Raw genomic sequence first — 55,882 nt, forward strand, 5'->3', positions numbered from 1 at the left:
TGGGCGGCGGGGCCGCCCCCCGGGGGCGGAACGGGCGGGCAAGGGGGCGGCCCCTCCCGCTCCCGGCCCACCCCGGCAGCCCCCGCCCAGCCCCCGCGCCCCGCACACCCGACACGGCCACCCCCACCCCGTACCACCCCGAAATACGTGCGTTACGCACCGACCTCCAACCCGAAACACCCCCTGCCTACCGTCACTCCCCACACCCACACCCCCACCCCCAACCCCACCCCAGGAGCACCCCCGTGACGGTCGACCAGACCCCCACCGTCGAGCCCCACCCGACCCCCACCACGGCACCCCCACCCTCACCCTCACCCTCACCCTCACCCACCCCCGCCAACGAAACCCTGGAGGACTACACCCTCCGCTTCGCCCCCCGCACCTACCGCCGCTGGACCCCCACCGTCGTCGCCGCCTCCGCCCTCGGCGGCATCGCCTACATGGCCGACTTCTCCATCGGCGCCGGCATCGGCATGACCCACGGCACCGGCAACGCCCTGCTCTCCATCCTCGTCGCGGCCGCGATCATCTTCGTCTCCGGCATCCCGCTCGCCTACTACGCCGCCCGCTACAACCTCGACCTGGACCTGATCACCCGCGGCTCCGGCTTCGGCTACTACGGCTCGGTCATCACCAGCGTCATCTTCGCGAGCTTCACCTTCATCTTCTTCGCGACCGAGGGCGCCATCATGGCGCAGGGCCTCAAGTACGCGCTGGGGATGCCCATTTGGGCGGGCTACGCCCTCTCCACCCTCATCATCATCCCGCTCGTCATCTACGGGATGAAGGCCCTCACCAAGCTCCAGTCCTGGACGAACCCCCTGTGGCTCGTCCTGATCGTCGCCCCCCTGGCGTACGTCGTCATCACCGAGCCCTCCTCCTTCTCCCGTTTCCTCGCGTACGAGGGAACCGGCACCGGCATCTCCACCGCCGCCGTGATGCTGGGCGCGGGCGTCTGCCTCTCCCTGATGGGCCAGATCGGCGAGCAGATCGACTACCTGCGCTTCATGCCGCCCAAGACCGAGGCCAACAGGCGCTCCTGGTGGGCCGCCACGCTCCTCGCGGGCCCCGGCTGGGTGGTCTTCGGGGCCCTCAAGCAAGCCATCGGCGTCTTCCTGGCCGTCTACATCGTGGACGCGGTCGGCGTCGCCTCCGCCGTCGAGCCGATCGAGCAATTCACCGCCGCCTTCAAGCAGTTGATGCCCGGCTGGCTGGTCGTCCCGCTCGCGCTCCTCCTCGTCGTCCTCAGCCAGGTCAAGATCAACGTCACCAACTCCTACTCCGGCTCCCTCGCCTGGACGAACTCCTACGCCCGGGTCGCCAAGCACTACCCGGGCCGCACCGTCTTTGTCCTCGTCAACCTGGCGATCTCACTGACCCTGATGGAGGCGAACATGTTCGCCTTCCTCAACAACGTCCTCAGCTTCTACTCGAACTGCGCGATGGCCTGGGTCGTCACCGTCGCCACGGACATCGCCGTCAACAAGTACGTCCTGAAGCTGTCGCCCAAGCACCCGGAGTACCGCCGCGGCATGCTGTACGCGGTCAACCCGGTCGGCGTGGTCTCCTTCCTGGCCTCCTCGCTCCTGTCCGTCGCCGTCTACTTCGGCCTCTTCGGAGACGCGATCCAGCCCTACTCCCCGATCGTCGCCGTGGGCGTGGCCGTCGTCCTCACCCCGCTCATGGCCGTCGCCACCCGGGGCCGCTACTACCTGCGGCGCACGTCGGACGGCATCGACGAGCCTCTTCTGGACGCGGACGGCAACCCCAGCGCGACGACCTACACCTGCGGAGTCTGCACCCAGCCCTTCGAACGCCCGGACGTCCTCGCCAGCGCCAGCGGCGGCATCATCTGCTCCCTCTGCCTCACCACGGACCGCACCGGCACCCACGTCCTCCCGGCCTCGTAGGGTCCGGAGGAGGCGGCGGTCAGGCGGAGACGGCGGTCAGGGGGTGGTGCCGGACAGCTCCGCCGCCTCGGCCCTGGCCCGTCGGGCGGCGTGCGGGTCGCCCGCGCGGGCGTGGGCGTCGGCCAGGGTTTCCAGGCCGGTGGCGAGCCAGGTCCGGGAGCCGATCCGGCGCCAGAGTCCGACTGCCGCCCGCGCCCGCCGGAGGGCGGAGGGCACGTTACCGGCGGTGGCCAGCTGGGCCTCGGCGATGGCGTGCAGGGTGGCCGCCTCGCCCCACAGAGTCTCGACCGCGGGCAAGGCGGAATACGCCTACGAGTGCCGATGCGCCGCGACCAGCCCGACCAGCCGCTCCGAGGCCGGCCCGGCGGGGCACCGGCCGACGGCCCGGCCCGGCACCCGTCAACGGCACCGGTCGCGTGTGACCGCGTGCCGTCCCGGTGCCGGACTCCCTCATGGCGGAGTCCGGCACCGCAAGGCGGCAGCCGCACGGGACGGCTCCCAGCCCCCGCAACAGCTCGGGTACCGGCTCATCCGCGATCAGCAGACGCAGCCCGGTCGAACCAGCGACGCCCCGGCTCAGGCCGTCCCCCGCAGGAGTTGACCCACCTCATAGCCGCACACGCACCTCATGGCCGCACATGGCGGGAGCCGGGACCAGGCTCCCACCTCCCCCGTGTGCCCGGCCCCTGCCCCCTCCGCGCGGAAGTCCCCCTTCTCTTCCGCTGGTTGACACGCTAGAAGCAAGAGAGCGGGGGCACTCGCCACAGCGCGTACGTCCACTCTCCGCACCGCGCACCACCGGGCCGCCGACCGGAGGGGAACCCCATGCCGAAACCCACCCCCACCCCAAGCGCCTCACCCAGCTCACCCGCCTCGACCCTCCACCACACCGAAGCCCTCCAACGCACCGTCTCGGGCTTCCTCGTCCCCCTGCGCGTGACCGCTCCCCCCGGCCGGCCCTTCCGGGCCACGGTCACCTCGGCCGGAAACGCCGCCCTGCACGCGGCCCGCCTGCGCAGCACCCCGCACTCGGTGCTGCGCCCCCGCCACCTCATCTCCTCCACCGACGCCGACCTGTTCAAGGTGACCCTCCACCTCTCCGGCACGGCCCTCGCCGAACAGGCCGACGGCCAGCACCTGGTCCGCCCCGGCGACCTCCTGACCCTCGACACCACACACCCCTACGCCCTGCACCTCCCCGAACCCTGCGACGTGGTGGTCCTGGGTCTCCCCCGCGGCCTGACCGGCCCGCACACCCGCGCCCTGGCCCGCCGCAGCGGAACCCCGGTCCCCGCCGACAGGGGCACCAGCGCCCTGTGCGCCGCCCTCCTCTCCGCCCTCGGCGACCACGTCGACGCCCTCTCCGGCCCCGGCTCCGAGCGCGTCCTGGACGCGGTCACCGGTCTCCTGATCAGCGCCCTCACCGGCACCGCGGGCGAACGCGTCGAAACCCCCACCACCACGTTCGCGGACCGCATCACCCTGCACACACTCGCCCACCTGCACGACCCGGACCTGTGCGCGGAGTCCGTCGCCGCCCACCACAACATCTCGGTACGCCGACTCCACCAGCTCTTCCAGGGCCGCGACCGCACCTTCACCGCCTGGCTCCGCCACGAACGCCTCACCCGCATCCGCCGCGACCTCGCCGACCCGTCCCTCTCCCACCGCACGGCCACCTCGATCGCAGCAGCCTGGGGCCTGCTGGACGGCCCCCACCTCTCCCGCGCCCTCCGCGAAGAATTCGGCTGCACAGCGGCGGAGTTGCGTCGGCCCATCGCGCCCCGGGCCGAACCCGGCGCCGGCAAGGGCAGGGGAAGCGGAAGCGGAAGCGGAAGCGGAAGGGACGCCGGGAAGGACACCGGGAAATGAAAAAGCCGTGCCGGATTTCTCCGACACGACTTCCGACCCGCGAAAACGCTGGTCGGGACGACAGGATTTGAACCTGCGACCCCTTGACCCCCAGTCAAGTGCGCTACCAAGCTGCGCCACGTCCCGTTACCCGCCTGACCTGGGGTTTTCCCCGGCTGAGCGCGTACGAGAACAATACCGCACATCAGGACGTGGTTGCGAACGCCTTTACCCAGGTCGTGCGCACCCCTGCGCGCGGCCGGCGCGGTGCTCCGAGGGAGGGGGTTGACCTCAAGTCCGGTTGAGGTCCGAGAGTCGTACGCATGACGACACACACGACGACACACATGACGACACGGACGCAACACAGGCCTCCCTACGGATACCCGGACCTGGCCCGCCTGATGGGCCTCATGACCGGGGACGAGAAGCACGGCCCCGCCGCCACCTCGACGCTGGACGCGCTCTGGGTGCTCTACGACCGGGTACTGCGGGTTACTCCCGAGACCGCCGAGGAGGCGGGGCGGGACCGGTTCCTGCTGTCCAAGGGGCACGGCCCGATGGCGTACTACGCGGTGCTCGCCGCGAAGGGGTTCTTCGGGGAGGACGTGCTGCCGGGATTCGGCTCGTACGACTCACCGCTCGGCCACCACCCGGACCGCCTGCTCGTCCCCGGGGTCGAGATCGGCAGCGGATCGCTCGGGCACGGGCTCCCGTTGGCGGTCGGCACCGCGCTGGGACTGCGGGCGCGGGGGCTGACGGACCCCGCGGTGTGGGTGCTGCTCGGCGATGCGGAGCTGGACGAGGGCAGCAACCACGAGGCCCTCGCCTTCGCCGGACCGGCCGGACTCGACCGGCTGCACGCGCTCGTCGTGGACAACGCGTCCGCCACGCACGGCTGGCCCGGCGGGATCGCCTCCCGCTTCGAGGCCGCGGGCTGGTCCGCCGCCACGGTCGACGGCCGCGACCACGAGGCGCTGTACGCCGCGTACACCGCCCCGCACCCGGGCCGCCCCCACGTGGTCGTGGCGCGCGTCGAGCCCAAGAACTGAATCAGCGGACATCAACCGGCATACGAGACGCGGGAGTTGATCATGGATACGATGCGGGACCGGTTCATCGCCACCACCTCACGACTGCTGGACACGGACCCCAGGGTCGCCGTCGTCCTCGCCGACATCAGCTCGGACGGCTTCTCCGCCGCCCGGCGCAAGCACCCGGAGAGGGTGGTGAACGTCGGCATCAGGGAGCAGTTGCTCGTGGGGGCGGGTGCCGGGATGGCGCTCGCCGGGATGCGGCCCGTGGTGCACACCTTCGCCAGTTTCCTGGTGGAGCGGCCCTTCGAGCAGGTGAAGCTGGACTTCGGGCACCAGGGCGTGGGGGGTGTGCTCGTCAGCGCGGGTGCCTCGTACGACTGGCCGGCGGGCGGGTTCACCCACATGGCGCCGGGCGACGTGGCACTGCTGGACACGCTCGACGGATGGACCGTGCATGTGCCGGGGCATCCGGACGAGGCGGAGACCCTGCTGCGGCACGCCGTCGCCGACGGTGACGAGCGGGTCTACGTACGGCTGTCGCTGCAGAGCAACGCGCAGGCCAGGGAGGTGCGTGGCGACGGAGGGTTCGTCACCGTGCGCCAGGGGCGCGGCGGGACCGTGGTCGCCGTCGGGCCGATGCTCGACACCGTGCTGGACGCGGTGGCGGGCCTGGACGTAACGGTCCTGTACGCGGCCACCGTGCGGCCCTTCGACGGCGCGGCGCTGCGGGCCGCCGGACACGCCGACGTGGTCCTGGTCGAGCCCTACCTGGCCGGTACCTCGACCGCCGCCGCGAACGACGCGCTCGCCGACCTCCCGCACCGGGTGCTCGGCCTGGGCGTCGGACAGCGCGAGCTGCGCCGGTACGGGGACATGGCCGAGCACCTCGCGGCGCACGGGCTCGACGCGGCCTCGCTGCGGGAGCGGATCAGCACGTTCCTCAGGCCCTAGCCCTCGGGGTCGGCCAGCTCCGGGTGCTGTGCCAGCAGCTTGCGCGGGGCGACCTGCCGCCAGGAGTCGAGGAGGATGGCGCGGAGCTCCTCCTCGTCCTCCAGGGCGGGCAGGCGGGCCCGCAGCCAGTCGTAGTTGTCGTCGTGTCCCTCCTTGACGAAGAATTTCTCCGGCTCCGCCTCGATCAGTTCGGCCCGCTCGTCCCGGGGGCACTTGAACGCCACCGACGTGTCGTCCTCGCTGAGCGCGGCGAACAGCTTCCCGGCCACCCGGAAGGTGGGGCTCCCCCAGGCGAGCTTCTCCGCTGTGTCCGGCAGGGCGAGCGCGACCCTGCGTACGTCCTCGGCATCGGTCATGGGAAAACCGTACGGGTCACCACTGACAATCGGCCTGGGCGGCGGATGTGCTCAGACGTGCTTGTCGAGCCAGGCCGTCAGGTCGTCGTGGACCTCGCCCCGGTTCGTCTCGTTGAGGATCTCGTGGCGGGCACCCTCGTACCCCTTCCAGGTGAGGTCCTCGACGCCCGCGTACCGCAGGTCCTCCAGGAGTTCATGGACCAGGGTCATGCCCTGGTTGCAGGGGTCCTCGGTGCCGACGGCCAGGTGGAAGGGCAGGTCGGCGGGGATGCGGGCCAGGTTGCGGGGGTCGTTGAGCTTGCGGATGCCGTGCACCCAGTCGAGCGAGAGGCCCGTGCTGAAGGGGAATCCGCAGCGCTCGTCGGCCGCGTACGCATCGACCTCTGCCTCGTCGCGCGAGAGCCACTCGAAGCCGGTGCGGCGGGTGAACGCGTCGTTGAAGTGGACGAACCGGTCGGCGGTGAAGGAGGCGATCGCGTCCCTGCCCTCCGCCGCCGCCTGCCGCTCCAGGTCCGCCACGGCCGCTTCGAGGTCGGTGCCGGGCAGGGTGCGGAAGACTCCCGACAGGATCACCCCGGCGAGGCCGTCCGGGTACTCCTGCGCGTAGTCGCGGGCCAGCATCGCGCCGAGGCTGTGCCCGAACAGCACCACCGGCACACCCGGGTGCAGGGCACGCGCCTGGTCGCCGACCGTGCGCAGGTCGGCGACCATGTTCCGCCAGCCGTCGTCGCCCGCGACGCCGAGGCCGCCGGTGCCGGCGGCGGTCGCGCCGTGGCCCCGGTGGTCGGATGCGAGCACCCCGTACCCGTGGGAGACCAGGTGCCGGGCGAACCGGTCGTAGCGCTGGGCGTGTTCCGCCGCGCCGTGCGCGATCTGCACCAGGGCGCGCGGGCGTCCGCTGTCGGGCAGCCAGGTGTACGTGGCGATCTGGACGCCGTCGTGCGCGGTCGCCGTGCCGGGGGTGCCGGGAGCGGTCATGGTCGGCCTGCCTCTCTGAGCTGTCGCTGCGCGGGGATACGGTGCTGACCCTCCCCCGGCACGGCACGCTCATGCCAGACCCTCGGCGGCGCTACGCCCTGACCTGCCCCCGCTCGAAGTACGCCACCAGCTCCGGGTCGAGCTCCGGCACCCGGCGCGGTGTCCCGCCGTCCCGCAGCGAGTCCGTCGCCCGGACTCCCGCCGCCACCGCCATGCGGGCCGCGACCGGCGAGGTGTCCGTCGTACCCCCGTCCCGTACGAAGCGCAGGAACTCGTCCACGAGGAGCGGATCGGCGCCGCCGTGCCCGGCGTTGTCCTCGGCGGCCGGGATCTCGTGGGTCTCGTCGGCGTCGAAGCGGTGGCCCGAGCGGCGGGAGTTCCACACCTTGACCTGGCCGCCGGGGCCGTCGCCGAAGTTCTCCAGGCGGCCCGCGTCGCCGATGACGGTGTAGTTGCGCCAGTAGTCGGGGGTGAAGTGGCACTGCTGGTAGGCGGCCAGGACGCCGTTGTCGAGGCGCATGTTGAGCAGGGAGACGTCCTCGACGTCGATCACCGGGTTCAGGGCGCGCTGGGTGTGCGGGGGCCAGTGGCCGTCCTTGGTGTACCAGTCGTCCGCCTTGGGCTCGCCGGGCGCGCGGCGGTGCGGGTTGTCGCCGTAGACCATGAGGTCGCCCATCGCCTGCACGTCGCGGGCGTACCCGCCGGAGAGCCAGTGCAGGACGTCGATGTCGTGGGCGGCCTTCTGGAGGAGGAGTCCGGTGGTGTGGGCGCGTTCGGCATGCCAGTCCTTGAAGTACCAGTCGCCGCCGTAGCCGACGAAGTGCCGTACCCAGACGGTCTTGACCTGTCCGATCCTCCCGGCCCGGATCAGGTCGCGCATCAGGCGGACGACGGGCATGTGCCGCATGTTGTGGCCGACGTACAGGCGGGTGCCCGTCTCGTACGCCGTGCGCAGGATGGTGTCGCAGTCCTCGACGGTGGTTTCGAGGGGCTTCTCGACGAAGACCGGCTTCCCGGCGCGCAGGGCCTGGCAGGCGAGGTCGGCGTGGGTGTGGTCGGGGGTGAGGACGAGGACCGCGTCGACGGCCGGGTCCTCGATCACCGTGCGGTGGTCGGCGGTCAGGGTGGCGTCGGGGAAGGCCTCGGCGGCAGTGGCGAGGGCCCGTTCGTCGGGGTCGGCGAGGACGGTGACGCGGGCGCCGTGGCCGGGTCGGTGTGCCGTACGGGCGAGGCTGCCGCGCAGTCCGTGGCCCAGGACGCCGATCCGGAGGTCGGGCGGGGCGGGTATGTGGGGGGCGTCGGTCGATTCGGGGGTGTCGGAGGTGTCGGAGGTGTCGGAGGTGTCCAGCAGGTCGGTCATCGTGCGCGCTCCCTGTGCAGAGTCCCCTTGTCCGGTACGGACGTTGACGTTAGCCCGCGAACGTCCCGCAGGGCAGCCCACGCCTCGCACGACACTTCCGCCCCACCGCCCTCAGGGCCCCCGCCTCAGCTCCCCCGTCTCAGAGCCCGCCCTCCTCCCGCCGCTCGATCTGCGCCATCAGCTCGGCGGCCATCGCCTTGATCGTCTCCAGCCCCTCCCGCCCCCACTGCCGGGGCTTGGTGTCCACCACGCAGATCGCACCGAGCGCGATGCCGTCCCGGTCGATGAGGGGTGCGCCCAGGTAGGAGCGGATGCCGATCTCGTCGACGACCGGGTTGCCCGCGAAGCGCGGGTAGTCGCAGACGTCCTCCAGGACCAGGGCCTTCCGGCGGGCCACCACGTGCGGGCAGTAGCCGTGGTCGCGGGCCATTGCCCGGCCGATCCGACCGGCGGCGGCAGCGGCGCCCAGGTCGCTGCCGGAGTGGGTGCCGGTGGGGGTGTGCAGTCCGGCGAAGAACTGCCGGTTCTCGTCGATGAAGTTGACCATCGAGTACGGTGCGCGGGTCGCCTCCGCGAGCCGTACCGCGAACGCGTCCAGCATCGGGTCGGGCCGCCCGCCGAGCCCCAACTCCTTGAGCCTGCGCGCCCGTTCGGGGCCTTCCCGGTCGGCCGGGGTGAGCAGCAGATGGCCGATCCTGTCGTGTTTCATATGTGGGCTCCCGTCATGGGTGGGCTCCGTGGGCCGTGGTGGGGGTGGCGGGCGCGTGGTTGAGGAGGTGCTTGACGAGGGTGACCAGGGTGGCGATGCCGGAACTGGCGAGCCGGGCGTCGCAGATCACGATGGGAATCTCCGGGTTGAGGTCGAGGGCGCCGCGCACCTCCTCGGGCTCGTACCGGAAGGCGCCGTCGAACTCGTTGACGGCGACGACGAAGCCGATGCCGCGCTGCTCGAAGAAGTCGACGGCGGCGAAGCAGTCCTCCAGACGCCGGGTGTCGGCGAGGACGACCGCACCCAGTGCCCCCTTGGACAGCTCGTCCCACATGAACCAGAACCGTTCCTGCCCCGGGGTGCCGAAGAGGTACAGGACGTGGTCCTTGTCGAGGGTCATGCGGCCGAAGTCCATGGCGACGGTGGTCATGGACTTGTTCTCGACACCCTCCAGGCTGTCGGTGTCGGCGCTCGCCTGGGTGAGGAGTTCCTCGGTGCTGAGCGGGTCGATCTCGCTGACCGCGCCGACGAAGGTCGTCTTGCCGACGCCGAAGCCGCCCGCGACGAGGATCTTCAGCGCGGTGGGGAAGACCTCGTCGGGGTCGGGGCCCGCCCCCTGGTGACCGTAGTCGTAGGCGTCCCCGTAGCCGGAGCCGTAGTCAGAGTTGTCGTCGTAGACCATCGAGCACTGCCTCCAGCAAGTCGCGGTCGGTCGGGGGGTGTTGGAGGATCGGGGCGTGGGTGAGGACCGCCCCGCAGTCCACCAGGTCGCTCAGCACGACCTTGGTGACGACGGCGGGGAGGTGCAGATGTGCCGCGATCTCGGCCACCGACATGGGGTCGTCGCACAGGCCGATCGCCTGTACGTGCTCGGGACCGAGGTGCAGGGGCAGGGCGGCTCCCGTGGCCATGACCATGGTCAGCAGGTCGAGTTCCACGCTGGGGCGGGTACGGCCGTTGCTGACCGTGAACGGGCGGACGAGCCGGCCTGCCGCGTCGTCGAGCCAGGGCCCGTCCTGCGGGGCCGCCACGTTCAGTGCCCCGGGGCGTTCGGCGCACTGCCCGCCCGCTGCCGCGCCGGGGTCGCCAGGTACGGCCGTACGCTCTTGACCAGCATCGCCATCTCGTACCCGAGGACGGCGGCGTCGGCCTCCCGCCCGGCCAGCACGGCCAGGAAGGTGCCCGATCCGGCGGTCGAGACGAACAGCAGCGTCGAGTCCAGTTCGACCACCACCTGCCGGACCTCGCCGCCGTCCCCGAACCGCATTCCGGCGCTGCGGCCCAGCGAGTAGAGGCCGGAGGCGAGGGCGGCCATGTGGTCGGCGCTGTCGGTGTCGAGGCCGTGCACGGACTTCACGAGTCCGTCGGAGGAGAGCAGTACGGCGCTGCGGGTGTACGGAACCCGTTGTACGAGTCCGCTCAACAGCCAGTCCAGATCGGTCGCTTGGCCGGTCGGCGCGTCGCTCGCCATGGGGGTCACTCCTTGGGGGTGGGGAAGTGCGTGTCGTGGGGGTGTACGGAACCGGGCCCTGCGGCGGCATCGTCGGCGGGAGGCTCCTCCGTGCGCGGGTCCGCCGCCTCGGCCAGTCCGATGCCGCGCTGGAAGGCCGCCATCAGTCCGGGGTCGTGCAGCACCGGCTGCTCGTCGTCCTTGCGCGGGGCGGGTCCGTCCTTCAGTTGCGGTACGAGGTTCTCCTGGCTCCTTCGCCTCGGCAGCCGGGGCCTGCTGACCCGGCCGCGCACCGCACTGTCGGGCATGGTGCGCGCGGTGCTGTGCACCGGCTCGACCGGAAGGGTGAACTCCGGCGGGGAGGTGAGCCCGTGGGTGACGCCGGGCACGGCGGCGGCCGGGTTGGGCCGGTCGGCGCCCTGGCCGCGTACGGGCAGAGGGGTGTTGCCGGTGGTGGTGGCGGGGCGGGTGGGCTCCTGCCCGGGTGCGTTGCCGGGCTCGGGGGCGGCGTCCCGGTCGTGGTTGCGGCCCCTCTCCCTCTCCCGGTCCCGGGACGGCAGCGGCGGGGCGTTCCGCCGGTCCGGGGGCGTGCCGGATATCGGGGGCGGGTCGGCCTGCGCGGAGGCGGCGGCAGTGGGCTGCCGGGTGGCGCCCGCGGTGTCGTGCTCCTCGCCCAACAGGGCCTCCGGGAGGACGAGGACGGCCTGGACGCCGCCGTAGATGTTGTTCTGGAGGCGGACGGCGATGCCGTGCCTGCGGGCCAGTGCGGACACCACGAAGAGGCCGATCCGGCCGTCCTGGAGGAGGTGCTGCACGTTGACCTGGTCGGGGTCGGCGAGCAGGGCGTTCATCTTGTTCTGCTCGGTGACCGGCATGCCGAGCCCCCGGTCCTCGACCTCGATGGCGAGCCCCGCGGTGACGAACTGGGCGCGCAGCAGCACCGTGGTGTGCGGGGCGCTGAACACCGTGGCGTTCTCCACCAGTTCGGCGAGCAGGTGGATGATGTCGGCGACCGCGTGGCCGCGCAGGGTGCCGTCGATCGGCGGCACCAGCTTGACCCGCGAGTACTGCTCGACCTCGGCGATCGAGGAGCGCACGACCTCGCTCATGGAGACCGGGTTGCTCCACTGGCGGCGTGAGATGGCCCCGCCGAGGACGGCGAGGTTCTCGGCGTGCCGACGGATGCGGGTGGCCAGGTGGTCGACGTGGAAGAGGCCCTTGAGCAGGTCCGGGTCCTCGACCTCGTTCTCCAGTTCGTCGAGGAGCTGGATCTCGCGGTGCACCAGGGACTGAAGGCGGCGCGCGAGGTTGACGAAGACCTCGACCTTCTGGTCGGTGCCCGCGCTGCTGGAGAACTTGGACGCCTGCACGACGGCGGTCACCGCCGCGTCGTGGGCGCGCCCCATCTCCTGCGCGAGCTGGTCGAACTCGTCGCCGCCGCGCGGTGCGCCGGGTGGCACGGTGCGCCGTATGTCGGGCTCCTCGCCGCGTCGCAGCGTGTCGACGACGGCACGCAGTTCGTCCTGGCGGCGGGCGCTGGTGCGGCGCAGTTCGGCGCACCGCTGGGTGACCGAACGGGCCGCCCGCAGGGCCGCCACCACGGCGACGAGCACGGCGAGGGCGGCGAGCACGGCGGCTGCCGCGAGGCCGATCCATAAGCTCTGCGTCGGGCGGACCCCGGCGGTGCGGACCGTGTGCAGCACGGCGCCCGCGCCGCTGAGGGCGACGACGACGGCGGGCAGCACGGCGGCGCGGAGCATCTGGGGACGCAGCTGCGCCTCGGGAGTGGACGCCGCGGGGGGACGGGCTCCCGGCCGGCCGTGCCGCCCGCCCTCGCGGCGGTCTGCTCGCGCGGCTGGTGCGCGAAGATGAGACATCAGCGTCCTCGGTACGTGGGGCCCCACGGATGCGGCGTGCAGGGCCCTCCTGGTCTCAGGGCCTGCGTCCGGTCCGGATTTCCGGGGCCGGAGCAGGGCTGGGCTCAACTCGGGTGATGCGGGCCCCCGTTGATCACCGGGCACTCACAGTAGTCGGGAACATTCCATGGGTGAGGGGCAGTTGCCAAACTTGCCCGCCCGGCGTCCCGCTCTGGTATGAGGCTTCGTACGGGCAGACGAAAACCGGCCGCCCCCGGGGATACGGGGACGACCGGTGTGCGGTGCTGCGTGACAGCTATGCGGACGCCGCTGTCTCCTTCTGTACGACGACGGGGCTCGTCAGCGTCGACGAGGCGCTCGGCGCCTCGGGGCCGGGCCTGCGGGCCGCGACGCCGCGCCACCAGGGAGTCGAGGGTACGGACGGGGACGTGGGTTCGAAGGGCTCGCCCGGGCACGGCAGCGCGATCGCCGCACCGGCCTCGGCGGCGGCGGTGACGGTGCCCTCGCCGGGCTCGTCCCACGGGTGCGGGGCGAGGTTGAAGGTGCCCCAGTGGATCGGCAGCATCACGCCGCGCGGGGTGCCGCCCTGGAGGTCCAGGTGGGTGCGCATGCCCTCTTCGGGGGTCATGTGGATGTCGGGCCAGTGCGGGCTGTAGGCGCCGATCTGGATCATCGTGGCGTCGAAGGGGCCGTGCTGTGCCCCGATGTCCTTGAAGCCCTCGAAGTAGCCCGTGTCACCGCTGTGGAAAACGCGGTGCTCGGGACCCGCGACCACCCAGGACGCCCACAGGGTGTGCTGCTGGTTGCGCAGCCCGCGGCCGCAGAAGTGGCGGGCGGGGGTGGCGGTGAGGCGCAGCCCGGCGACCTCGGTGGACTCGTTCCAGTCGAGCTCGCGGATGCGGCTCGGCGGGATGCCCCAGCGCTCCAGGTGCGCGCCGACACCGAGCGGGACCGCGAAGAGCGCGCCGCTCGCCTTCAGGGCGCGGATGCTGGGCATGTCGAGGTGGTCGTAGTGGTCGTGCGAGATGACGACGACGTCGATCGCGCCGAGCGAGGCCAGCGGCACCGGCACGGGGTGCAGCCGCTTGGGCCCCGCGAAGTCGAACGGGGAGCAGCGCTCGCTCCACACCGGGTCGAAGAGCACCCGGCTGCCGTCGATCTCGGCGAGCACACTGGAGTGGCCCATCCAGGTCAGGCGCAGCCCTGAGGCGGGCGGCTCCTTGATGTCGGCGAGCGTGGTGGCGTGCACGGGGACGGTGCCCGCGGGGGCGCGCAGGACGCGCTCGTCCTTGCGGAAGTACGTGGTGAGGAGGCTGGAGGTCGATTTGGGCGAGGGGCGGAGGGCTCGGGTGCCCTCGGGGTTCTGGAAGACGCCGTCGGCGAAGTTCGGCGAGCGGCGGATGCGTTCCATGCGCTCCCCGGCGGGGTCGGCTCCGAACGCCGCGGTCCTCAGCCCTCGCAGTTTTTCGCGCAACGGCTTCTGCGGGGAATCCGCACTGGTCACGGCACCTCCAAGGGGTCGGCTTCATTCCATTATGTGCACCCGTGTGCGACGGCCGGGAAACGGGCCCGTGACGACCGGCCGCCGAAAAGGGGGCGCTTTCTTCAGGGAGAACGGTCGTTGTGCCGCTCGTATGCCCGGCCGTCCTCCCTGTGGAACGCGCGTCGACCGCGGTGCGGTCAGTCCAGCTCGTAAACGGCGGTCACGACGACCTCGTCCTTCACCTGGCCCGGGGCCACGGGCACCGACGGCGGCGCGTCGGCGAGCGCTCCCGCGGGCACCTCAACCGGGCGCGGGCGGCCGGGGTCGGACTCGGTGAGGGACACCAGCCGGCCGAGCGAGCGACCGCTGAGGCGGGCGTGCTGGGCGGCCTTCTCACGGGCGTCGAGGTGGGCGGCCCGGCGGGCGGCGGCACGCAGCGGAGCGGGATCGGCGACGTCGAAGGTCACCCCGTTGACCCGGCCGGCGTTGCCCGCCGCGTCCATGGCCGCCTGGATGACGGCCCCGGTGCGGGAGAGGTCGCGCACGCGGACCGAGAAGCCCTGTCCGGCCTGGTAGCCGGTGAGCCGCTGGTTGCCGTTGTCGTACTGGTACACGGGGTTCAGGGAGAGGTTCTCGGTGCGTACGTCGCGGTCGGCGACGCCTTGGGCCCGGACGGCGGCGAGCAGTGCCTGGGCGGCGGTCGACTGGGCGGCGAGCGCTTCCTTGGTGGTCAGCGCGGTGGCCTCGACGCCCAGGGTGACGAAAGCGGTGTCGGGGGTCGCGGTGGCCTCCCCCGAACCGGTGACGGTCACGGTGGCGGGCGCGGGGTGCGCGACAGAGGCCGCGACCGGGGCCGAGGTGAGCGCGGACGCGGGCACGGCGCCCGCGACGAGCAGGCCGCCCGCGAGGGCGGTGGCGACGAGCACGCGCGAGGGGATCAGGCGCGGGGCGGGCGGGAACAGGGGCATGGCGGGGTGGGTCCTTCCGGGAGCCGGGGACACGAAGCGCCCGGCGGAACAGAGTGGGGCACATCCCAGCAGCTTCGCGGCCCGGCCGATCCGCGCCACCCCGATGGCCCGGGACAGGTTCACCCCCCGGAAGCCCCTGGGTGGCGTTCCGGGGAGGGGCCCGGTAAGGGGTACGAACCCGCCATACTGGGCCGCGACGGGGAGTTCCGGGGGACGGAAAGGGGAACGCGGTGGCTCAGCAGGGGCAGGACGGTCCGGACGAGGGCGGCACGTACGACGTCCTGGTGATCGGCGGCAGCGGCGTGGACACGGTGGTGCGGGTGGACCAGTTGCCGGTGCCGCTGGCGGACTCGGTCGGGGTCGCGCCCATCGGCGAGTGGCCGGGGCACACGGGCGGCAACGTGGCGCTGGGCCTGCGGGCGCTGGGGCTGGGGGTGAAGTTCCTGGACGTGATCGGGGACGACTGGATCGGCGGGCAGGTGCGCGAGCGGCTCGCCAAGGGCGATGTCGACTTCGAGCCGCTGATCTCGCCCGCGGGCACCCGGCGTGCCGTCAACCTGGTGGACCCGACGGGCCGCCGGATGTCGTTCTACGACGCCCGGGACCCGGAGGACCTGCGGATGCCGCACGACTTCTACGCGCCGCACCTGCGCCGGGCCCGCCACGTCCACGTCTCGATCATGGGCTTCGCCCGACACCTCCTGGACGACGTGGTGGCGTCCGGTGTTCCGCTCTCCACCGATCTGCACGACTGGGACGGCGTGGCCGACCACCACCGCGCCTTCGCCCTGAGCGCCGACCTGGTGTTCCTGAGCGCCGCGGGTGCGGGCGAGCGGATCGGCGACGTGATGCGGGAGATCCTGCGCGAGGGGCGGGCGCAGGCCGTGGTGGCGACGGCGGGCGCGGGCGGCTCTTACCTGCTGACCCGCGACGGCGGCAGCACCCCGCGCCCGGTCGCGGCGACCGTCCCGCCCGCTCCGGTGGTCGACTCCAACGGCGCGGGCGACGCGTACGTCACCGGGTTCCTGTACGGGCGACTCACGGGCCGGAGCCTGGAGGAGTGCGCCCGCTTCGGCGCGCTGGCGGGGGCGTACGCCTGCACGGTGCCGGGCAACACCTCTCTCATCGGCCCCGAGGCCCTGCTGCCGGAGCCGGCGGGCCCCACGGCGTAGGGGCCCCGGTCGGCACACCCGCTCAGGTCTGGCACAGGGGGGCGTAGGCGTCCCCTCCCAGTCCGAAGGTCCAGGCGACTCCCGCCTTCGCGGTCCTCGTGGTGGGCGGCACCCGCAGCCAGTAGGTGCGGTGGGTGCCGTCGGGCTCGGCGGTGGAGTTGACGACCTCGACCATCACCACGTCCTCGTCGTCCGGCAGGGCGATCCGCCACAGGACGCCGGTCTCGTCGCGGTGCACGGGCTCGGCCCCGGACTCGGCGAGGTAGCGGTCGTAGCCGTAGAACTCCAGCATCACGCGGCGCAGTTCGGCGTTCTCCTCGTCGCGGATGCGCTCCGGGGTCAGTCCGGCCAGTTCGTCCAGGAACGCGGCGGGCACCGGCATGCCGCGCCAGGCGTACAGGGCGAATCCGTCGGGGTAGGCCAGGGCGGGGCCGTCGCCCCGGTCCAGCCGTCCGGCCTCGTCGCGGTGCAGGGCGACCGGGCGCTCGCTGATCACCACGGCGTTCTCGTACGGCCACCACCAGCCCGCGTTGCGGGCGACCCGGGCGAGTCCCGCGAGCCGCTCGCCGCGGCCGTCGAAGGCGGAGAGCCAGGCCGCGTCGTGCTGGCCGAGCACGGCGTCGAGCAGCACCGTCCGCACGTGCGCCGCGTCCTCGGGGCGCACGGTCAGGGCCTCGACGACCCCGGCGCGTATGCGGTCGGCGAGCGCCCGGGTCGGGTCCCAGAGCCGTGCCCCGGTGGCGGACCACAGCCCGGCCCATCCGGCGGGGCCCAACGCGTCGTGCGCCCGCCGCCGTTCCTCGGCCCAGGGGGCGGTGCGGACCTCGTGCCGCACGGACCGGCCCGCGTCGGCGAGCTTGTCGACGGCCTCGACGGCGGCCCTGGGCGAGTCGGCCCAGACGATCCGCGCGGGCTCGGCGAGGCCCGCCGAGCGGTAGGCGAGCCGTACGCCCTCCTCCGCGGCGGCCCGGTCGGCGGCTCCGGTGGCGGCGGCCACGTCGCGCCAGTCGTGCGCGCCCCGTGCCGTCAGCTCCTGCATGTCGTACATGTCCTGTGTGTCCCGCACGTCCTGCATGGTCGAACTCCCCGTCCCCTGTTGCCCAACGCTCTGTTCACCGTGGTCCGTGCCCCACGTCAGCCCGACAGGTTCAGTCGGCGACGACACGGAACGCTCCCGGCACGTACTCCCGCTGGCGCACCACCCGGTACCAGCCCTTCGGGAGGGGTATGACCGCGTGCTCCTCGTGCACGACCCGTCCCCCGTCCGGGAGATGGAGCAGCGTCGGGTCCAACGGACCGCCCTCGCGCACCAGTCGGCCGGGACCCTGCACCGCGTGCGCGTGACCGGTGACCTCGCCGAGGGCCAGCACCAACCGGCCCCGGCCGTCCCGGGGTTCGCCGGGTGCCCGCACGGCGTACGAGGGCACCGCCGTCTCCTCCAGCGGCACGATCAGAACGTCCCCTTGCCGGTACACAGCTCTCCCCTTCCCAGGCCGCCACCCGCTGTGACCGCCTTGCCTCAAAAAGCTAAGGGTCGGGTCTGACAATCACCGCTGAGCTGCGGAAACAACCCGGGCGACCGGCGATGTCAGTGGCTCTTGGTAAACCTTTTCGCACATCAGTCGGCCGTACGGCGTGAGGAGCTCGCGGACATGTACAGCATTGACCACCTCTCGGAGTTCCACGGTCTGCCGGTCGTGACCTTCCCCGAGCCGGGCGACGACGCCGCGCTGCCCGACGCCGACACCGTGGCCTGGCGTGTGCACGTCGAATCGTGGGACGGCGAGGAGGACTGGATGGAGTCCTTCGACCGGTTCCTCGCCGCGGTCGATCCCGGCCGGGTGCGGGCACTCGTCATCGGCAGGTGGGGGGAGTTCGGGCCGGAGTCCAGCAGCACCGTGCTGTCCTTGATCACGGCTGCGGCGGACCGTCTGACGACCCTGGAGGCGGTCTTCATCGGCGACATGACGCCGGAGGACGAGGAGATGTGCGGCATCGAGCAGTCCGACGTGACGGTCCTGCTCTCCGCCTTCCCGGACCTCGTCGAACTGGGCGTACGCGGCGGCACCGAGCTGGAGTTCCCGCCGGTCACGCACGAGAAGCTGCGCCGCCTGACCATGGAGACGGGCGGCCTGCCCAGGGCGGTGGCGAACGGCATCGCCGCCAGCACCCTGCCGGCCCTCACCCACCTCGACCTGTGGCTCGGCGAATCGGGCTGCGGCGGCGACGCCGAACTCTCCGACCTGGCACCACTGTTGGACGGCACCCGCTTCCCGGGCCTGACGTACCTGGGCCTGCGCAACAGCGAGATCCAGAACGAGATCGCCGAAGCGGTCGCGGGCGCCCCCGTCGTCGCCGGACTGCACACCCTGGACCTGTCCAACGGCGTGCTGGGCGACGAGGGCGCGGCCGCCCTGCTGGAGGGGCAGCCGCTCACCCACCTCCGGTGCCTGGACCTGCACCACCACTTCCTCTCCGCGGAGATGGAGCGGCGAATACAGGCGGAGATCGCGGCGCACGGCGTGCGCGTGGACCTGTCGCAGCGCAACACGCCGTGGGGCGGCAGGGGCTCTGCGGGCCGGTTCACGTCCGTGTCGGAGTGAGGCGGGCGGCCGGGCTGCCCCGCCGCACACCCCGCAGCGGGGATCAGAGCGGAAGCAGGTCCGGCCGCTTCGCCTCGACGTGGTCGCCCGAGCTCTCGCCGCGCAGGCGTCGCCCGATCCACGGCACCAGGTGCTCGCGCGCCCAGTCGATGTTGTCGCGGCGCGCTTCGAGGCGCCCGCGCGGTGCCATCGGCGGCCACGCCTGGTCGGGGTCGGCCGGGATCTCCAGGCCGAGGACCTGACCGGCCCGCAGCGCGACCCGGGTGTGCCCCTCGGGAGAGAGGTGCAGCCGGTCGGAGTCCCAGGCGCGCCGGTCCTGCACGGACCTCAGCGACCACAGGTCCAGCACCGGGCAGTCGTACCGGTCGGCGATGGCCCGCACGTGCGCCGAGTACGTGGCGACCTTGCCGCGCAGATGGCGCAGCACCGGGATGCCCCGGGTGTCGAAGCCCGTGGTCACCATGACCGTGCCGACCGCCGAGGTGAGGTCGGCGACGGCCTTCTCGAAGCGCTCGGCGACGTCGTCGGGGTCGGTGCCGGGCCGGATGATGTCGTTGCCGCCCGCACAGAAACTGACCAGGTCGGGAGCCAGCTCCTTGGCCCGAGGGACCTGGTCGGCCACGATCTGGTCGAGCAGTTTGCCGCGTACGGCGAGGTTTGCGTATCGGAAGGTGTGCTCGGGTACCCGGTCGTCCAGAAGGACGGCCAGCCGGTCGGCCCACCCGATGAACGCGCCGCCGGGGCCAGGGTCTCCGACCCCTTCGGTGAAGCTGTCCCCGATCGCCGCGTACGACCCGATGGTGCCTGCGCTGAATGATCTCGAATCGTCTGCCACGTCGATACATCCTTCACTTTCGCAAGTGACCTACGCCACCGTAGGGAGGGGTTGACGGGGGGTGAGATATGCCACCGGTCAAGATTCACCCAACCCGGAATACAGAGGTGGCGCCTCCTGGGACGAGTCTCGCCCCCGCACCGGGAGGGGCGCGGGGGCGAGTACGCCGAATGGCCGGGCCGCACGAAGGACGACCGTGAGGACGACCGTACGGAAGAGGACCGTACGCGAGCGGGAAGGCTAGAGCGGGACGCCGTTGCTGCGCAGGTAGCCCAGCGGGTCGATGTCCGAGCCGTAGCCGGGGCCGGTGCGGATCTCGAAGTGCAGGTGCGGGCCGGTGGAGTTTCCGGTGGAGCCCGAGTAGCCGATCTGCTGGCCGCCCGAGACGCTCTGTCCGGAGCGGACGCCCAGTGCGGAGAGGTGGGCGTACTGCGAGTAGCGGCCGTCGTTGTGCCGGATGACGACCTCGTTGCCGTACGCGCCGCCCCAGCCGGCGGAGACCACGGTGCCCGCAGCGACGGCCTTGACCGGGGTGCCGGAGGAGGCCCGGAAGTCGACACCGGTGTGGTAACCGCTGGACCAGCTGCCGCCCGAGGCGCGGTAGGGGGTGGAGACGCCGGAGGGGACGGGGGCGCTGAACCCGGAGCGCTGCGACTGCTGCTTGCGCTCGGTGCGCTGCTCGGAACGCTGTTCGGCGCGCCGCTCCGTCCGCTTCTCGGAGCGCTGCTCGACCCGGTTCTCCGTGCGCTGCTCGGCGCGCTTGTCCGTACGCTCCACACGCTCGGTCCGCTGCTGCTGCGGGACCGGCGCGGAGGCCTTCTGCTCAGCGGCGGGGGCCTTGCCGCCGAGGGTGAGCTTCATGCCGGGGTAGATCAGCGAGGGGTCCCCGCCGACGACCTTCTTGTTGTCGGTGTAGACCTTCTGCCAGCCGCCGCGCACGTCCTGGTCCGCCGCGATCTTCGACAGGCTGTCGCCGGACACCACGGAGTACGTACGGGTGTCGGTCTTCGGCGCGGAGGGAGCGGCGGGGACAGCGGCGGGGGCCGCCTGCTGCGGCGCGGCCGTGCGCTGCTGCGGCAGCTGCACCTGGGGCGCCTCCTGCGGCAGCGCGACCGGGGCCGCGCCCTTCTCGGCGGCGTGCGCCCCCGTGGCGCCGATGAGCGGAAGGGCCAGCGCCGCACCGCCCGTACCGGCGGCGACGAAGCCCCGGGTGAGCGAGGAACTGGACTTCGGGCGGCGGTGCTTACCCTTTGCGGGCATGACGGATTCCTCTCCGGCGCCTGCGAGGTGAGCTGTCGGGTTCGGGCTGGAGATGCCCGGCCTCGCTCCCCTGGGAGCGCTGCTTCACCCCGAGCCGCTCCGGCGGGCTGGTGCCCTCCGGTACCGGCGTACTACCTGGGTCCCCCGCTCCTGCCACACGAAGAAATGGGATGCGGACTCCGAGCGGTGGCAGGATTCGGCGGTCCACCCGGATTGACGGTGACCGTAAGCGAGTGCAGACCGCCGGAACAAGCCGTTCCCGCCTTCTCCCTCTCCCGGACACGTCTTCTCCACGATTCTCCCGGTGGCGCGCAGCCGTCCCGGATGTCATCTCCCGCCCCTGGCCTGCCGTTTGACGCTTCGGCAGCAGAAGTCACGGCCTTCTCTATGATTCTGCTCACTCGCACCCCTGTACGCCCCAGATGGTTGCCCGAGGCCCCCATTTCGGGACGCTTCTGTCGTATCGTCGGCCAGTGCCCCTCGTCGGCGTGCCCGCGCCGGCGAACGACCTTGAGGAGCACTCGTGACGCAGCAGGCATCGCCGTCGGCCGAGCCGGATCTCGCAGGTGTACGGAACTTCCGCGACGTGGGCGGGCTGCCCGCCGCCGACGGGCGGCGGACGCGGTACGGGCGGCTCTTCCGCAGCGGTCACCTGGCGCACGCCACCGAGGCCGACACAGTGTTCTTTGGCTCCCTCGCCCTGCACACGATCTTCGACTTCCGCAATGCGGCGGACCAGAAGCTGGAGGGTCCGGACGTCGAGCTGACGGGCGTACGGAACGTGAACATCCCGCTGAGCGACCCGGCGGACGGCGCCGAGTTCTGGCGGATGGTGCGCGACGGGGACATCGACCAGCTGCGCGAGATCCTCGACGACGGCAAGGCCGCCGCGCGCATGACAAACTCGTACCGCCGCATGATCAAGGACCGCACCGCCGAACACAGCCGGGTGCTGCACGCCCTGGCCGAGGACAGTGTTCCGGCGCTGATGCACTGTGCGGCGGGCAAGGACCGCGCGGGCCTGGCGATCGCGGTGACGCTGCTGGCCGTGGGCGTGGAGCCGGACGCCGTCCGGGCGGACTACCTGAAGTCCAACGACCCGCACCGCCGCTACCGGGTGCGCCGCACCAGCACCTCACCGGACGCCATGAACGCCGAGGTCATGAGCCTGCTCGCGCCGCTCTTCGACGCCCGCGTCGAGTACCTGGACGCGGCCTTCGCCACCATCGAGGAGATCTGGGGCACCACGGACGCCTACCTGGAGCAGGGCCTGCGGCTGACCCCCGAGGTCCGTGAGGCGCTGCGCGAGCGGCTCACCGAGTAGCCCCTGCGGTCAGGCGTCGCCGATCGTGAAGAGCAGGAAGATGAACGCGGCGATGATGTGCCCGACCACGATGTAGAGAAAGACCCGCACCACCAGCCCGTGCGGCGCCTTGTCCGCGACGAAGCCGTCCGGACCTGCCTTGCCCGCACCGTCCTGCCACTCGGCTCCCCGGTCGGAGCCGGGCCGGGCGGCGCGGGCCGCCTCCTCCGCGGCGCGGGCGATGGCGTCCATGGCGGCGGTCTGCGCCTCGGTGAGCTGGTGCGCCGGGGTGGGCCCGGGAGCCTTGACGAAACCCTGCGGCGAAGCGGCCCCCTGCGACGGGGCGAGTCCCTGCGGCTGGGCGGCGGCGAACTCGGGCATCTCATGACTCCTGGGGCAGGCAGAGCCCTGCGACGGTGCTCTGCATCAGTGTGTGGAGGAAGAGCAGCTCCGCCCCGTCCGGCGTCACCGCGGTGATCCGGTGCGGGGTGAGCGAGTCGAAGTGGGCGCTGTCGCCCTCGTCCAGGGTGTGCACACGCTCCCCGAGGACAAGACGCAGGCGGCCTTTGAGCACGTACAGCCACTCCTCGCCGGGATGGACCCGTACGAGCTCCTGCTGGGCGGCGTGCGGGACGTGGACCCGCAGTGCCTGCATGGCCCGGCCGTGGCTCCCGGCCTGGCGGTACGTCCAGCCGTCGGCCTCGCGGGCGGTCATCTCGCCGGCCCGCACGACGGCGTCCGGGTCGGCGGCCGTCTCGCCGAGGACCTCGGAGACGGTCGTACCGTAGATGCGGGCCAGCGCGAGCAGCAACGGCAGCGAGGGCTGGCGCTGCCCGGTCTCCAGCCGGGAGAGGTGCGCGGGCGAGAGCCCGGCGCGGCGGGCCGCGGCCTCCAGCGTGAAACCGCTGCGGCGGCGGAGTTCTCGCAGGTGGGGGGCGACGGAAGGCAGGTCCACGGGGCCTTCGGCCGCCTCTTCGAGGCGTGGCGTCATGCCGTCCATTGAGCCAGACTGCTTGCCTCTGGGGCAAACTTCTTACCCCAGAGGCAAAAACGGCTCAGCGGTTCGCGACCGCCTGCTTCACCAGTGTCCTGCCGAAGTCCCACATCAGGCCACCGCCGGAGTGTGCGTCGTCCATCACGGCGGTGAAGGCCTCCACGAACCGGTCGACCTCCTTCTCCCCCACGGTCAGCGGCGGAATCAGCTTGATCACTTCCAGGTGGTCGCCGGACACCTGGGTGAGGATCCGGTGCTTCTGGAGCAGCGGTACGACGACCATCTGCGCGAAGAGTCCCTTGCGGGCCGCCTGGAGCATCGCCCACCGGCTGCGCAGTTTCAGCGAGGACGGCCGTCCGAACTCGATGCCGATCATGAGGCCGCGCCCCCGCACGTCGTGCAGCAGCTCGTACTTCCCGATCAGGGCCGCCAGCCGCGACGTCAGCAGCTCTCCCGTGCGCCGCGCGTTGGCCACGACCTGCTCGTCCTCCATCACGGAGAGCACGGCGAGCCCGGCCGCCATGGCCTGCGCGTTGGACCCGAAGCTGGCCGAGTGGACCAGCACCCGGTCCATGGACGAGTACACCTTCTTGAAGATCCAGTCCTTGCCGAGCGTCGCACCGACGGGCACGTACCCGCCCGACAGCGCCTTCGCCACGCACACGAGATCCGGCTCGACGCCGTCCTCGTGCTGGTACGCGTAGAAGTCGCCGGTGCGGCCGAGGCCCGTCTGCACCTCGTCCGCGATGAGCAGCGCCTTATGCCGGTGCAGCAGCTCCTGTGCGGCGCGCAGGAATCCCGGCGGGGACTCCAGCACCCCCTTGCCCTGGATGGGCTCGACGACGAACCCGGCGACGTCGCCGCGCTTCAACTCCCTCTCCAGCGCGGCCAGATCACCGAGTCCGATCGCGGTGTCGGGCAGCAGCGGGGCGAATCCGTCCCGGAAGCCCTTCTCCCCGTTGACCGAGAGCGACCCGGTGGTGAGCCCGTGGAAGGCGTGCGCGCAGTACAGGATGCGCGGCTTGCCGGTGGCGTACCGGGCGAACTTCAGCGCGGTCTCGACCGCTTCGGTACCGCTGTTGCCGAAGAACACCCGGTCCAGGTGCGGGCTGTGCGCGAGCAGTTTCTCGGCGAGCAGGCCCGGCAGCGGCTGGCAGTCGAAGCGGGTGAGGTCGGCGAGCTGGGCGTCGAGCACGTCGTGCAGGGCCTTGCGGACGACGGGGTGGTGGCGGCCGAGGCCCATCACCCCGAATCCGGCGAGCATGTCGAGGTAGTCGTTGCCGTCGGCGTCCCAGAAGTACGCACCCTCGGCCCGCTCGTACACCCGGTCGAAGCCGATGGTGTGAAGCATGCGCGGGAGCTGGTGGTTGAGGTGCCGGGTGTGCAGCTCGTACCGTTCCCCACCGCGTGCGGCGAGCAGTGCCGCCAGGTCGAATCCCCGGGCGGCCCCGTCCCCGGCGGGCGCGAGAGCCTCGGGCGCGTCTTCCGTCATTCCGTCAGTTCTCCTTCTGTTCGCTTGTCTTCTTCTGTTCGCTTGGTTTCGTCTCGTACGGAGTCATGGCCGCCCCGATGCGCCCGGCGATCTCCACGGGCATCAGCCCGATGTCGGCCAGCACCTCGCCGCGCTTGGCGTGCGCGAGGAACTGCTCCGGAATCCCGAAGGTCCGCAGCGGTACGTCGACGGACGCGTCCCCCATCGCCTGCCCGATCGCCGAACCGACGCCTCCGGCACGGGAGTTGTCCTCGATCACGGCGACGAGCGAGTGCAGGGCGGCGAGCGGGGCGAGCGCCGGGTCGACGGGCTTGACCCAGCGCGGGTCGACCACCGTGCACCCGATCCCCCGCTCCCCCAGCAGCTTCGCGGTCTCCAGGGCGACCCCGGCCAGCGCCCCCACCGACACCAGGAGCACCTGCGGCTCGTCGTCCCGGTGCAGTACGTCGAGTCCGCCGACCCGGTCCAGGGCGGGGTACTCGGGCCCCACCGACTCCTTCGGGAAGCGCACCACGGTCGGCGCGTCGTCGACGGCCACCGCCTCCCTGAGCTGCGCCCGCAACTGCTCGGCGTCGCGCGGCGCGGCGATCCGGAGGCCCGGCACGACCTGGAGGATCGACATGTCCCACATGCCGTTGTGCGAGGGTCCGTCGGCCCCGGTGACGCCGGCGCGGTCCAGTACGAAGGTCACACCGCACTTGTGGAGGGCCACGTCCATCAGAACCTGGTCGAAGGCACGATTGAGGAATGTCGCATACACCGCGAACACGGGATGCAGGCCGCCGGTCGCAAGACCCGCCGCCGACACCGCGCCGTGCTGCTCCGCGATCCCCACGTCCCACACCCGATGGGGATACGCCTCGGCGAACTTCGTCAGCCCCACCGGGTGCAGCATGGCGGCCGTCAGCGCCACCACGTCCGGCCGCTCGGCCCCCACCTTCACCATCTCCTCGCCGAACACCGAGGTCCAGGAGGGCCCGTTGGAGGGGCTCAGCGGCTCGCAGGTCAGCGGGTCCATCGCGCCCACCGCGTGGAAGCGGTCGGCCTCGTCCTGCTCGGCGAAGGCGTACCCGCGCCCCTTCTGGGTGAGGCAGTGCACCAGCACCGGGCCGTGGAAGCGCTTCGCACGGCGCAACGCCGACTCGACGGCCGCCACGTCGTGCCCGTCGATGGGCCCGACGTACTTCAGGCCCAGGTCCTCGAACATGCCCTGCGGTGCGAAGGCGTCCTTGAACCCCTTCTTCGCACCGTGCAGCGACTCGTACAGCGGCTGTCCGACGACCGGTGTGCGCTGGAGCACCTCCTTGCCCCAGGACAGGAAGCGCTCGTAGCCGTCCGTGGTCCTGAGCGTCGCGAGGTGGTTGGCGAGTCCGCCGATGGTCGGTGCGTACGACCGTTCGTTGTCGTTGACGACGATGATCAGCGGCCGGTCCTTGGCGGCGGCGATGTTGTTGAGCGCCTCCCAGGCCATGCCGCCGGTGAGCGCCCCGTCGCCGATGACCGCGACCACGTGGTCGGGCCGCCCGAGCACCTCGTTGGCCTTGGCGAGCCCGTCGGCCCAGCCGAGCACGGTCGAGGCGTGCGAGTTCTCGATGACGTCGTGCACGGACTCCTCCCGCGACGGGTAGCCGGACAGGCCGCCCTTGCCGCGCAGCTTGGAGAAGTCCTGTCGCCCGGTCAGCAGTTTGTGCACGTAGCTCTGGTGGCCGGTGTCCCACAGGATCCGGTCGACCGGGGACTCGAAGACGCGGTGCAGCGCGATGGTCAGCTCCACCACGCCCAGATTAGGGCCGAGATGGCCCCCGGTCCTGGCCACCGCCTGGATCAGGAACTGCCGGATCTCCTCGGCCAGTTCGACGAGTTCTGGTTCGTCCAGCGCCTTCAGGTCCCGCGGACCCCGGATACCTTCCAAGATCGCCACGTCGGCCCCCTCTCGGATTGTTCAGCTCACCGTGACGTCGGGGCGGCCCGAGGGCACTCCGGCGTCCTCCATGCTTGCGGCGATCTTCATCGCCTCTTCGATCAGGGTCTCGACGATCTTCGACTCGGGGACGGTCTTGACGACCTCGCCCTTCACGAAGATCTGGCCCTTCCCGTTGCCCGAAGCGACCCCCAGATCCGCCTCGCGCGCTTCACCGGGCCCGTTGACCACGCAGCCCATCACGGCGACCCGCAGCGGCACCTCCATGCCGTCGAGTCCCGCCGTCACCTCTTCCGCCAGCTTGTACACGTCGACCTGCGCCCGCCCGCACGACGGGCACGACACGATCTCCAGAGTCCGCTCCCGCAGGCCCAGCGACTGGAGGATCTGGAGCCCGACCTTGACCTCCTCCACCGGCGGCGCGGACAGCGAGACCCGGATGGTGTCGCCGATGCCCTCGCTGAGCAGCGCCCCGAAGGCCACCGCCGACTTGATCGTCCCCTGGAAGGCGGGGCCCGCCTCGGTGACGCCCAGGTGCAGCGGGTAGTCGCACTGGGCGGCCAGCAGCCGGTAGGCGTTCACCATGACCACCGGGTCGTTGTGCTTCACCGAGATCTTGATGTCCCGGAAGCCGTGCTCCTCGAAGAGCGACGCCTCCCACAGCGCCGACTCGGCGAGGGCCTCGGGGGTGGCCCGCCCGTACTTGGCGAGCAGCCGCCGGTCCAGCGATCCGGCGTTCACGCCGATACGGATCGGGGTGCCCGCCGCCGTGGCGGCCCGGGCGATCTCGCCCACCTTGTCGTCGAACTGCTTGATGTTGCCGGGGTTCACCCGCACCGCCGCACACCCGGCGTCGATCGCGGCGAAGACGTACTTGGGCTGGAAGTGGATGTCCGCGATCACCGGGATCTGCGACTTCTTCGCGATCGTGGCGAGCGCGTCGGCGTCGTCCTGCGTCGGGCAGGCCACCCGGACGATCTGGCAGCCCGCGGCGGTGAGCTCGGCGATCTGCTGGAGGGTGGCGCCGATGTCGGAGGTACGGGTCGTGGTCATGGACTGCACGGACACGGGCGCGTCCCCGCCGACCGCCACCGGCCCGACCTGGATGCGCCGCGAGGTGCGGCGTATCGCGAGCGGTCGGGCCGGCAGCGCGGGGAGCCCCAGCTGCACCGGAACTCCTGCGGTCATCACGTCACCCGCGGTTTCCCTGGACGGTTTCGCGGGCGGCGCGGATGGACTCCTTGAGCGAGCCCATCGTGGCGAGGACGGCCGTCGGCTCGTAGCCGCAGTGCGCCATGCAGTTGGCGCACCGCGGGTCCTTGCCGCGCCCGTACTTCTCCCAGTCGGTCTTCTCGATGAGCTCGCGGTACGTCGGTACGTACCCGTCGCTCATCAGGTAGCAGGGCCGCTGCCAGCCGAACAGGGAGTAGTTCGGGATCGCCCACGCGGTGCAGGAGAAGTCGGCCTTGCCCTCCAGGAAGTCCAGGAAGAGCGGCGAGTGGTTGAGCCGCCACTTCTTCCGGTTCCCCCCGGCGAACGCCTTGCGGAAGAGCTCCCGGGTCTGCTCGACGCCCAGGAAGTGCTCCTGGTCGGGGGCCTTCTCGTAGGCGTAGGCGGGCGAGATCATCATCTCGTCCACCTCCAGCTCGTCATTGAGGAAGTTGAGCACCTCGATGATGGTCTGGGGGGTGTCGGTGTTGAAGAAGGTCGAGTTGGTGGTGACCCGGAAGCCGCGCCGCTTGGCCTCCTTGATCGCCTCCACCGCCTCGTCGAAGACGCCTTCCTTCGCCACCGACTCGTCGTGCCGCTCGCGCAGCCCGTCGATGTGGACGGCGAAGGCGAAGTACGGCGATGGCGTGAACTTCTCGATCTTCTTGCGCAGCAGCATGGCGTTCGTGCAGAGGAAGACGTACTTCCTCTTCGCCACCAACTGCCGCACGATTTCGTCGATCTGAGGGTGCATCAGCGGTTCGCCACCGGCGATGGAGACCATCGGGGCGCCCGATTCGAGCACCGCCCCCACGGCCTGCGCCACCGGCATGCGCTGCTTGAGCACTCCGGCCGGATGCTGGATCTTGCCGCAGCCCTCGCACTTGAGGTTGCACGCGAAGAGCGGTTCCAGCTCGACGATCAGCGGGAACTTCTCCCGCTTGCGGACCTTCTGTTCGAACAGATATGTCCCGACCCTGATGGTCTGACGGAGCGGCATTGCCATCTGGCTCACCTCCTGGGGAGCAGCAAAGAACGGTGCCATTCGTAGAACGCCGGAAGAACGTGGCGGAGAACGCGGAAAGCCGATATTCCACCGCTGAGCGTGCCGAGCCGCAGGAGCTCGTGCTGGGGTGCGTCCACGACCACCCGGACGGCGGCAACGGGCCGCGGTCCGGCCCGCAGGGCGCCTGCGAGGGTCGCCGCGGACTCCATGTCCACGGCGATCGCGCCCTCCGCGCGCAGCACGGCCCGCTCGGCCGTTCCGCGCACGACGTGGTCGCTGCCGGCCAGCGGTCCGGTGTGGACCACTCGTTCCGGCAGTGCTCTGGCCACCGCGTCGGCCAGCAGCTCCACGTCCGTACAGGCCGTGTTGCCGCGGCGGTCGCGGGTCTCGGTGGCGACGACGAGGTCGCCGGGGTGCATGCCCGCGGCGAGCCCGGCGCAGAATCCGGACGCGATGACCGCCGCGTCCCGGGCCGGGCCCTGTTCGCTCAGGGTGCGGGCGATGGCGTAGTCGGCGGCTTCCGGGCCCATTCCGGTACGGAGTACGAGGACGGGACCTGCCGCGCCGCTGCGGTCGCCGCCGCGCAGGGCGAGGCGTTCGATGCCGAGCGCACAGGCGATCAGCAGCGGCTTGGTGCTGCCGGGTCCGGGTGAACCCGGGGTTCGGGTCAATGCAGCCCCCTTGAGCGGGCGGTGGTCCTTCTCAGGACCGGGAGGTCGGGAAGACGGGCTCCCCGTGGACGTACCGGCCGAGTGCGGTGAGCGGGAACACCTGCCGGTAGAGGTGGTAGTTGATGGAGAAGTCCCAGGGGAATCCGGTGCCGGTGAAGTACGGCTCGTCCCAGGAGCCGTCGGACAGCTGGGTCTCGGCGAGCCAGGCGACGCCCCGCTCGGTGGCCTTCGAGTCGCTCTCCCCGGCCGCGATCAGCGCCAGGAGCGCCCAGGCGGTCTGCGAGGCGGTGGACTCCCCGCGCCCGACCCAGCCCGGCTCCCGGTACGAGCGCAGGTCCTCGCCCCACCCGCCGTCGTCGTTCTGTACGGATTCCAACCAGGCCACCGCGCGGCGGATCGCGGGGTGCGAACCGGGCAGTCCGGCGGCGGTGAGGGCGGGCACCACGGAGCCGGTGCCGTAGACGTAGTTGACTCCCCAGCGGCCGAACCAGGCGCCGTTGGGCTCCTGTTCGGCGAGCAGCCAGGTGATGCCGCGTCGGGTGCGCGGGTGGTGGGCCTTGCCCTCGACGGCCAGCATCTCCACCACGTGGGCGGTGACGTCGGCGGACGGCGGGTCGATGACCTCGCCGAAGTCGCAGAACGGCAGCCGGTTGGGGAAGGCGCTGGTGTTGTCGGCGTCGAAGGCGCCCCAGGCGCCGTTCTTGGACTGCATCCCGAGGTTCCAGCGCACACCGCGTGCGATGGCGCCCTCTATCCGCTCGCGGTCCGGGTGCTGGACGCGCCGCAGGGCGAGGATGACTTCGGCGGTGTCGTCGATGTCGGGGTAGTTGTCGTTGTGGAACTCGAACGCCCAGCCGCCCGGAGGGAGTTCGGGCCTGCGCACCGCCCAGTCGCCGGGCCGTACGATCTCCTCGGCCAGCATCCAGTCGGCGGCCTTGACCAGCGCCGGGTGGTCGGCGGGGACGCCCGCGTCGGCGAGCGCGATGGTGGCGAGGCAGGTGTCCCAGACCGGCGACTGGCAGGCCTCGATCATGCGGGCCCCGTCCTCGCGCCAGATCGCGAACCGGTCCAGGGATTCCAGCCCCGCCTTCATCACGGGGTGTTCGAGGTCGTAACCGAGCAGGTGCAGGGCGATCAGGGAGTACACGGCGGGTGGCTGGATGCCGCCCCAGCAGCCGTCGTTCTCCTGCCGCTCGATGATCCACCGGGCGGCGGACTTCATCGCCATGCGCCGCAGCGGCGGCGGGGCGAACCGGTGATAGACGTGCAGCGCCTTGTCGAGCCGCTGGAAGAGGCCGTCCCAACTGGCCGGTGAGGCAAGCCTCCTGGCCGGGCTGGGGTTGCGCGGATCGGTGTGCAGCTCGTCCAGGGCGAACGGCGCGGGCCGCACCGGCCGCTTCGCGGAGACCACCGTGAGCGGCACGATCGTCTGCCGTGCCCAACAGCCGAAGTCGTAAATGTTGAGAGGGACCCACGAGGGGAAAAAGATCAATTCGGGCGGGAGTTCCGGCAGGTCGTCCCATTTCCACCAGCCGAAGAGGGCCAGCCAGATGCGGGTGAAGACCCGGCTCGCGGCGATCCCGCCGCGGGCCCGCACCCAGGCGGCGGCCCGCGTCATGTGGGGCTCGTCGGGGAGGTCACCGGCCAGCCGCAGGGCGACGTACGCCTCGATGGTGGCGGAGAGGTCGCCGGGCCCCTTGTAGAAGGTGGCCCAGGTGCCGTCCTCGCGCTGCTCGCCCCGGATGAAGAGGGCGGCGGCCTGGACGGTCTTCTCGTCCTGGATGCCGAGGAACTGCCGCAGCAGGAGGTCTTCGGCGTCCATGGTCACGTTGGTTTCCAGGTCGCCCTTCCACCAGCCCTGGGCGTCCTGGCGGGCGAGCAGATGCGCCGTGGCCCGCTCCGTGGCCAGCCGGGCCGCGTCCAGCACGTCGGGCGCGGCGGTGGTGGTGGTCGTCGTAGAAGTGGTGGTGGTCTGGCTGGCCGAAGTCGCCCCGGGGTCCACGGCCCCGCTGCTTCCGTCGGTCGTCGCTGTCATGGTTTCCCCTTCGTGCAGTTGGACTTCTGCTGTGCTGGGGTTTCCGTCGCCCGGCGCCCACGAGGGGTGCCGGGCGGCGACTGCGAGTCATATGCGCCGGGTGGCCGTCACCTCTTTCGTACGACCACGAAATCGGCGAGCGCGGTCAGCTGTGCCCGCACCTGCTCCGGCATGTCGACACCGTGCAGCGCCTCGATGGCGACCGCGTGCTGGCGGCGGGCCTCCTGGGTGGTCCACTCGCGGCCGCCGGCTTCCTCGATGAGGGCCGCCCGCAGGGCGAACTCCTCCTCGGAGAAGGTGTCGAAGTCCTGGGACTCGGCGTCCGCCTTGAGCAGTTCGCCGAGCTTCTCGGAGGCGGGACCGCCCGCGGCGAGCGCGGCGACGACGGGCAGCGACTTCTTGCGCTGGCGCAGGTCGCTCCACGTCTGCTTGCCGGTCGAATCGGGGTCGCCCCAGATGCCGAGCAGGTCGTCGACGGCCTGGAAGGCGAGGCCGAGGTGGTAGCCGTACGCCTCCAGGGTGTCGGCGGTCTTGTCGTCGGCGCCGCCGAGGACCGCGCCGATGGACACCGCGCAGGCGAGGAGGGCCCCGGTCTTGTTGCCCTCCATCTCCAGGCACTCCTCGACGGTGACCCTCTCGCGGTTCTCGAAGGAGATGTCCTGGGCCTGGCCGTCGATCAGCTTGCGGGTGGCGGTGGTCAGGCGGCGTGTGGCGCGTCCCGCCTCGACCGTGCCCATCTCCAGCAGCAGTTCGTTGGCGAGCGCGAAGAGCGCGTCGCCGACGAGGATCGCCTGGGCGGGGCCGTGCACCTTCCACACGGTGTCGCGGTGGCGGCGCTGCTCGTCGCCGTCCATCAGGTCGTCGTGCAGCAGCGAGAAGTTGTGCACGAGCTCCACGGCCACCGCGCCGGGCACGCCGACCTCGGGGGTGGCGCCTGCGGCCTCCGCGGACAGCAGGGCGAGCGCGGGGCGGACGGCCTTGCCGCCGTCGCCGTCGGCGGGACGGCCCTGGGCGTCGATCCACCCGAAGTGGTAGGCCGCGACGGTGTCCATGGGCGGCGCGAGCCGGTCCACGGCGGCACGCAGCACCGGGGCGGACATGGCCCTGCCGCGCTCCAAAAGCGCCGCGATGTCCACGGTGTCGACAGCCGGGTTCGCCGGGGTCACAGGCTCTCCTCTTGTTCCATAACTGATGCTCATGCCGCCTCCAGTGGCGGAAGTTCATAGGGGCGGCCGAGTGTCGAGAGCGCCGCCTGCGCGGCGGTGAGCCCGCTGCGCACGGCGCCCTCCATGGTCGCGGGCCACCCGGTGGCGGTCCACGCGCCGGCCAGGTAGAGACCCGGCGCACGGGTGCGCGTGCCGGGGCGCAGGCGCCCGACGCCGGGCGTGGGGGCGAACGTCGCGGTGCGCTCCCGGGTGACGAAGAAGTCCCGTACCTCGGCTCCCCGGGTGGCGGGCAGCATCCGCTCCAGCTCGGGGAGGTAGCGCTCCCTCAGCTCGGCGACGGGCGCGTCGATCTCGTCGGCCGCGTCGGACTGCGAGAGCGCCAGGTACTGGCCGCCGCCGGTGAGCCCGGAGGCCTCGGTGCGGTCGAAGACCCACTGCACGGGGGTGCCGAGCGCGGCGAAGAACGGCTTGCGCAGCACCTTGCGGTCGTACACGACGTGGACGTTGAGGATCGGCGAGACGCCGATCTCCTGGAGCCGGTCCTGCTCGTCCAGCGCCCCCTTGGGCAACAGGGCGTGCGTCTCCTTCTGCGGTACGGCGAGGACGACCGCGTCGGCGGTGATCTGCTCCCCGCCCGCCTCGACGACCCAGCCGCCCTTCTTGCTGCGGGTCAGCGAGTCGGCCTTGACCCGCAGTTCGGTCCGTACCCCGGCCGCGTCGAGGGCCTTGCGGGCGCGGGTGTCGTGCAGGTCGCCGAGCGGGACGTGGGCCCAGCCGATGTCGGCGGCGCCCGGGTCGGAGAGCAGCCCGGTCTTGAAGACCTTGGCGGCGAGCCCGAGGGAGGCCTGCGGGGCGCGCACGTTGAGGGTGGCGACGCCGACCAGGTCCCAGAGCGCTTCGATGGTGCGCGGCGACTGCCCGTGCTGGGAGAGCCAGGTCGCGAAGTCGACGGCGTCCAGCGCCGGGTCCTCCGGGTCGAGCCCCTTGAGCGCGAGCGCGGCCCGCCCGACCGAGGCCCGCTCGGCCATCGACAGGTGCGGATACGTGGCGAGACTGGCGGCCAGGTGCAGCGGTACGGGCAGGGCGGCGCGCCGCAGCGTCCCCAGCCGGGGGCCGCGGGGGTCGCCGACGTCGAGCACGGGCACTTCCAACCGGCGCTGGATCGGCGCGAGTTCGGCGGCGTCCACACGGTCCAGGAACCACCGGTAGGCGGTGCAGCAGCGCAGGTAGACGTGCTGCCCGTTGTCGACGGTCAGGTCGCCGCGCCGGAAGGAGAACGCGAGGCCGCCGAGCCGGGGCCGCCCTTCCAGCAGCGTGACGCGCACGCCCGCGCCCGCGAGTTCGAGGGCGGCGGTGATTCCCGCGAGGCCGCCGCCGACGACGACGGCTGTGGGCGCGGGCGGCATGGTGTCGTGAGTCATGCACCCTCCCCCGGGCGATGTGCCGTGCAGAACGCCGACGTGGCCGTGCCGGGCTCGGTCGGTGAAGGCTTCGTCGTTGCAGTCAGGGACGCGTCAGACCGGCGGAGGGTTGCGCACCGGTTCGACGAATTCCGTGGATTCTGTGGCTTTCGCGCGTTCCACACGGTCCACCCGGTGCGCGGCTTGCGCACCGGATTCGGATGTTTCACGTGAAACGCTCTTCCCGCCCCTTTCAAGGACGCCTCCGGGCGGTCTGCCGGGAGATGTGACGCGCGTCGAGCCCGGAGAGCCCGCGCACGGCGACGTACGCCTTCTCGCGTCCGGGCAGCGAGACCCGGCCGCGCAGCACGGCCTCGGGGTCGCGCTCGATGCGGTCCAGGAGTCTGCGGTAGATGCCCGCCATGGCCGCGACACAGGCGCCGCTGCGCCGGTCGAGGTGGGGCAGCAGCCGGTAGCCCTCGGCGAACAGGGCACGGGCGCGCCGTACTTCGAAGTGCACGAGCCCGGCGAAGTCGGAGCCGGCCGGCGGGGTGGAGCTGTGGAAGCCCTCCGAGCAGCCGAACTTGGCGAGGTCCTCGGCGGGGAGGTAGGTCCGCCCGTTCCCGGCGTCCTCGCGGACGTCGCGCAGGATGTTGGTGAGCTGGAGCGCGAGGCCGAGCGTATCGGCGTACTCGGGGGCGCGGTCGGCGTCCCACGCGCCGGACGGCGTGCCGAACACGCCGAGCGAGAGGCGCCCGATGGCTCCGGCGACACACCGGCAGTAGACCTTGAGGTCGTCCCAGGTCTCGTACGTGGCCTCGTGGACGTCCATGAGGACGCCGTCGATCAGCTCGTCGAGCCCGCCGAGCGGGATCGGGAAGCGGCGGGCGGCATCGGTGAGTGCGACGGCCACCGGGTCGGTGTCGTCCTCCTCGATGTCGCCCGCGCTGATGCGGGCGAGCAGCGCGCGGGTCTCCCCGAGGCGCTTCTCCTTGACCTCCGGCGGCAGCGTGCCGTCGCCGATGTCGTCCACGCGCCGGGAGAAGGCGTAGAGCGCGGACATCGCGTTGCGCTTGTCGGTGGGCAGCAGCCGGATGCCGTACGCGAAGTTGCGCGCCTGCTGTCCGGTCACCGCCTCGCAGTAGCTGTACGCGGCGAGTACCGGTGCGGACGTCTCGTCGAGTCCCTCCATGGTCCGGCTCACCCCTCTCTTCGCAGAGTCGCTCCCACTTCGCGCAGCAGACTGAGCTTGGTGGGCTTGGGCGGTCCAGGGAGTACGTCGAATCCGGCGGCGTGCACCGCCTTGAGGGCGGCGCGACCACCGGCGACGAAGCCGGCCAGCAGAAGCCTCAGTCTGCCGTGCACGCTACCCACGAGCGGGGGTCCTTCATTCAGGAGGCGCGAGGCGCGTTCTGCTTCGAAAGCGACCAGTGAGCGCACGGAGGAGTTGGCGCTCGGCGCGGCAAGGTCGTTTTCGGACACGTGGAAGCGCCGCATGTCCTCGGCCGGGAGGTAGATCCGGTCCCGGGCGAGGTCTTCGGCGACGTCCTGGAGGTGTTCGACGATCTGGAGCGCCGTGCAGACGGCGTCGGACCGGCGGACCCGCTCGGGGCTGGTGGTGCCGGTGAGGGCGAGGACCAGGCGGCCGACGGGGTTGGCGGACTTCTCGCAGTAGGCGAGGAGGTCGTCGTACGTCTCGTAGCGGGCGACCGTCTGGTCCTGCCGGTTGGCCTCGATCAGCCCGAGGAAGGGCTCGGGGGTGAGGTCCCGGCGGCGGACGGTCGGCTGCAGGGCGAGCAGCAGCGGGTGGCGCGGCGTGGAGTCGAACACGCGGTGCAGGTCGGCCTCGAAGGCGTCCAGCATGGCGATCCGGTCGTCCGACTGCTCCCGGTCGAGGCCCAGGAGTTCGGCGTCCCGGCCGCCGGGGGCGAGGTCGCCGTCGCCGATGTCGTCGACCAGCCGCGCGTACCCGTAGACGGCCATGAGGTCGTCGCGCCAGGCGCGGGGCAGGAAGAAGGGGGCCACGGGGAAGTTCTCGTCCGCGGCCTTGTCGAGGGTGGTGCGCTCAGGGGCGCCGTGGTGCGCCTCCCGGACTCCGGTCATCGTCGACCGCCCTCCACGAGGACGGCGAAAGCATCCCGGAGCTGGAGATTTTCCCTTGCCATTGCCGTCACACCTCCCGTTCTACACTGCCGACTCAAAACATCCCATTTCGGACACGCCGCCCGTCATCCGACGGCGGAGAGTGCTCTGAGGCGGGGCCCCGAGGGGGTATCGCCCCACTTGCCGCGAATCAGCACCGGTACAGCTTACGTTGTACAACGCGAAGCATCTCCTCGGGGTGTTGCGCGCATTACAACAACACTCCAATCGATGCCAACCTTCCCCGGCCGTGGGCCAGTTGGCCGAACGGCCGAAACCTGACACCGCGTAGGACCGGGGCGGGCCCCACCCCCGTACACAGCGGCAGGGCCCCCGCCGGTTCCGGCGGGGGCCCTGCGGACGGACTCGGGGACCGGCGTTACTTGCCGGTCTCCTTCTCGTACGCCTTGACGACTTCCTCGGTGGGGCCGTCCATCAGCAGTTCGCCCTTTTCCAGCCACAGGACGCGGTCACAGGTGTCCCTGATCGACTTGTTGCTGTGGCTGACCAGGAAGACCGTGCCGGCCTCCTTGCGGAGCTCGCGGATCCTCTGCTCCGAGCGGATCTGGAACTTCCGGTCACCGGTGGCCAGTGCCTCGTCGATCATCAGGACGTCGTGGTCCTTGGCCGCCGCGATGGAGAAGCGCAGGCGCGCCGCCATGCCGGAGGAGTACGTCCGCATCGGGAGGGTGATGAAGTCGCCCTTCTCGTTGATGCCGGAGAAGTCGACGATGTCCTGGTAGCGCTCGCGGATCTGCTCGCGCGACATGCCCATGGCCAGACCGCCGAGGATGACATTGCGCTCACCCGTGAGGTCGTTCATCAGCGCCGCGTTGACGCCGAGCAGCGAGGGCTGGCCGTCGGTGTAGACCTTGCCGCTCTCGGCGGGCAGCAGGCCCGCGATGGCGCGCAGCAGCGTCGACTTGCCGGACCCGTTGGAGCCGATGAGGCCGATGGCCTCGCCGCGGTACGCCGTGAAGGACACCCCGCGCACGGCGTGCACCTTGCGGACGCCGCGCGCCTGGTCGGCCTTCTTGCCGCGCAGGATGCGGTTGAGGGCGGCGGTGGCGCCGCCCTTGCCGCCGCCACCGGTGTTCACCCGGTAGACGATGTGCACGTCGTCGGCGATGACCGTGGGGACGCGTCCCTTGTTGTTGTCCTCAGCCACGGCCGTAACGCTCCTCAGACTTCCAGAAGTACACGAAGCCGAGCGCCCCGAAGAGAACCGCCCAGACCACCGCGGCCAGCCAGACGTGCGGCGGCAGGTGCTCCGCCCCGTACCCGTCGATCAGTGCGAAGCGGACGAGGTCCATGTAGACCGCCGCAGGGTTCCACTGGAGGACGTCGGCGATCCAGGCCGGCTGCTCCTTCAGCTGTTCCGTGATGCTGAACATGACACCGGAGGCGTACATCCAGGTGCGCATGATGAACGGCATCAACTGGGCCAGGTCGGGGGTCTTGGACCCCATCCTCGCCATGATCAGCGCGAGCCCGGTGTTGAACATGAACTGGAGCACCAGCGCCGGGATCACCAGCAGCCACGACAGCCGCGGGAAGTTGCCGAAGCCCACGACGATCAGGAGCAGCACAATCATCGAGTACAGCAGCTGCTGGAGCTGCTGCAACGAGAACGAAATGGGCAGCGAGGCCCGGGGGAAGTGCAGGGCGCGCACCAGCCCCAGGTTCCCGGAGATGGCGCGCACGCCCGCCATCGCCGAGCTCTGGGTGAAGGTGAACACGAAGATGCCGGTGACCAGGAACGGGATGTAGACGTCCGTGGTCATCCCGCGACCGGCCTGGAGGATCAGCCCGAAGATCAGGAAGTAGACCAGCGCGTTGAGCAGCGGGGTCGCCACCTGCCAGATCTGGCCCAGCTTGGCCTGGCTGTACTGGGCCGCCAGCTTGGCCGAGGAGAACGCCATGATGAAGTGGCGCCGCCCCCACAGCTGCTTGACGTACTCGACCAGTCCGGGCCGGGCGCCGCTCACCGAGAGGTGGTACTTGGCAGCGAGCTCCGCCGGGGTCAGCCCCTCGTCGGGAGAGGGAGGGACGCTCATAGCGACCGCTCCGTCTTGGGAAGTGTCACTCACAAGTGGAAACTTTCGTCTTCAAAGATGCGCGAACCGGTGGGCGCTGGCGCGCGGGTATCCGGGTCCCGGGAGACAAAACCCGATGCCTGCCGTCCCGGGAGGGCTGTTCCGAGCCTGTCAGATGACGGGTGGTCGGCCCAGACGGGTCAGCCGCCATACCGTACGCCACTTCATGGGGCGGCGAGGACCCGCGGGGGTTCTCCAGCCCTCCTTGAAACCGCCGAACCAGGCCTTGAGCGCCTCCCCCGAGGGGCGCCGGGCGAGGGTGAGCAGCAGCCAGACGCCGACGTAGACCGGCACCAGGGGCGCGGGCAGGTTGCGGCGGGCCAGCCAGACCCGGTTGCGGGCCACCATGCGGTGGTAGGTCGCGTGCCGGGCGGGCGAGGTGGTGGGGTGGTTGAGGACCATGTCCGCGCGGTAGTCGATCATCCAGCCCGCGTCGAGGGCCCGCCAGGCGAGGTCGGTCTCCTCGTGGGCGTAGAAGAACGCGTCCGGGAGTCCGCCGACTTCCGCGAAGACCTTCGTACGGACGGCGTTGGCGCCGCCGAGGAAGGTCGTCACGCGGGAGGAGCGCATCGGGTCCGAGGCGCGCAGCCGGGGGACGTGGCGCCGTGCGGTGACGCCGGTGTCCGGGTCGGCGATGCGGAAGCTGATGATGCCCAGCTTCCGGTCGGTCTCGAACGCCGTGCGGCACAGTTCGGCGGTGTCGGTGTTCGGCAGGAGGCCGTCGTCGTCCAGGAAGAGCAGGACGTCGACGTCCGATCCGGCGGGCCCGAAGGCCTCGATGCCGACGTTGCGGCCGCCGGGGATGCCGAGGTTCTCGGGCAGGTCCACGGTGCGTACGTCGTCGGGCACGCCCGTGACGGGGGCACCGTTGCCGACGACGACGATGTCGATCGGGGCGCCGTCCTGCTTGCGTACCGAGTCGATCAGGGCGTTCAGGTCGTCCGGGCGGGTGCCCATCGTGATGATGACCGCGCCGACCTTGAGGGGGCTGTTCCCCTGGGCGGCACTCACTTCAGCCTGCTGGAAGCGAGGATGGACACCAGGTGCAGCAGCGTCTGGAGCAGGGCGATGCCCGCGAAGACGGCGACGCCGAGCCGGGTGAAGAACAGGTCGTCGCGGACCGCGTCGAAGATCGCCAGGACCAGGATCAGCAGCGAGGCCTCGATGCCGAGGATCAGCCGGTGGAACTGGAGCATGGAGGCGAGCCTGCGGGCGAGCGCCATCTTGGAGGAGCGCGGCACGCTCGCCGACTCCGCGACCGGCGGCTTGCCGCCCTGGTGGCGGGCGACGGCGACCAGGTCGGTCTCCGCCTTGATCAGGATCGCGCCGAGCGCGGCCAGCGTGCCGAGGAAGGCCCACAGCCAGTCGATGCGCCCGGTGCCCCAGAGGTCGGCGGCGCGCAGGCCGACGCCGACGAGCACGGCGGCGTCCGTCAGATACGCGCCGACGCGGTCGAGGTAGACGCCGTTGAGGGAGAACTGCTTCTTCCAGCGGGCGACCTCGCCGTCGACGCAGTCGAGCAGGAGGTAGAGCTGTACGGCGACGACGCCGAGCACCGCGCCCCAGATCCCGGGCACCAGCAGCGCCGGTGCGGCGAGGACGCCGCACACGGTCATGACGTACGTCAGCTGGTTGGGGGTGATGCGGGTGTTGACCAGGTACCGGTCGACGCGCAGGGAGATCTCGCGCATGTACAGGCGGCCGCCCCAGTGCTCGCCGCTGCGCCGGTCCTTGACGCCCGCGGGGTGAACGACGGGACGGAGTTCAGCTACTGATGGTCGTCTTGACATAGTCGGCGTAAGCGTCCCTGATCTGGTCTGCGGACAGGTCGAGGTGTTCCAGGATGGTGAAGCGTCCCGGACGGGTCTGGGGGGCGTACTCGACGGCCTGGACGAACTCGTCGACCGTGAAGCCGATGTCGCCGGGCAGTACGGGCAGTTCGTGCCGGCGCAGGACGTCGGCGAAGAGCGCGGCCTCCTCGTGCGCGCCGCGCAGGTGCATGGCGAAGGTGGCGCCGATGGCGACCTGTTCGCCGTGCGGGGCGGAGCGCTTGGGGAAGAGCAGGTCGAAGGCGTGGCTGATCTCGTGGCAGGCGCCGGAAGCGGGGCGGCTGTCGCCGGCCACGGTCATGGAGATGCCGGTGAGGACCAGGCCCTCGGCGAGCACCTTGAGGAAGGAGTCGTCGCGGATGGTGCCGGGGTGGCGCAGCACCGCTTCGCCCGCCTGGCGGGCCATCGCGGCGGCGAGGCCGTCGATGGGGTCGCCGTGCACCTCGTGGGCGAGTTCCCAGTCGGCGACGCAGGAGATGTTGGAGACCGCGTCGCCGATGCCGGACCGTACGAAACGGTCGGGGGCCTCGCGGATGACGTCGAGGTCGATGACGACGGCGATCGGGGTGGGGACTCCGTAGGAGCCGCGCCCGTTGTCGTTGTCGAGGGTGGCGACCGGGGAGCAGAGGCCGTCGTGGGCGAGGTTGGTGGCGACGGCGACCATGGGCAGGCCGACGCGGGCCGCCGCGTACTTCGCGACGTCGATGATCTTGCCGCCGCCCAGGCCGACGACCGCGTCGTAGCGCTGCTTGCCCTTGATGTCGTCGGCGAGCTTGACCGCCGAGTCCAGGGTGCCGTCGGCGACCGGGTACCAGTCGGCGTCGGGCAGGTCGGGGGCCAGGCGCTCGCGCAGCGCCTGGCCGGAGCCGCCGCTGATGGCGATGGCCAGGCAGCCCGAGCCGGAGATCCGCTGGTCCGCGAGCAGACCGGCGAGATCGTCCAGGGCGCCCCGGGAGATGTCGACGGTCAGCGGCGAGGGGATCAGGCGGGTCAGTACTGGCACGCGATCTCCCGGCCCTTGGCGAGGTCGTCGTGGTTGTCGATCTCGACCCACTTGATGTCGCCGATGGGGGCCACGTCGATCTGGAAGCCGCGGTTGACGAGCTCCTGGTAGCCGTCCTCGTAGTAGAGGTCGGGGTCGCGCTCGAAGGTGGTCTTCAGGGCGTCGGCCAGCTCGTCGGCGGCCTCGCCCTCGATGAGGGTGACGCCGATGTACTCACCGGTGGCCGTCGCCGGGTCCATCAGCTTGGTGATCTTCTGGACGCCCTTGGCGGGGTCCACGACGACCTTCATCTCCTCGTCGGCGAGCTGCTTCACCGTGTCGAGCGCGAGGATGATCTTCTTGCCGTCGCCGCGGGCGGCGAGCAGCGTCTTCTCGACGGAGACGGGGTGCACGGTGTCGCCGTTGGCGAGGATCACCGTGTGCCGGATCGAGTCGCGGCCGCACCACAGGGAGTAGGCGTTGTTCCACTCCTCGGCCTTGTCGTTGTCGATCAGGGTGATGTTGAGGCCGTACGTGGCCTCCAGCGCGGCCTTGCGGTCGTAGACGGCTTCCTTGCGGTAGCCGACGATGATCGCGACGTCGGTGAGGCCGATCTCGGCGAAGTTGCCGAGGGTGAGGTCGAGGATCGTGGTGTCGCCGTCCACGGGCACGAGCGCCTTGGGAAGCGTGTCGGTGTAGGGACGCAGACGCCGTCCGGCGCCCGCCGCCAAAACCAGGCCGATCATGCGGTTTCTCCTTCGTCGTGTACGGCGGGTGCTCCCGAGGAGACCCAGAAACGGATGCTCTCGGCGAGCACCACCAGGGCGATGACCACGGCCATGACCGTGAGTGCGAGGGGGAAGTCGACCGACGTCGACAGGGTGGCGAGGGCGACCACCAGCAGCGTGCGGCCCTCGTGGCCGCCGACCGCGCGCACCAGCCAGTTCGGCGGGGCTCCGGTGCCGCCCTTGATGCGGTACACCGTGTCGTAGTGATGGTAGGCGACCGCCGCGACCAGCCCGAAGGCGGCGGGAAGCGCTCCTGCGACGTCCGCCCTGACCGCGAGGACCAGGATCGTGCAGTACTCGGCGATCCGGAAGATCGGCGGGACCAGCCAGTCGAGGACGCCCTTGAGGGGCCGGCTGACGGCGAACCCGGCGAGCAGCGCGTAGGCGACCGCGACGACGACGGTGCGCCAGTCGCCGAACGGGGCGACGCACACCGTGGCCAGCAGCAGGACGGCGGCGAAGCCCGCGACGAGGGGGGCGGGGCTGCGGCCCTTGGACGGGGCCTGCGCGACGAACTCGGCCAGCGGCCCGGAGTCCGCCAGGTCCGCCAGCGCCTGCGCGGCCCGGTCGGTACGGGTGGCGCGCCGGGTCAGGGAGCGCAGGACGCGGCCCGCGGTGGTGTAGCAGGCGGCGAAGGCGCAGCCGATGAGCAGCGCGTAGAAGACGATGCGGGGGGTGGTGACGGCTGTGAGGACCGCGATCATGGCCCAGCGTTCGCCGATCGGCAGCACGATCATGCGCCGCACCCAGACGGTCCAGCCAACGCTGTCGAGCTTGTCGGAGAGGGCGGCGGTGGGACTCGTGTTGCCGGTGGCGTCGTGGTTGGCCTCGTTGAAGGAGAAGTCGACGACGTGCCGGCAGGTCTGGAGGACCATCGCGCCGAGCGCCAGCGCCCATACGTCGTCGCCGCCGCGGATCGCGCCGAGGGCGAGGCCCGCGTAGTAGGCGTACTCCTTGGCGCGGTCGAAGGTGGCGTCGAGCCAGGCGCCCATCGTCGAGTACTGGAGCGAGTAGCGGGCGAGCTGCCCGTCGGTGCAGTCCAGGACGAAGGACAGGAGCAGCAGCACGCCCGCGGCGACGTAGCCGCCCCGGGTGCCGGTCGCCGCACAGCCCGCCGCTATGAGCGCGGTGATCAGGGAGGCGGTGGTGACCTGGTTCGGGGTGAGACCGCGCCGGGCGCACCAGCGGGCGATGTAGCGGGAGTACGGGCTGATGCAGTACGTGGTGAAGAAGCCGTCGCGGGACTTCACGGCGGTGCGAAGCCGGATCGCCTCGTCGTCGACGGCGGCGACGGCCCGCTCGGCCTCGGTGCGGGACGCGGTGTCGGCCGGTACGGCCGCGACGAGCGACCCCAGCTCCGGACGCTGTACGGCGATGCCTTCGGCGTCGAGCGCGGCCGCGATCTCGTCGGGCGAGCCCGGCGCGGTGTGCGCGGCCCGGCTGAGCGCGGCCCGGGCCTCGGGCTGCGCGGTGAGCGCGCCGGTGACGGCGGCCGCGGGGAAGCGGGGGTCGGTCAGACCCAGGCGCAGGGAGTGCACATGGCCGACGAACCGGGGGTCGACGAGGGCGACGCGTTCACCGGCGGGCGCCTGGTCCAGCAGCTTGGCGGCTTCGGAGGGGTCGGCGGCGGACCGTACGTCGAATCCCAGCGACCGCAGCTCGCCTTCGAGCGACGACCCGGGTACCGGCGGGCCCGTGAGGATGGCGGTCGACAGACGAACTCACTCCTTGAGCATGGCTTCACGCCTGAGCATGGCTTCGGGAGCCGCACCCTTGGTGGCCCGCGCACGGGCGGGCGGGGCGGCATCGGCAGAGGCTATCGGATGAACGGAACCTTGATTTCACTGCCCGTTCAGGCTTCCGGCAGGACCGCACCGGGCGACGTCGGGGCCGCCGCGATCATCATGGTCGATTCCCGCCCCGCCCCACAAACCGCGTCCGCCGGGCCGGGCGTCCGACCGCTCGCAGATGGCCGGACGAGATCGTCCCGGCTCTCTGACCTGCGGTCATTTCCGCAGGTCAGGGCACATGACAACGGTGTTCAGTCCCGGCTTGCCCATACCCCCCACCCGTAGTTCACTGGGGTATCGGACCGCTCGGTCCGACACCACTCGTCACGTCTCAGGAGGCGGCTCTTCATGGGGGCTGGGCACGATCACGGGCATACGCACGGCGGGCCGCCGCCCACCGGAACGGCGGCCGCCGCCTACAAGGGGCGGCTGCGCATAGCCCTGGCCATCACGCTGAGCGTGATGGTGGTCGAGATCGTCGGTGGTGTGCTCTCCGACTCGCTCGCGCTGATCGCGGACGCCGCGCACATGGCGACGGACGCGCTGGGGCTGGCGATGGCGCTCCTGGCGATCCACTTCGCCAATCGGCCGGCCACCCGGAACGCCACCTTCGGGTACGCCCGGGCGGAGATCCTGGCGGCGCTGGCGAACTGTCTGCTGCTGCTCGGCGTCGGCGGTTACGTGCTGATCGAGGCGGTGGAGCGGTTCATCACCCCCGCCGAGACCAAGGGCGGGCTGGCGATCGTCTTCGCCCTGATCGGCCTGGTGGCCAACATGATCTCGCTGTCGCTGCTGGTCAAGGGGCAGAAGGACAGCCTGAACGTGCGCGGCGCCTATCTGGAGGTGCTGGCGGACGCGCTCGGCTCGGTGACCGTGCTGGTGTCGGCGACCCTGATCCTGCTGACGGGGTGGTCGTACGCGGACCCGATCGCCTCGCTCGTGATCGGCCTGATGATCGTCCCCCGCACGGTGAAGCTGCTGCGCGAGACCCTGTCCGTCCTGCTGGAGGCGGCGCCCAAGGGGGTGGACATGGGTGAGGTCCGTGAGCACATTCTGCGGACACCCGGTGTGGAGGACGTGCACGATCTGCACGCGTGGACGATCACGTCGGGGATGCCCGTGCTGTCGGCGCACGTCGTGGTGAGCCAGGACGTACTGGACTCGGTGGGGCACGAGAAGGTGCTGCACGAGTTGCAGGGGTGCCTCGGGGACCACTTCGACGTCGAGCACTGCACCTTCCAGCTGGAGCCGAGCGGGCATGCGGCGCACGAAGCGAAGCTCTGCCACTGAGGTCCGCCGGGGCCAGGGTCCGGGGCCGGACGGCTGTCGGTGCGGGCTGTTAGAGTGCTCGAAGAGACGTTCGGTCTCGGTCGAATCGTGAGTGATGAAGGGTGATGAGTTGATGACTGTCGTGACGCGCGCTGCCTTCCGCGGCATACGGACCGTCCTCATCACCCGGTCCCTCGGCTGACACCTCACCTTCCGGTTCATCCGTGGGGCCCTTCCTGACAAGGGATTCACGTTGTCCGACAACGTCATCTTCGACGCCTTCATGACCCTGCACCGCGACCTGCCCCGGCAGAGTCCCGGCTCAGACGACACCACCCGGCACTTCCTCTCCCTGGCCTCCCTCGCGGGACGGCTGCCGACGCGTCCGCGCGTCCTCGACCTGGGCTGCGGTCCGGGCCGTGCCGCGCTGCTGCTGGCCGCCGAGGCCGGTGCACACGTGACCGCCGTCGACCTCTACGAGCCTTTCCTGGACGAGTTGCGGGCAGCCGCGGCCGCCCGGGGGCTCGGCGACTCGATCCGTGCCGTCAACGCCGACATGGGTGCCCTCGACGGGCCCGAGTTCCCGGACGGGTCCTTCGACCTGGTCTGGGCCGAGGGTTCGGCGTACATCATCGGCTTTGACACCGCTCTCGCGCGGTGGAAGCGGCTGCTCGCCCCGGGCGGCGTGCTCGTCGCCTCCGACTGCGAGTGGACCGCCGAGGAGCCCTCGGCGGGGGCGCGCGCCTTCTGGGACCCGCAGTATCCGTTGCGCTCCCGCGCCGCGCACGCGGCGGCGGCCGTCGCCGCCGGGTACGACGTCCTCGGCACGTATCTCCAGCCGGAGAGCGACTGGGACGAGTACTACGGCCCGCTCGGCGAGCGGGTGGCCACCGCCGATCCGGCCGCTGCGGGCATGGCCGAGGCGCTCGCCTTCTGCCGCGAGGAGCTGGAGGTCCGCCGGAGGTACGCGGCGGACTACGGGTACACCGGGTACGTCCTGCGGCCCGTCGACCCGCGCTGGCGGACCCGGCCCGAGTCGGCCGCCGACGTCGCGGCCGTGCACGCGGTCAACGCCGCCGCCTTCCCGACGGAGGGCGAGGCCGATCTCGTGGAGGCGCTGCGCAAGGACCCCGATGCCTGGCTGGACGGGCTCTCGTACGTCGCCGAGGCGCCGGACGGTTCGGTGGCGGCGTACGCGCTGATCACCCGCTGCCGGGTCGGCGGCGTTCCGGCGGCCGCGCTGGCCCCGGTCGCGGTCTCCCCGCAGTTCCAGCGACAGGGGGCGGGGGCGGCGGTCACGCGGGCCGTGATCGATGCCGCCCGGGCGCACGGGGAGCAGGTGCTGCTGGTGCTGGGGCACCCGGAGTACTACCCGCGGTTCGGGTTCACGCCGGCGTCCCGGCTGGGCATCAGGCCCGGTTTCGAGGTGCCGGACGAGGCCATGATGGCGCTCGTGCTCGACGACGCGGTGGAGCCGCCGCGCGGTGAGATCGCCTACCCGGCGGCGTTCGGGGTCTGATCCGGCCGCCGAAGGGGAAGTCCTGCCCCTGTCGCACCCGCGACGGGGGCAGATTCCTTTCTGCCCAGCGCCTACTTCGCTCGCCCGTACGGGTGGCCTGCGGGCGAAGTACGGACAAGAGGCTTTTGTACGGCAGACTTGGCAGCCGGGCACCGAAGCGAAGGATGGTTATGCCGACCACACCAGCCACTGCGGCGAACAGCGCTCAGAACGGATCGAGCGCGGATTCCGCCGAGATCCTCCTCGAACTGGTCGACGAGAGCGGCAACACCATCGGCACCGCGGAGAAGCTCTCCGCCCACCAGCCCCCGGGGCAACTGCACCGCGCATTCTCCGTGTTCCTCTTCGACGAGGCGGGACGGCTGCTGCTCCAGCAGCGCGCGCTCGGCAAGTACCACTCCCCCGGCGTGTGGTCCAACACCTGCTGCGGCCACCCGTACCCGAACGAGGGCCCCTTCGCGGCGGCCGCCAGGCGTACGTACGAGGAGCTGGGCGTCTCCCCCACGCTGCTCGCCGAGGCGGGCACGGTCCGCTACAACCACCCGGACCCGGCGTCCGGCCTGGTCGAGCAGGAGTTCAACCACCTCTTCGTCGGGCTGGTGCAGTCCTCGCTGCGGCCGGACCCGGAAGAGGTCGGCGACACCACGTTCGTGACGCCCGAGGAGCTGGCGGAGCAGCACGCCAAGGACCCGTTCTCGGCGTGGTTCATGACGGTGCTGGACGCGGCGCGGCCCGCGATCCGGGAGCTGACCGGCGACGCGGTCGGCTGGTAGCCGGAGCTAGCGCGGAGTGAGCGGCAGGGCGGCCCAGATGACCTTGCCGCCGCTCGCGGTGTGCTCGACGTCGCAGACACCGCCGGATTCGGCGGCGATCTCCCGCACCAGCAGCAGTCCGCGCCCGCCGGTCTGCGCGTAGTCCGTCTCCAGGGGCCGGGGGCGGTAGGGGTGGCTGTCCTCGACGGACACCCGTATCCACTCGGCGCCGATCGCCACCTCGACGGCCAGCTCCGGGGAGAGCAGCGCCGCGTGCTTGACGGAATTGGTGACCAGCTCGGAGACGATCAGCAGGAGGCCCTGCACCAGGTCGTCCGACGCGGGCACCCCTTGACGCCGGATCAGGTCGCGCACGGCGTGCCGGGCCTGGGGGACGGAGATGTCGACGGCCGGGGCGGTGAAGCGCCAGACGCCCTCGTAGGCCTGTGGCGGCCGGGCACGGTCGTCCGGTCCGTCGCCCGGTGGGGCGCCCACGGCCCCGTCCGGGGGTGGGGCGCTCCCACGGCTCTCCATCATCGGGCACCCGCCCTCGCGCTCGGTCGTGACCACGGTTCGAGTGTTCGGGGCACAGCGGTCCGTACCAGCGCGCTGTTCAGAACTTGACGGAAATCGACGGATGCCGACCGGAACTGCAACCGGCGACGGCGGTTGCAGTCCGGTTGGCGATCAGTTCTCGGACCGGTTCTGATCTTGCGGCTTGTGGAAGTCGGCCCTTTCCGGCGTCTGTACGGGGGCTTCCTGACCGGCGGGGCCCGGGCGCGGCTCCTCGGGGGCGTCCGGCGTCTCGGGCTCCATCGCCTCCGACACCATCGTCATGACCCGGCGGCCGCCGATGCCGATGGCCACCAGGCCGAGCCCGTCGAAGAGCAGGGCGAGCGAGAAGAAGGTGCCGAGGACGTACAGGCTGGAGTGCGGCCAGTCGAAGAGCACCAGGATGCCGAGCAGCAGGCCGAACGCGCCCTGCACGAGGGTCCACCCGAACTGCGGACCGCGCACCACCAGGCTGCCGACCACCCGGAAGAGTCCGCCGGTGAGGAAGAGGAGCGCGGCGAACATGGTGAGGGCCTCGGCGGTCACCACGGGGTGCCGGATGACGACGACGCCGGCGGCGATGTTGAGGGCCGCGACGACGACGCCCAGCCAGAAGAAGTTGGAGCCGCGCGACTGGACGGACTGCAGCAGGCCGACGAGCCCGCCGACCAGGAGCAGCCAGCCGAACAGCACCATCGAGGTGAGGGTGGCGAAGCCGGTGTATACGAGCCCGACCAGGCCGCCGATCACCAGCAGGATGCCGAGGAATGCCAGCCAGCCGAAGTTCCGGCTCAGTTTCTTGCTCTCGCGGGTCTCTCGCACCATGTGAGCGCTCCTCGGTCGGCCCCCGTGCCTGCCTCGGCCCCCCGATGCCCCGATCATAGGTTCGGGTGCGGCGGATAGCATCCGGCCATGCAACGGCTTCCCCGGGTGACGTACTCCATCACCGACTCGACCGCGACAGTAGTGCTGAGCAACCCCGCCAAACGCAACGCGATGACCGGGGACATGTGGCGCGAGCTGCCACACCTGCTCGGGCGGCTGGCCGTCGACCCGGAGGTCCGGGCCTTGGTCCTTACGGGTGACGGGCCGACCTTCTGCGCCGGGGCGGACATCTCTTCCCTGCGCGATGCCCGGGAGGGTGGGGAGACGCCGCAGGAGCTGGCGGTACGGGCCGAGGAGGCGCTGGCCGCCTTCCCCAAGCCGACGCTGGCGGCGGTGCGGGGGTACTGCGTGGGCGGCGGGAGCCAGCTCGCGGCGGCCTGCGATCTGCGGTTCGCACAGGAGGGGGCGCTCTTCGGGGTGACTCCGGCGAAGCTGGGGATCGTCTACCCCGCGTCGTCGACGCGACGGCTGACGGCGCTGATCGGACCGTCGGCCACCAAGTACCTGCTCTTCTCCGGCGAGTTGATCGACACCGGGCGCGCGCTGCGCACGGGGCTGGTGGACGAGGTGCTGCCGGAGGGTCAACTCACCAAGCGGGTGGCGGAGTTCGTACGGGTCCTGGTGTCGAGGTCGCGGCTCACGCAGGCGGCGGCGAAGGAGTTCGCGGACGGGCGCACCGACCGGGACGAGCACTGGGCGCGGCAGATGCGCGACAGCGGCGACACCGCGGAGGGGGTCGCCGCTTTCCTGGAGCGCAGGGAGCCGAACTTTACGTGGACCGCGTGAGATGCGACTGACGGTCCGTCACACCTGGAGCTGACCACGGCAGTACGCGACCACCTCGGCCGGGGCCTTGTCCGGCGAGCCCGCGTCGTACGGCGGCCGGGGGTCGTACTCGGTCATGAGCTGGATGACCTGAGCGACCATGTCGCCCTGGATCTTCCCGGCGAGGGTCAGGCCCATGTCGATGCCGGAGGAGACCCCGGCGGCGGTGACGTACTTGCCGTCGAAGACGACCCGCTCCCCCGTCGGGCGGGCACCGAGCCGCTCCAGGGTCTCCATGGCCATCCAGTGGGTGGTGGCCCGGCGGCCGTCGAGGAGGCCCGCGGCCGCCAGCGCCAGGGAACCCGTGCAGACGGAAGTGGTCCAGGTGGTGGTGGGGTCGACGGCGCGCAGCCAGTCCAGGAGCGCCGTGTTCTCGGTCTGGTTCTTCGCGTCGGGGCCGCCGGGCACGATGACGACGTCGGGGCGGAGGACGTCGGTGAAGGACGCGGTGGCGACGATGCTGAGGTCGCCCCGGTCGTTGCGGACGGGTCCGGCCTGCTCGGCGACGAGGACGGTCTCGGCGCCGGGGAGGTTGCCGAGGGTCTCGTAGGGGCCGATCGCGTCGAGGGCGGTGAAGTTCTCGTACAGGGCGATGGCGATCTGCATGGCGGCGAATGCCTTTCTGGGCAGGGATTTTGACGTTGCGTCAGGTCTGATCACGTGGTGCTGCGGAAGCGGCGGCGGTATTCGGCGGGGGCCGTGCCGAAGGCCTTGACGAAGGCGCGGCGCATGGCCTCGGGGGTGCCGTAGCCGCAGGCCCGGGAGACGCACTCGATGCCGTCGGGGCCGTCCTCCAGGAGGCGGCGGGCGTGTTCGAGACGCACCCGGTCCACGTAGCGGCCGGGGGTGGTGCCCGTCTCGGCCCGGAAGGCGCGGGCGAAGTGGCGGGGCGAGAGCCGGGCACGGTCGGCCAGGGTCTCGACGGACAGGTCGGCGTCGGGGTGCTCGGAGATGTACTGCTGGACGTCGCGCAGGGGTGCGCGCAGGGCGGTCTGGGCGGAGAGCTGGGCGCTGAACTGGGCCTGGTTGCCCGGGCGGCGCAGGAACACGACGAGGTGGCGGGCGACGGTCAGGGCCACGTCCCGGCCGTGGTCCTCCTCGACGAGGGCGAGCGCGAGGTCGATTCCGGCGGTGACTCCGGCGGAGGTGGCGATGCGGCCCTCGCGGACGAAGACGGCGTCGGGGTCGACGTCGACCTTGGGATAGGTGCGGGCGAGGTGACCTGCGACGTCCCAGTGCGTGGCCGCCCGCCGCCCGTCGAGCAGTCCGGCCTCGGCGAGGTAGAAGGCCCCGCTGCACACGGAGACGAGCCGGTCCGCCCGCAGCGCGTGGGCGCGCAGCCAGGCCACGAGCCGGGGGTCGAGGTGCAGGGTGCCCGGGCCGCCGGGGACCAGGAGGGTCACGTGCGGGGAGTGACCGCCGGAGGACGGGGGCTCGTCGAGGGAGGTGGCCAGGGAGGCGAGGTCCGTGTCGGGGAGGAGGGTGAGGCCGCTGCTGGTGCGGACCGGTCCCCCGTCCACGGAGGCGGTACGGATCTCGTACGCGGCGCCCGTCGTGACCCCGGCTCCGGCGAAGACCTCGACCGGGCCCGTCACGTCGAGGCTCAGCACGCCCTCGAAGAGGACGACCAGGACGAGGTGGCGGTGCGGCTGCGGGTTCACGGCCCGGCTCCTTTCCGTGGGTTTCCGTGGGCTTCCGTGGGGGTGGCGCTTCTCATGGTTCGCGAGGCGGCGGATGGCCGCAATGACGATTCCCCCACCTTTCCTGCCATCCGGGCCCGCCCTTCCCGACGTACTAAGCAGTCGGTAACGTGCAGGCATGACGACTTCCTCGCTGCCCGCGCGTGCCGGGCGCCGCTGTCACAACCCCCTCAACTCGCTGCATTCCACGGTCTACTTCTCGCCCGAGTACGCCAAGGAGCTCACCGCGATCGGCATCGTGGACGACGAGGCCCCGTTCATGGTGGGCCGGTTGGCCGCGCTCGGACCGGTCGGGCCCGGGGTGGTCGCCGCCGCCTTCTACAACTACAACTACGACCTGATCGCCAAGGTCGTCCCCGCCATCTGGGAGATCGCCTCCCCGGAGGCCGTGCTCGGTGCACGGATGCGGGCCGCCGACGCGGCGCTGCGCCGACTGCTCCGGGACGACGTCATCGCCTCCGCCGAGATGGTCGAGGCGGCGGCACTGGCACGGACGGCGACCGAGGCGTGCACCCGCCACGCCCGGCCGCTGTACGCCGCCCACGCCGATCTGCCGTTCCCCGAGGAGCCGCACCTCGCGCTCTGGCACGCGGCGACCCTGCTGCGCGAGCACCGGGGCGACGGTCACCTCACCGCACTGCTGAACGCCGGGCTCGACCCGGTGGAGGCGCTGGTCAGCCACACCGCCACTGGGCGGGGCATGAACCCGCGCTGGGTGCTGCGGACCCGGGGCTGGCGGCGTACCGACTGGGAGGCGGCCGCCGAGCGGCTGCGGGCGCGCGGGCTGCTGGACGCCGAGGGCGAGCTGACGGAGGCCGGTACGCGACTGCGGGCCGATGTGGAGGACGTCACCGACCGGCTCGACCTCGCCCCGTACGAGCACCTGGGCGCGGCGGGCGTGGAGCGGCTGACGGAACTGGGCCGCGGTTTCCTGATGACGGCCGCCGCGGCGGGCGCCTTCCCGGAGACGCTCATCGGCAAGGGCTGAGGTCCGGGGTCCGCCGTCCGTACGACGCCCGTCGGAGGCGCTTTCGGGGGTGGGCACAGGACCCGCCGGGTGTGAGCCCGTGACCGGCTTGTCGGTGCCGCACGGCAGAATGCAGGTGCACCCTCGGTGACACGACCGGGAGGTGCACCATGCACTGCCCGCAGGAGAAGGCGAGTCGGTAACACCGTGACGACGTCCATCGAAAGCATCGAAAGCAGGATCGCCGGGGAACTCGGCGTCAAGGAGCGGCAGGTCAAGGCGGCCGTCGAGCTGCTCGACGGCGGCTCGACCGTGCCGTTCATCGCGCGCTACCGCAAGGAAGCGACCGAGATGCTCGACGATGCGCAGCTGCGCACGTTGGAGGAGCGGCTGCGGTATCTGCGCGAGCTGGAGGACCGCCGGTCGGCGATCCTCGATTCCGTACGGGAACAGGGCAAGCTGGACGCCGCCCTGGAGGCGCAGATCCGCAGCGCCGAGACCAAGGCGCGACTGGAGGACATCTACCTCCCCTTCAAGCCCAAGCGCCGTACGAAGGCGCAGATCGCCCGGGAGGCGGGGCTGACCCCGCTGGCGGACGGGCTGCTGGGCGACCCGTCGGTCGACCCCCTGGCGGCGGCCGCCGCGTTCGTGGACGCTGACAAGGGCGTCGCGGACGCCGCCGCCGCGCTGGAGGGCGCGCGGGCGATCCTCACCGAGCGGTTCTCGGAGGACGCCGACCTGATCGGCGAGGTCCGCGAGCGGATGTGGACGCGCGGGCGGCTCGCCGCGAAGGTGCGCGAGGGCAAGGAGGAGGCGGGCGCGAAGTTCGCCGACTACTTCGACTTCGCGGAGCCGTTCACCGCGCTGCCCTCGCACCGGGTGCTGGCGATGCTGCGCGGCGAGAAGGAGGACGTGCTCGACCTGGTGCTGGAGCCGGAGGAGCCGTCCGACACGCCGGGTCCGACCGCGTACGAGGGCATGATCGCCCGGCGGTTCGGGATCTCCGACCGGGGCCGCCCGGGCGACAAGTGGCTGGCGGACACGGTGCGTTGGGCGTGGCGGACCCGGGTGCTGGTGCATCTGGGGATCGACCTGCGGCTGCGGCTGCGGACGGCCGCCGAGGACGAGGCGGTGCGGGTCTTCGCGGCGAACCTGCGCGACCTGCTGCTCGCGGCGCCCGCCGGGACGCGGGCGACGCTGGGGCTGGACCCCGGTTTCCGTACGGGCGTGAAGGTCGCCGTCGTGGACGCCACCGGCAAGGTCGTCGCCACCGAGGTGATTCACCCGCACGTGCCCGCCAACCGGTGGGACGAGGCACTGGGGAAGCTGGCGCGGCTGGCGAAGGAGCACGCGGTCGAGCTGATCGCGATCGGGAACGGCACGGCTTCGCGGGAGACCGACAAGCTGGCCGGTGAACTGATCGCGAAGCACCCGGAACTGAAGCTGACGAAGGTGATGGTGTCGGAGGCCGGGGCCTCGGTCTATTCGGCTTCGGCTTTCGCCTCGCAGGAATTGCCGGACATGGATGTGTCGCTGCGCGGGGCGGTTTCCATCGCGCGGCGGCTTCAGGATCCGCTGGCGGAACTGGTGAAGATCGACCCGAAGTCCATCGGGGTGGGTCAGTACCAGCACGACCTGTCGGAAGTGAAGCTCTCGCGGTCGCTGGACGCCGTGGTCGAGGACTGTGTGAACGGGGTGGGAGTGGACGTCAACACGGCGTCCGCACCGCTGCTGTCGCGGGTTTCGGGCATCGGGTCCGGGCTGGCGGAGAACATCGTCGCGCACCGGGACGCAAACGGGCCCTTCCGTTCGCGGAAGGCGCTGAAGGACGTGGCGCGACTGGGCCCGAAGGCGTACGAGCAGTGTGCGGGCTTCCTGCGGATCCGTGACGGCGAGGACCCGCTGGACGCGTCGAGCGTGCACCCCGAGGCGTACCCGGTGGTGCGGGCGATGACGAAGGCGGCGGGGGTGGACTCGCTGGTCGGGAATGTGGCCGTGGTGCGGGGTCTGCGCCCGGACACTTTTGTGAACGACACATTCGGGCTGCCGACGGTCTCGGACATTCTGCGGGAATTGGAGAAGCCGGGGCGTGACCCGCGGCCCGCGTTCAAGACCGCCACCTTCAAGGACGGCGTCGAGAAGATCGGTGATCTCGCCGCCGGAATGATCCTGGAAGGGGTCGTCACGAATGTGGCGGCTTTCGGGGCCTTCGTGGACGTCGGCGTGCACCAGGACGGCCTGGTGCACGTGTCGGCGTTGTCGAAGAACTTCGTGAAGGACCCCCGGGACGTGGTGAAGCCCGGGGACGTGGTGCGGGTCAAGGTGATGGACGTCGACATTCCGCGGAAGCGGATTTCGCTGACGCTGAGGCTGGAGGACGAGGTGGGGGCTGCCTCGGCTCCCCGTGGGGCGGGGGCCTCTGGGTCCGGCTCCGGTGCGGGCTCCGGTTCGGACCGGAGGGCTCCGCAGCAGCGGCGGGGCGGTGGCGGTGGTGACGCCGGGCGTGGTGGGTCGCGCCAGCGCGGGCAGGGTGGTCAGGGCGGGGGGCGGTCCTCGGCTCCCGCTCCGGCCAACAGCGCGATGGCGGATGCGTTGCGGAAGGCGGGGCTGGTGGATCGGGGGAAGCGGGGCTGACGGCTCCGGGGGCCGGGGGCGCTGCCCCCGGCCCCGTCGGGGCGCTGCCCCTGCTGGGGTCAGACCTCGGCGACCTGGCCGTCGGTCAGCTGGATGCGGCGGGTGACGTGGACCGCGTCCAGCATGCGGCGGTCGTGGGTGACCAGGAGCAGGGTCCCCTCGTAGGAGTCGAGGGCGGATTCGAGTTGCTCGATGGCCGGGAGGTCGAGGTGGTTGGTCGGCTCGTCGAGGACGAGGAGGTTGACGCCCCGGCCCTGGAGGAGGGCGAGGGCCGCCCGGGTGCGTTCGCCCGGGGAGAGGGTGGTGGCCGGGCGCATCACGTGGTCCGCCTTCAGGCCGAACTTCGCGAGGAGCGTGCGGACTTCGGCCGGTTCCGTGTCGGGGACGGCGGCGGAGAAGGCGTCCAGGAGGGTCTCCGCTCCGTAGAAGAGACCACGCGCCTGGTCGACCTCGCCGACGACGACGCCGGGGCCGAGCGTGGAGTCCCCCGAGTCGAGCGGCAGTCGGCCCAGCATCGCCGCCAACAGGGTTGACTTTCCCGACCCGTTGGCGCCGGTGATGGCGACGCGGTCGGCCCAGTCGATCTGGAGGGAGACCGGGCCGAAGGCGAAGTCGCCCCGGCGGACGGCGGCCTGACGCATCGTCGAGACCACCGCGCCCGAACGGGGGGCCGACGCGATCTCCATCCGCAGCTCCCACTCCTTGCGGGGCTCCTCGACCACGTCCAGGCGTTCGATCATGCGCTGCGTCTGGCGGGCCTTCGCGGCCTGCTTCTCGCTGGCCTCGCTGCGCAGGTTGCGGCCGAGCTTGTTGTTGTCGGTGGACTTGCGGCGCGCGTTGCGCACGCCCTTGTCCATCCAGCCGCGCTGCATCTGGGCGCGGTCTTCGAGGGAGGCCTTCTTGTCGGCGTACTCGTCGAACTCCTCGCGGGCGTGCCGCCGGGCCGTCTCGCGCTCCTCCAGGTACGCCGCGTAGCCGCCTCCGTACAGCTTGATCTGCTGCTGGGCGAGGTCCAGTTCGAGGACCTTGGTGACGGTGCGGGTGAGGAACTCGCGGTCGTGGGAGATCACGACGGTGCCCGCGCGCAGGCCCTTCACGAAGGACTCCAGGCGGTCCAGGCCGTCCAGGTCGAGGTCGTTGGTGGGCTCGTCG

General features: G+C 71.5%; 52 protein-coding genes, 1 tRNA gene and 1 riboswitch (1 of these 54 cut by a window edge). Of the genes, 13 read left to right on the forward strand and 40 right to left on the reverse strand.

What is annotated here, in order from left to right; translation table 11 throughout:
* Positions 1 to 245: 245 nt before the first annotated feature.
* A complete protein-coding gene (locus ACIO3O_RS26765; RefSeq protein ID WP_401750027.1) occupies positions 246 to 1,913 on the forward strand; it encodes a purine-cytosine permease family protein in 1,668 nt (555 codons plus the stop codon).
* 36 nt (positions 1,914 to 1,949) lie between these two features.
* Here the strand turns inward: ACIO3O_RS26765 and ACIO3O_RS26770 are convergent, their stop codons facing one another.
* Positions 1,950 to 2,210 (reverse strand): hypothetical protein, encoded by a 261-nt coding sequence (locus ACIO3O_RS26770; protein WP_401750030.1) that lies wholly within the window; start codon positions 2,208 to 2,210, stop codon positions 1,950 to 1,952.
* 528 nt (positions 2,211 to 2,738) lie between these two features.
* On the opposite strand from ACIO3O_RS26770, the gene ACIO3O_RS26775 reads away from it, so the two are divergent.
* Positions 2,739 to 3,785, forward strand: a complete 1,047-nt coding sequence (locus ACIO3O_RS26775) for a helix-turn-helix domain-containing protein (protein ID WP_401750032.1) — start codon at positions 2,739 to 2,741, stop codon at positions 3,783 to 3,785.
* A 49-nt stretch (positions 3,786 to 3,834) separates the two neighbouring features.
* Here the strand turns inward: ACIO3O_RS26775 and ACIO3O_RS26780 are convergent.
* Positions 3,835 to 3,911 (reverse strand) — tRNA-Pro (locus tag ACIO3O_RS26780).
* Between the two features lie 200 nt (positions 3,912 to 4,111).
* Here ACIO3O_RS26780 and ACIO3O_RS26785 point away from each other — a divergent pair.
* Positions 4,112 to 4,816, forward strand: coding sequence for a transketolase (locus tag ACIO3O_RS26785; protein WP_401750377.1), 705 nt, complete (start codon positions 4,112 to 4,114; stop codon positions 4,814 to 4,816).
* 42 nt (positions 4,817 to 4,858) lie between these two features.
* Positions 4,859 to 5,752, forward strand: coding sequence for a transketolase family protein (locus ACIO3O_RS26790; RefSeq protein ID WP_401750033.1), 894 nt, complete (start codon positions 4,859 to 4,861; stop codon positions 5,750 to 5,752).
* Here ACIO3O_RS26790 and ACIO3O_RS26795 read toward each other — a convergent pair.
* The 10 genes from ACIO3O_RS26795 to ACIO3O_RS26840 form a co-directional block, all read right to left on the reverse strand.
* A complete protein-coding gene (locus ACIO3O_RS26795) occupies positions 5,749 to 6,108 on the reverse strand; it encodes an MmcQ/YjbR family DNA-binding protein (protein WP_401750035.1) in 360 nt (119 codons plus the stop codon). The genes ACIO3O_RS26790 and ACIO3O_RS26795 overlap by 4 nt on opposite strands.
* 51 nt (positions 6,109 to 6,159) lie before the next feature.
* Positions 6,160 to 7,086: an alpha/beta fold hydrolase gene (locus ACIO3O_RS26800; RefSeq protein ID WP_401750037.1), complete on the reverse strand. Its 927-nt coding sequence runs from the start codon at positions 7,084 to 7,086 to the stop codon at positions 6,160 to 6,162.
* Positions 7,087 to 7,177: 91 nt separating this feature from the next.
* Positions 7,178 to 8,446 (reverse strand): Gfo/Idh/MocA family protein, encoded by a 1,269-nt coding sequence (locus ACIO3O_RS26805; RefSeq protein ID WP_401750039.1) that lies wholly within the window; start codon positions 8,444 to 8,446, stop codon positions 7,178 to 7,180.
* Between the two features lie 139 nt (positions 8,447 to 8,585).
* Positions 8,586 to 9,155 carry a GAF domain-containing protein gene (locus tag ACIO3O_RS26810; RefSeq protein ID WP_401750041.1) on the reverse strand — a complete coding sequence of 190 codons (570 nt, stop codon included), beginning with the start codon at positions 9,153 to 9,155 and terminating at the stop codon, positions 8,586 to 8,588.
* Positions 9,156 to 9,168: 13 nt separating this feature from the next.
* Positions 9,169 to 9,837 carry a GTP-binding protein gene (locus tag ACIO3O_RS26815; RefSeq protein ID WP_401750043.1) on the reverse strand — a complete coding sequence of 223 codons (669 nt, stop codon included), beginning with the start codon at positions 9,835 to 9,837 and terminating at the stop codon, positions 9,169 to 9,171.
* The gene (locus ACIO3O_RS26820; RefSeq protein WP_401750045.1) at positions 9,815 to 10,186 is read right to left on the reverse strand and encodes a DUF742 domain-containing protein; all 372 of its coding nucleotides are present in this window, start codon (positions 10,184 to 10,186) and stop codon (positions 9,815 to 9,817) included. The genes ACIO3O_RS26815 and ACIO3O_RS26820 overlap by 23 nt, the downstream gene beginning before the upstream one ends.
* Positions 10,187 to 10,188: 2 nt before the next feature.
* Complete coding sequence (locus tag ACIO3O_RS26825; protein WP_401750047.1) at positions 10,189 to 10,626, reverse strand: roadblock/LC7 domain-containing protein; 438 nt, start codon at positions 10,624 to 10,626, stop codon at positions 10,189 to 10,191.
* Positions 10,627 to 10,631: 5 nt separating this feature from the next.
* On the reverse strand, positions 10,632 to 12,482 hold the full coding sequence (locus ACIO3O_RS26830) for an ATP-binding protein (RefSeq protein WP_401750049.1): 1,851 nt from the start codon (positions 12,480 to 12,482) through the stop codon (positions 10,632 to 10,634).
* A 295-nt stretch (positions 12,483 to 12,777) separates the two neighbouring features.
* Complete coding sequence (locus tag ACIO3O_RS26835; RefSeq protein ID WP_401750052.1) at positions 12,778 to 13,986, reverse strand: MBL fold metallo-hydrolase; 1,209 nt, start codon at positions 13,984 to 13,986, stop codon at positions 12,778 to 12,780.
* A 176-nt stretch (positions 13,987 to 14,162) separates the two neighbouring features.
* Positions 14,163 to 14,933, reverse strand: a complete 771-nt coding sequence (locus ACIO3O_RS26840; RefSeq protein WP_401750053.1) for an SIMPL domain-containing protein — start codon at positions 14,931 to 14,933, stop codon at positions 14,163 to 14,165.
* Positions 14,934 to 15,214: 281 nt separating this feature from the next.
* Here ACIO3O_RS26840 and ACIO3O_RS26845 point away from each other — a divergent pair, with 281 nt between their 5' ends.
* Positions 15,215 to 16,105, forward strand: a complete 891-nt coding sequence (locus tag ACIO3O_RS26845) for a carbohydrate kinase family protein (protein WP_401750380.1) — start codon at positions 15,215 to 15,217, stop codon at positions 16,103 to 16,105.
* Positions 16,106 to 16,127: 22 nt separating this feature from the next.
* On the opposite strand, the gene ACIO3O_RS26850 is transcribed toward ACIO3O_RS26845, so the two are convergent.
* Positions 16,128 to 17,144 carry a DUF6745 domain-containing protein gene (locus ACIO3O_RS26850; protein WP_401750381.1) on the reverse strand — a complete coding sequence of 339 codons (1,017 nt, stop codon included), beginning with the start codon at positions 17,142 to 17,144 and terminating at the stop codon, positions 16,128 to 16,130.
* 109 nt (positions 17,145 to 17,253) lie between these two features.
* On the reverse strand, positions 17,254 to 17,580 hold the full coding sequence (locus ACIO3O_RS26855) for a hypothetical protein (RefSeq protein ID WP_401750055.1): 327 nt from the start codon (positions 17,578 to 17,580) through the stop codon (positions 17,254 to 17,256).
* Positions 17,581 to 17,757: 177 nt separating this feature from the next.
* On the opposite strand from ACIO3O_RS26855, the gene ACIO3O_RS26860 reads away from it, so the two are divergent.
* The gene (locus ACIO3O_RS26860) at positions 17,758 to 18,708 is read left to right on the forward strand and encodes an STM4015 family protein (protein ID WP_401750057.1); all 951 of its coding nucleotides are present in this window, start codon (positions 17,758 to 17,760) and stop codon (positions 18,706 to 18,708) included.
* 43 nt (positions 18,709 to 18,751) lie between these two features.
* Here the strand turns inward: ACIO3O_RS26860 and ACIO3O_RS26865 are convergent, their stop codons facing one another.
* Positions 18,752 to 19,543 (reverse strand): SGNH/GDSL hydrolase family protein, encoded by a 792-nt coding sequence (locus ACIO3O_RS26865; RefSeq protein WP_401750059.1) that lies wholly within the window; start codon positions 19,541 to 19,543, stop codon positions 18,752 to 18,754.
* A gap of 240 nt (positions 19,544 to 19,783) precedes the next feature.
* A complete protein-coding gene (locus tag ACIO3O_RS26870) occupies positions 19,784 to 20,803 on the reverse strand; it encodes a peptidoglycan DD-metalloendopeptidase family protein (protein WP_401750061.1) in 1,020 nt (339 codons plus the stop codon).
* 4 nt (positions 20,804 to 20,807) lie between these two features.
* Positions 20,808 to 21,015, reverse strand: a riboswitch (cyclic di-AMP (ydaO/yuaA leader).
* A 311-nt stretch (positions 21,016 to 21,326) separates the two neighbouring features.
* On the opposite strand from ACIO3O_RS26870, the gene ACIO3O_RS26875 reads away from it, so the two are divergent.
* Complete coding sequence (locus ACIO3O_RS26875) at positions 21,327 to 22,127, forward strand: tyrosine-protein phosphatase (RefSeq protein ID WP_401750062.1); 801 nt, start codon at positions 21,327 to 21,329, stop codon at positions 22,125 to 22,127.
* 9 nt (positions 22,128 to 22,136) lie between these two features.
* On the opposite strand, the gene ACIO3O_RS26880 is transcribed toward ACIO3O_RS26875, so the two are convergent.
* From ACIO3O_RS26880 to ACIO3O_RS26970, 19 genes are all read right to left on the reverse strand, one after another.
* A complete protein-coding gene (locus ACIO3O_RS26880) occupies positions 22,137 to 22,487 on the reverse strand; it encodes a DUF6126 family protein (protein WP_401750064.1) in 351 nt (116 codons plus the stop codon).
* A 1-nt stretch (position 22,488) separates the two neighbouring features.
* Positions 22,489 to 23,097 carry a helix-turn-helix domain-containing protein gene (locus tag ACIO3O_RS26885; RefSeq protein ID WP_401750066.1) on the reverse strand — a complete coding sequence of 203 codons (609 nt, stop codon included), beginning with the start codon at positions 23,095 to 23,097 and terminating at the stop codon, positions 22,489 to 22,491.
* A 64-nt stretch (positions 23,098 to 23,161) separates the two neighbouring features.
* Positions 23,162 to 24,592: an aspartate aminotransferase family protein gene (locus ACIO3O_RS26890; RefSeq protein WP_401750068.1), complete on the reverse strand. Its 1,431-nt coding sequence runs from the start codon at positions 24,590 to 24,592 to the stop codon at positions 23,162 to 23,164.
* Between the two features lie 4 nt (positions 24,593 to 24,596).
* Positions 24,597 to 26,513, reverse strand: coding sequence for a 1-deoxy-D-xylulose-5-phosphate synthase (gene dxs, locus ACIO3O_RS26895; RefSeq protein ID WP_401750070.1), 1,917 nt, complete (start codon positions 26,511 to 26,513; stop codon positions 24,597 to 24,599).
* A gap of 21 nt (positions 26,514 to 26,534) precedes the next feature.
* A complete protein-coding gene (ispG, locus tag ACIO3O_RS26900; RefSeq protein ID WP_401750071.1) occupies positions 26,535 to 27,701 on the reverse strand; it encodes a flavodoxin-dependent (E)-4-hydroxy-3-methylbut-2-enyl-diphosphate synthase in 1,167 nt (388 codons plus the stop codon).
* Positions 27,702 to 27,705: 4 nt separating this feature from the next.
* Entirely contained in the window at positions 27,706 to 28,728 is a 1,023-nt protein-coding gene (hpnH, locus tag ACIO3O_RS26905; protein WP_401750073.1) for an adenosyl-hopene transferase HpnH, read from the reverse strand.
* Positions 28,729 to 28,733: 5 nt separating this feature from the next.
* Complete coding sequence (locus tag ACIO3O_RS26910; protein WP_401750074.1) at positions 28,734 to 29,399, reverse strand: 1-hydroxy-2-methyl-2-butenyl 4-diphosphate reductase; 666 nt, start codon at positions 29,397 to 29,399, stop codon at positions 28,734 to 28,736.
* A 31-nt stretch (positions 29,400 to 29,430) separates the two neighbouring features.
* Entirely contained in the window at positions 29,431 to 31,434 is a 2,004-nt protein-coding gene (gene shc / locus ACIO3O_RS26915; protein WP_401750076.1) for a squalene--hopene cyclase, read from the reverse strand.
* A gap of 107 nt (positions 31,435 to 31,541) precedes the next feature.
* Complete coding sequence (locus ACIO3O_RS26920) at positions 31,542 to 32,633, reverse strand: polyprenyl synthetase family protein (RefSeq protein WP_401750078.1); 1,092 nt, start codon at positions 32,631 to 32,633, stop codon at positions 31,542 to 31,544.
* Positions 32,630 to 34,021: a hydroxysqualene dehydroxylase HpnE gene (gene hpnE / locus ACIO3O_RS26925; protein ID WP_401750080.1), complete on the reverse strand. Its 1,392-nt coding sequence runs from the start codon at positions 34,019 to 34,021 to the stop codon at positions 32,630 to 32,632. The genes ACIO3O_RS26920 and hpnE overlap by 4 nt, the downstream gene beginning before the upstream one ends.
* Before the next feature lie 232 nt (positions 34,022 to 34,253).
* Positions 34,254 to 35,192, reverse strand: a complete 939-nt coding sequence (gene hpnD / locus ACIO3O_RS26930) for a presqualene diphosphate synthase HpnD (RefSeq protein ID WP_401750383.1) — start codon at positions 35,190 to 35,192, stop codon at positions 34,254 to 34,256.
* 8 nt (positions 35,193 to 35,200) lie between these two features.
* On the reverse strand, positions 35,201 to 36,103 hold the full coding sequence (hpnC, locus tag ACIO3O_RS26935) for a squalene synthase HpnC (RefSeq protein ID WP_401750082.1): 903 nt from the start codon (positions 36,101 to 36,103) through the stop codon (positions 35,201 to 35,203).
* Between the two features lie 418 nt (positions 36,104 to 36,521).
* Positions 36,522 to 37,310, reverse strand: a complete 789-nt coding sequence (locus tag ACIO3O_RS26940) for an ABC transporter ATP-binding protein (RefSeq protein ID WP_401750084.1) — start codon at positions 37,308 to 37,310, stop codon at positions 36,522 to 36,524.
* Positions 37,303 to 38,232: an ABC transporter permease gene (locus tag ACIO3O_RS26945; protein WP_401750086.1), complete on the reverse strand. Its 930-nt coding sequence runs from the start codon at positions 38,230 to 38,232 to the stop codon at positions 37,303 to 37,305. Before ACIO3O_RS26945 ends, ACIO3O_RS26940 begins: the two co-directional genes overlap by 8 nt.
* A 117-nt stretch (positions 38,233 to 38,349) precedes the next feature.
* Positions 38,350 to 39,195, reverse strand: coding sequence for a glycosyltransferase family 2 protein (locus ACIO3O_RS26950; protein WP_401750384.1), 846 nt, complete (start codon positions 39,193 to 39,195; stop codon positions 38,350 to 38,352).
* Between the two features lie 50 nt (positions 39,196 to 39,245).
* Entirely contained in the window at positions 39,246 to 40,028 is a 783-nt protein-coding gene (locus ACIO3O_RS26955) for a CDP-alcohol phosphatidyltransferase family protein (RefSeq protein WP_401750087.1), read from the reverse strand.
* The gene (locus ACIO3O_RS26960) at positions 40,003 to 41,070 is read right to left on the reverse strand and encodes an iron-containing alcohol dehydrogenase family protein (RefSeq protein ID WP_189824560.1); all 1,068 of its coding nucleotides are present in this window, start codon (positions 41,068 to 41,070) and stop codon (positions 40,003 to 40,005) included. Before ACIO3O_RS26960 ends, ACIO3O_RS26955 begins: the two co-directional genes overlap by 26 nt.
* On the reverse strand, positions 41,058 to 41,795 hold the full coding sequence (locus ACIO3O_RS26965) for a sugar phosphate nucleotidyltransferase (protein WP_401750090.1): 738 nt from the start codon (positions 41,793 to 41,795) through the stop codon (positions 41,058 to 41,060). The genes ACIO3O_RS26960 and ACIO3O_RS26965 overlap by 13 nt, the downstream gene beginning before the upstream one ends.
* Positions 41,792 to 43,552 carry a DUF5941 domain-containing protein gene (locus ACIO3O_RS26970; protein ID WP_401750386.1) on the reverse strand — a complete coding sequence of 587 codons (1,761 nt, stop codon included), beginning with the start codon at positions 43,550 to 43,552 and terminating at the stop codon, positions 41,792 to 41,794. Before ACIO3O_RS26970 ends, ACIO3O_RS26965 begins: the two co-directional genes overlap by 4 nt.
* A gap of 423 nt (positions 43,553 to 43,975) precedes the next feature.
* Between ACIO3O_RS26970 and ACIO3O_RS26975 the strand changes: the two genes are divergently transcribed.
* From ACIO3O_RS26975 to idi, 3 genes are all read left to right on the forward strand, one after another.
* The gene (locus ACIO3O_RS26975) at positions 43,976 to 44,917 is read left to right on the forward strand and encodes a cation diffusion facilitator family transporter (RefSeq protein WP_401750093.1); all 942 of its coding nucleotides are present in this window, start codon (positions 43,976 to 43,978) and stop codon (positions 44,915 to 44,917) included.
* A 262-nt stretch (positions 44,918 to 45,179) separates the two neighbouring features.
* Complete coding sequence (locus tag ACIO3O_RS26980; RefSeq protein WP_401750388.1) at positions 45,180 to 46,415, forward strand: GNAT family N-acetyltransferase; 1,236 nt, start codon at positions 45,180 to 45,182, stop codon at positions 46,413 to 46,415.
* 170 nt (positions 46,416 to 46,585) lie between these two features.
* Positions 46,586 to 47,188 (forward strand): isopentenyl-diphosphate Delta-isomerase, encoded by a 603-nt coding sequence (gene idi / locus ACIO3O_RS26985; RefSeq protein ID WP_401750094.1) that lies wholly within the window; start codon positions 46,586 to 46,588, stop codon positions 47,186 to 47,188.
* A 6-nt stretch (positions 47,189 to 47,194) separates the two neighbouring features.
* Here the strand turns inward: idi and ACIO3O_RS26990 are convergent, their stop codons facing one another.
* Together ACIO3O_RS26990 and ACIO3O_RS26995 are read right to left on the reverse strand one after the other, a co-directional pair.
* On the reverse strand, positions 47,195 to 47,701 hold the full coding sequence (locus ACIO3O_RS26990) for an ATP-binding protein (protein ID WP_401750390.1): 507 nt from the start codon (positions 47,699 to 47,701) through the stop codon (positions 47,195 to 47,197).
* Positions 47,702 to 47,854: 153 nt separating this feature from the next.
* Positions 47,855 to 48,544, reverse strand: coding sequence for an HdeD family acid-resistance protein (locus ACIO3O_RS26995; RefSeq protein ID WP_401750096.1), 690 nt, complete (start codon positions 48,542 to 48,544; stop codon positions 47,855 to 47,857).
* A gap of 87 nt (positions 48,545 to 48,631) precedes the next feature.
* Between ACIO3O_RS26995 and ACIO3O_RS27000 the strand changes: the two genes are divergently transcribed.
* Positions 48,632 to 49,390, forward strand: a complete 759-nt coding sequence (locus ACIO3O_RS27000) for an enoyl-CoA hydratase/isomerase family protein (protein ID WP_401750098.1) — start codon at positions 48,632 to 48,634, stop codon at positions 49,388 to 49,390.
* Positions 49,391 to 49,408: 18 nt separating this feature from the next.
* On the opposite strand, the gene ACIO3O_RS27005 is transcribed toward ACIO3O_RS27000, so the two are convergent.
* Positions 49,409 to 50,035, reverse strand: a complete 627-nt coding sequence (locus ACIO3O_RS27005; RefSeq protein ID WP_401750100.1) for a DJ-1/PfpI family protein — start codon at positions 50,033 to 50,035, stop codon at positions 49,409 to 49,411.
* A gap of 50 nt (positions 50,036 to 50,085) precedes the next feature.
* Positions 50,086 to 51,090, reverse strand: coding sequence for a GlxA family transcriptional regulator (locus ACIO3O_RS27010; protein WP_401750102.1), 1,005 nt, complete (start codon positions 51,088 to 51,090; stop codon positions 50,086 to 50,088).
* Between the two features lie 157 nt (positions 51,091 to 51,247).
* Here ACIO3O_RS27010 and ACIO3O_RS27015 point away from each other — a divergent pair, with 157 nt between their 5' ends.
* Both ACIO3O_RS27015 and ACIO3O_RS27020 read left to right on the forward strand, forming a co-directional pair.
* Complete coding sequence (locus tag ACIO3O_RS27015; RefSeq protein ID WP_401750104.1) at positions 51,248 to 52,117, forward strand: hypothetical protein; 870 nt, start codon at positions 51,248 to 51,250, stop codon at positions 52,115 to 52,117.
* A 186-nt stretch (positions 52,118 to 52,303) separates the two neighbouring features.
* Positions 52,304 to 54,730 (forward strand): Tex family protein, encoded by a 2,427-nt coding sequence (locus ACIO3O_RS27020; protein WP_401750106.1) that lies wholly within the window; start codon positions 52,304 to 52,306, stop codon positions 54,728 to 54,730.
* Positions 54,731 to 54,789: 59 nt separating this feature from the next.
* Here ACIO3O_RS27020 and ACIO3O_RS27025 read toward each other — a convergent pair whose 3' ends face one another.
* A protein-coding gene (locus ACIO3O_RS27025) for an ABC-F family ATP-binding cassette domain-containing protein (protein WP_401750108.1) crosses the window boundary here: on the reverse strand, positions 54,790 to 55,882 show its 3' portion. It continues 545 nt past the right edge of the window; only the last 1,093 of its 1,638 coding nucleotides appear in the window; its start codon lies beyond the right edge, outside the window; it ends in the stop codon at positions 54,790 to 54,792.

Origin of the sequence: Streptomyces sp. NPDC087440 (assembly GCF_044744005.1) — a bacterium.
Lineage (GTDB): Bacteria > Actinomycetota > Actinomycetes > Streptomycetales > Streptomycetaceae > Streptomyces.

Excerpts from the sequence above, each read along its gene's own strand:
- ACIO3O_RS26775 (WP_401750032.1), top strand. The coding sequence starts at position 2,739 with ATGCCGAAACCCACCCCCACCCCAAGCGCCTCACCCAGCTCACCCGCC.
- ACIO3O_RS26785 (WP_401750377.1), top strand. The coding sequence starts at position 4,112 with ATGACGACACGGACGCAACACAGGCCTCCCTACGGATACCCGGACCTG.
- ACIO3O_RS26790 (WP_401750033.1), top strand. The coding sequence starts at position 4,859 with ATGGATACGATGCGGGACCGGTTCATCGCCACCACCTCACGACTGCTG.
- ACIO3O_RS26795 (WP_401750035.1), bottom strand. The coding sequence starts at position 6,108 with ATGACCGATGCCGAGGACGTACGCAGGGTCGCGCTCGCCCTGCCGGAC.
- ACIO3O_RS26800 (WP_401750037.1), bottom strand. The coding sequence starts at position 7,086 with ATGACCGCTCCCGGCACCCCCGGCACGGCGACCGCGCACGACGGCGTC.
- ACIO3O_RS26805 (WP_401750039.1), bottom strand. The coding sequence starts at position 8,446 with ATGACCGACCTGCTGGACACCTCCGACACCTCCGACACCTCCGACACC.
- ACIO3O_RS26810 (WP_401750041.1), bottom strand. The coding sequence starts at position 9,155 with ATGAAACACGACAGGATCGGCCATCTGCTGCTCACCCCGGCCGACCGG.
- ACIO3O_RS26815 (WP_401750043.1), bottom strand. The coding sequence starts at position 9,837 with ATGGTCTACGACGACAACTCTGACTACGGCTCCGGCTACGGGGACGCC.
- ACIO3O_RS26825 (WP_401750047.1), bottom strand. The coding sequence starts at position 10,626 with ATGGCGAGCGACGCGCCGACCGGCCAAGCGACCGATCTGGACTGGCTG.
- ACIO3O_RS26830 (WP_401750049.1), bottom strand. The coding sequence starts at position 12,482 with ATGTCTCATCTTCGCGCACCAGCCGCGCGAGCAGACCGCCGCGAGGGC.
- ACIO3O_RS26840 (WP_401750053.1), bottom strand. The coding sequence starts at position 14,933 with ATGCCCCTGTTCCCGCCCGCCCCGCGCCTGATCCCCTCGCGCGTGCTC.
- ACIO3O_RS26850 (WP_401750381.1), bottom strand. The coding sequence starts at position 17,144 with ATGCAGGAGCTGACGGCACGGGGCGCGCACGACTGGCGCGACGTGGCC.
- ACIO3O_RS26860 (WP_401750057.1), top strand. The coding sequence starts at position 17,758 with ATGTACAGCATTGACCACCTCTCGGAGTTCCACGGTCTGCCGGTCGTG.
- ACIO3O_RS26870 (WP_401750061.1), bottom strand. The coding sequence starts at position 20,803 with ATGCCCGCAAAGGGTAAGCACCGCCGCCCGAAGTCCAGTTCCTCGCTC.
- ACIO3O_RS26880 (WP_401750064.1), bottom strand. The coding sequence starts at position 22,487 with ATGCCCGAGTTCGCCGCCGCCCAGCCGCAGGGACTCGCCCCGTCGCAG.
- ACIO3O_RS26885 (WP_401750066.1), bottom strand. The coding sequence starts at position 23,097 with ATGACGCCACGCCTCGAAGAGGCGGCCGAAGGCCCCGTGGACCTGCCT.
- ACIO3O_RS26890 (WP_401750068.1), bottom strand. The coding sequence starts at position 24,592 with ATGACGGAAGACGCGCCCGAGGCTCTCGCGCCCGCCGGGGACGGGGCC.
- ispG (WP_401750071.1), bottom strand. The coding sequence starts at position 27,701 with ATGACCGCAGGAGTTCCGGTGCAGCTGGGGCTCCCCGCGCTGCCGGCC.
- hpnH (WP_401750073.1), bottom strand. The coding sequence starts at position 28,728 with ATGGCAATGCCGCTCCGTCAGACCATCAGGGTCGGGACATATCTGTTC.
- shc (WP_401750076.1), bottom strand. The coding sequence starts at position 31,434 with ATGACAGCGACGACCGACGGAAGCAGCGGGGCCGTGGACCCCGGGGCG.
- ACIO3O_RS26920 (WP_401750078.1), bottom strand. The coding sequence starts at position 32,633 with ATGAGCATCAGTTATGGAACAAGAGGAGAGCCTGTGACCCCGGCGAAC.
- hpnE (WP_401750080.1), bottom strand. The coding sequence starts at position 34,021 with ATGACTCACGACACCATGCCGCCCGCGCCCACAGCCGTCGTCGTCGGC.
- hpnD (WP_401750383.1), bottom strand. The coding sequence starts at position 35,192 with ATGGAGGGACTCGACGAGACGTCCGCACCGGTACTCGCCGCGTACAGC.
- hpnC (WP_401750082.1), bottom strand. The coding sequence starts at position 36,103 with ATGACCGGAGTCCGGGAGGCGCACCACGGCGCCCCTGAGCGCACCACC.
- ACIO3O_RS26950 (WP_401750384.1), bottom strand. The coding sequence starts at position 39,195 with ATGGGCACCCGCCCGGACGACCTGAACGCCCTGATCGACTCGGTACGC.
- ACIO3O_RS26955 (WP_401750087.1), bottom strand. The coding sequence starts at position 40,028 with ATGTCAAGACGACCATCAGTAGCTGAACTCCGTCCCGTCGTTCACCCC.
- ACIO3O_RS26965 (WP_401750090.1), bottom strand. The coding sequence starts at position 41,795 with ATGATCGGCCTGGTTTTGGCGGCGGGCGCCGGACGGCGTCTGCGTCCC.
- ACIO3O_RS26975 (WP_401750093.1), top strand. The coding sequence starts at position 43,976 with ATGGGGGCTGGGCACGATCACGGGCATACGCACGGCGGGCCGCCGCCC.
- ACIO3O_RS26980 (WP_401750388.1), top strand. The coding sequence starts at position 45,180 with ATGACCCTGCACCGCGACCTGCCCCGGCAGAGTCCCGGCTCAGACGAC.
- idi (WP_401750094.1), top strand. The coding sequence starts at position 46,586 with ATGCCGACCACACCAGCCACTGCGGCGAACAGCGCTCAGAACGGATCG.
- ACIO3O_RS26990 (WP_401750390.1), bottom strand. The coding sequence starts at position 47,701 with ATGGAGAGCCGTGGGAGCGCCCCACCCCCGGACGGGGCCGTGGGCGCC.
- ACIO3O_RS26995 (WP_401750096.1), bottom strand. The coding sequence starts at position 48,544 with ATGGTGCGAGAGACCCGCGAGAGCAAGAAACTGAGCCGGAACTTCGGC.
- ACIO3O_RS27000 (WP_401750098.1), top strand. The coding sequence starts at position 48,632 with ATGCAACGGCTTCCCCGGGTGACGTACTCCATCACCGACTCGACCGCG.
- ACIO3O_RS27005 (WP_401750100.1), bottom strand. The coding sequence starts at position 50,035 with ATGCAGATCGCCATCGCCCTGTACGAGAACTTCACCGCCCTCGACGCG.
- ACIO3O_RS27015 (WP_401750104.1), top strand. The coding sequence starts at position 51,248 with ATGACGACTTCCTCGCTGCCCGCGCGTGCCGGGCGCCGCTGTCACAAC.